Source organism: Rheinheimera baltica, from assembly GCF_030731985.1.
Classification (GTDB): domain Bacteria; phylum Pseudomonadota; class Gammaproteobacteria; order Enterobacterales; family Alteromonadaceae; genus Alishewanella; species Alishewanella baltica.
Genome location: NZ_JAPJDY010000001.1, coordinates 451,487 through 509,157 on the forward strand (window position 1 = coordinate 451,487; position 57,671 = coordinate 509,157).

Genomic DNA, 57,671 nt, shown 5'->3' on the forward strand with positions numbered 1-57,671 from the left:
GTGATGGTGAATTACGATCGCAGTTAGAAGCGTTTCATCAGCAACATAGCGGAATTAAAGCTGTTTTTCATGGCATGGAGACGAATAGAGAAAATATCTATCCTAATATTGATGTGCTTGTTGTGACCTCTAGTACCGAGGGCCTGTCAATGGTTATTCTTGAGGCTATGGCTTACGGCAAACCCGTTATTGCGACTAGAGTTGGTGGTAATCCAATGCTTGTTAAAACAGGTGAAACGGGCTTTCTCTATGAGTTCAATGACATAGAAGCTTTAAGTTCTCTTATTTCAGGTTTGCTGCAGAGAAACGAACAGAGACAAAAACTGGGCACTCAGGCTCGAGAGTGGGTAAATCAGCAGTATTCTCTTGCTAAAACGGCTGGGCATTACAAGGAACTTTATAGTGTCAAATAGGCTTTGGCAGAGTATGTTCTGGTTACGTATTCTGACATTGTTGTTTGCTTTACTGTTGGCAACGGTTTCATATTGGCCTCAGTGGCAATGGTTGCAGTGGTTAAGTTTATTAGTTCTGTATTCTCCTTCATGGTTGTATTTAGTTTTAATTTTGCCTTGGTTGTTAGGCTGGGCGTCTTTAACACGCTGGCAATCCCTAATGCTAGCTCCAATATTTTTTGTAAGTGTGAAAATGCTTGATGTTAGCCTGTATGTGTCTCGAGACACGCAGGATGCAAACTTTGTTCTGCTTTCAGCTAACTTAGGCAATATCACAGATACAAAACAACTGGCGAGTTTATTAATTCAGCACAATGTATCTGTGGCGTTGTTTCAGGAAGCTAAGCCTGCCATGCTGGTCGCAATTGACGACCTTGGTTGGCAAAGTCACTGTGAGGCAGGCCTATGTATCACCAGTCGTTTACCATTTACCCTTGAACAAACTATTTCCCGTGCACTATTTCAAGGGTACGGTAACTTTGTTGCGTTTTACCGCGTTCGCTTGGCAGAAAGGGATCTGATGCTGGCAAACGTGCATTTTGAGACGCCGAGGCCTGCATTAGAATCGTTAATAACACTTAACCCCGATAGTAAGACGATGCTGCAAAAACAAAGTGACAGAGCGCTACAAGCAACGATTGTAAGTGAGTGGGCAAAAGCCAGTACAACGCCACTTATTATCGCAGGTGATTTTAATATGCCAACACTATCACCCATTTATCAGCAGTACCTATCTGATTTTGGCAATGCATTGTCAGAAAAACCATCACAGATGTTTAGCTATACTAAGTACACTCGCTGGCACGGTATACGGATTGATCATCAGCTCTATCGTGGTCTGGCTATGCCATTAAGTGCTCAGGTGTTAGCTCTACCCGGTGCGGACCACCGGCCTGTGTTAGTAAAATGGAGGATTTAAGATGCATGGGATTTCGTTACTTTGTTTGATGTTGCTGATGTTTTCGCTACCAGGCACCCAAGCCCAGCCGCAACTTTGGCAGCCAGTACATGTGAAAGGGCAAGTCAACGTTGACTGGTATGTACAGCCGATGTTGCGTTATGCCAATTATATTACTAATCCAGACTTAATGGCAGCTGACAAGGTGACACCAGACAAAGCCAGCCAATATTTGTATGACAGGCCTCGAGTGCTAATGCAGTTGTACATGTTTACCGGTGACGTTAAATGGAAAAATGAAGCGATAGCCGCCAGTAAACATTATATAAGCCATATTGGTGAAGATGGTTTTTTCTCATTGGTAGCAAAAAAAGATATTAAATATCTGATGCCAAAGGGGCTGCACTATTATTTTCAGCTAACCCAGGATAATGAGGCGAGAAAAGCTATTGCCCGTATTTATCGGGCATCGCTGAATTGGGAACCTCAATATATAGGCAGTGGGGTATTTAGCACGGGTTTCTGGACGGAGCGCAACCAGGCTGCGGCCCTGGATGCTGCGGTAACGTATTTTGAATTAACGAATGATGAGTCTGCTCGTGTGCGTATTGAAGATATACTCAGCACGACAACTGCGATGGTTGAAACGCCGGAAAATAATTGGCCGCAGCGTTACTGTCCCCAACATAGCTTTAAATCGCATGAAGGCGGCGCTGAGGACGATGCAGTATGCTCTACTTGGATGCTGGCGCTATTGGCCGATCCGATATGGCGATATCAACAAATAACCAAATCTGACAAAGCGCGAACATTGTTGCAGCATTTTGGCCAGTTTATTTTGCAGTTTGGTACCTATACCGGCACCGACAAGTTTGCAGGACAGGTTTTTCCCAAATACTTGGTAGTGTTTGACAATCCCCAGTTGGAAGAGCTTAATCCCTGGAACGACATGCAGCATAGTTGTGATGTTGCGGCTTTACTGGGTAAAGCGTTATATCTTAGTGATACCGTGACGACAGAAGCAGCTGCGACATTTCACGCATTATTAGCACCCTGTAAAAATAAACAAGCTAGGCTAAAAGACAACCAGCCATATTGGAAAGTTAAGCCACCAAGAAAATTTGGCTGGGAGTACTCTACGACTAGTGAGTTACCTTGGCTTGAGCACGTTATTTCGTCGGGGCAGCAAGCACACTGATTTTGCCGTTTGTTGTCATGTGTAAATTCGCAATGGACACCGCAGAAAGGACAAACTTGTGCTAACGTTAATTCACCTTGTTCATCAACCCTATTTATTAACCTCTGCTGTCGCAGTATCGCAGGTGAAAGATGAAACATCTTAAAATCATACAAAAGATTCCTGTGGTTAAGCACCTTGTGAATAAAGCCATTTCCAGGCTTGCAAGTAATGATGCTAATGCCATTTCAAAGCATTTCTCACAATTCTTACGGGTAGAGCTTGCCGCCAGTGAGGATTTAAGGGCTGAGGTGTTTAACGTCCGTCATCAGGTATATTGTGAAGAACTTCACTTTGAAGATGAACGTAAAAATCAGCTTGAACAGGATGAGTTCGATAGTCACTCTTTTCATAGTCTTATTCGGCATGTGACAACCGGAAAAGTCGCCGGTACGGTTAGAATAATTACTTCAGGGCATGGTGACGAAAAATTGCCGATTGAAGCCAATTGTATGCATGCGATAACAGATCCTGCTATTTTTCCTGCTGCATTCCCGCGTCATGAAATTTGTGAAATTTCGCGTTTGGCTGTTCCTGAAACCTTTAGACGCAGAAAATTTGATCAGTTTAAAGGTGCCGCGACAGGTGTTATTAACGAAGTGTTTTTTTCTGAGCATGAATTGCGCTGCTTTCCTTACATTGCAATATGTTTGTACTTGTCTGCTGCGCTGATGGCGTTACACAACAATAAGCGTCATGTTTTTGTGATGATGGAGCCCAGATTAGCGCGCAGTCTAACCTTTGTCGGCATTGTGTTTAAACAGCTGGGAGATCCAATCGAATATCACGGCAAGAGGGCTGCGTACTATATCAATCCTGAAATGTTCAGAAAAAATTTGTCAGTAGGGTATGTTAAGTTACTTGAGTCTATAGAGCGTGAACTTTATCCAAATGATAAGCCACGACCACTAAAACGAAAATTCCCCGGGTTTGGTTGGGGTTTGCGTTTCAGTTAACTTGATCTGTAAGGTTTTGCTTTTAAGGGATTAGATAGTGAATACCAATTTCAACGGGGCATTAAAAGCCTGGCAACAGCTATTGTCTACAGAGCAAATTACACTTAATGAATCTGATTTATTAGCCGCCGCAACAGCGACCTTTGCTACCAATGCCAGTGTACTAGCAGTGTTGTATCCGGAGCGTAGCCAGCTCAAAGCCTGTTTACAGATTGCCCGGGAATTTAAGCAGCCCGTATATACTGTTAGCTCTGGTAAAAATTGGGGATACGGATCTCAGGTCCCTGTGGAATCTAACAGCGTAATCATCAATTTGAATCGTCTTAAAACCATTGCGAGTTATGACAAAAAGCACGGCGTGGTGAGCGTAGAGGCTGGGGTTACTCAAGCGGAACTTGCTGAGTTTTTAAAGCGGCAAGGGGATCTTCATTGGATGGATTGCACCGGCTCCAGCGCCAGCTGCAGTGTCGTAGGTAATACGCTAGAACGTGGTTTTGGCCATACGGTTTATGGCGAGCATGTAAAGCATGTATGCGGTATTGAAGTGATGCTGGCAAATGGCCAGATAATCCGTACTGGCCTGCACCGATTTAATGATGCCAAAGCCGCCGGAGTATACCAAGCCGGCCTTGGTCCTGCTTTAGATGGACTGTTTTTTCAGTCAAATTTGGGGGTTGTACTGAGTATTACCCTGTGGCTAATGCCTAAACCTGAGTGTTTCTTGGCGTTTTATGTCACATCGCCGAATGACGAGCTTGAAAAGTTGGTTGAAGCCCTCACGTCTTTAAAGCGTGAAGGTTATCTAACCAGTTTGCCCCATATCGCTAATACTTGCCGGGTACTACCCGGCTTGCAACAGTATCCTGCCGACGCGACGGATATAAAGGAATATCCTTTATCAAAGGCCCGATTGAGCGGCCTGAGAAAACACTGGCAGCTCGGTCAGTGGCACGTTTCTGGAGCCTTATACGGTAAACGTGCACAGGTTAAACTTGCAAAAGCAGCGCTGAAAGCTCAGTTTCGTAAATTTAACAATATACAGCTTAATTTTGTTAGTGATGGCCTGTTAAATGCTATCGAAAAATATCAATGGCTATTGTCAGTTTTGCTACGTCGGGATATGGCTCGGGTGCTTGCGGTCTTAAAACCCGTTCATTTAATGATGAAAGGTCAGCCCAGTGACACTTTTTTGTCCAGTGCATACTGGCGCATGCCAACGCTACCTAAATCGGGGTACGCGCTTGATACTGATGGTGTTGGTTTAATGTGGTGTGCTGTTGTGGCACCCGCAGATGGCGAGCATGCGCGATGTATTGAACAAATTGTACAACAGGTATTAATGCCTTTTGGTTTCGATGCTGGAATAACCTTTACGTTGCTAAGTGAACGTTGTCTCGACGCGGTTATCAGTATTAGTTTTAATCGTAACTCTGACGATGGTATCGCATGGGACTCGCGGGCAGAGACGTGCAGAAAACAACTTTATCAAACCTTGCTGCAAGCGGGCTATTACCCTTATCGAATTGATATTAGCATGATGTCGTTTATGGCAAAGCACAGTGCACAAGAATATGAACAACTGCTACAGCACTTAAAGCAGGTGTTTGATGCTGATAACGTGCTATCTCCTGGCCGTTATATTGCTAGCAAATAACTGTCGTAAAACTTTACACCTCCTAATTACCTAAAAAAGGTCTTTCGTTTAAGTTATTGATAAATATCAATTATAAATGTTGGCATAAATAGTGCTTAATTATCGTGAAGTGATGTAGCAGTAATGCCGCACGCGTTAACGAAGTGGGTTGTATAAACATGGAGACGTCATGAAATCAAAATTAGGTTTTTTGGTAGCGGCACTTGGAAGTGCAGTTTTACTGGTAAACAGCGCATCGGCATCAACATTTAGTCTGTCATTCGAGACTTCAAGTGGTTGGTTAGCAGACGGTTTAAATTATGGTGGTTACGCAGCGCAAACACGTTCACGCAATGGCGTTGAAACAGAGTATGACTGTGTAGCGGGTGCAACAGATGCTCTTAATGGCTGTGGTTTATCGTTTTACAATCCTGCTGATGGTATTGCCATGGGATATACCTCGGTAGACTGGGGTAACCCGGTAACAGCTGGACAGTTTAGTGGGTTGGATGTTGACTCCTATGACGGTGTATTAGATGCCGACGCTGGTTGGGTTGATACCGGTATGATTACTCACCGTAATCGTAAAGTAAGAAGCGGTAGCAAAACCCTGTCAGAGATAAATTTGTATACGGTGTTTGATATTGTTAGCCCGTTTATTGCGCAAAGAGGTGCAGCGTTCGGTATCTCTTTCACAGAAACATTTAACAATCAATATGGTATTTGTGATCCGAGTATCCAATTTACCGATACCCCTTGTGATGATTATTTCAATATTTCTGGTGTACCACTACCAATCGAATTTACGTATGATGGTAAAAAGTATGTCATTGAGTTTCGGTTATGGGGTGCTCCAGGGTCAGGTTTCTTAATTGAAGACAACTTGCTTCGTACTGCAGAAGGTTCGGACAATGATTTACTTGTGCAAGCACGTTTGGTAACAGTACCAGAACCGGCAACTATTGCTGTACTTGGTTTAGGTTTAATGATGTTAAGCCTGCGAAGAACCAGATCCTAATCGATACTTTAAAAAAGCCAGCATTTTGCTGGCTTTTTTATATGTTAAGGTACCAAGTTATCTCAGTATGAGGTAGCGTGGGTACTTTGGGGAGCATCAATGCGGTTGTCTGATTTACAGGTTAACATCAGCGAAAACAAACTTGTGATGAGTTGGTATGCTGATGATAGACATTTGCAGCTGTCATACACGGGCAGTGATGCGCTTCCTGGCGCTGCGGATGCAGCACTGGCCAGTTGCATGTTACCCGCTATGTTGCTTGGTGAAACGCTGGAAGTAGACGATACTTTTTCAATTAGTTCGACGTTAAGGCAAAACCTGAACGAGTTTCAACGCATTTTTGTCTCTTGGTTTGATGATGTACAGCTTATAGATATTGTTATTGCTGATAACCAGTTTCGTCAGATACCGCTAACGAGTTCTGATGCCGCGGTATTTTTCTCCGGTGGTGTAGACGCCAGCTATTCATTTTTTCAGCTTGAACCTGAAATTGACCATCTTATTTTCTGTCTGGGTTTGGATATCCAACTGCATGAATTGGCACGTTGTCAAAAGGCGCTTGAGGGGGCAAATAAGTTTGCCCAGCACTACGGTAAAAACTTAATTGTAATAGAATCCAATTTTAGAACGGCTTTTAATAATCTATCTGCGCGGCGTTGTCAGATAGTTTTGCTAATAACTTATAGCCTGGCATTGGGATTAGAAACCCTTTATGTACCTGCCAGTCATGATGCTAAGGAACTTGAACCATTTCGCTCCCACCCGCTAACAGACCCATTGTTATCTAATGGCGCAACTAAGGTAGTGCACCATGGCATGATAAGTCGGGTTGAAAAAACTATTTCTATTGCCCAATCAGATCAAGCGCTGGCATTTTTGCGAGTATGTAATGCGTCAGACCAATTTAATTGTGGTGAGTGCGAGAAGTGTTTGCGGACCATGGCGACTTTGGCGGTAATAGGCAAACATTCAGCGTCGTTACCGCCGCTGGATAATGTTGCCAAGTTGCGTTCGGTTAAAATTTGGACGCCTGGTAAGTATCATATGTGGCATGACATTAAGCATTATGCCCAGTTACACCGGTCTGAACCTATAGCCAATGCTGTTAGCAAGCTGTGTCGGGCTTATGAATGGAAGCAATTGTTCAAACAAGTTAAGCATCAATGTCGGCTTTTACTCGACGATATACTGCCAAGAATCACCAAATAGCCGTCTGCTTTTTTTACATCCCACCCTTAGTCATGTCACATTGAGTTTACTAAATGGCTAAAAAACATCAATAATTTACTATTGGCGCGCTATATGCAAGTACTGTAATTGTACCAGTCAGCAGAGCGCAGTCGATGACTGGCATAGACCCAATAACAAATGGAGGCGTTATGAAAAGTAAAAAAACTTTGCTCGCAACCGTTGGAGGTTTAGCATTACTCAGCGGCAGCGCGCAAGCGGCCCTAATCGGGGCGTTTGATTTTGATACAGCCAGCGGATGGTTGGCAGATGGCACAGCAGTAACCTATGATTCTGGTGCAAATGCTAATCTTAATTGTGCTGCGGGAGCTTTACCTGGTGCTAATGGTTGTGGTTTAACTTTTTCTGGATTACAGGAAATTACCGACGGCCATACCACAGTAAATTGGTTTAGTAATGGCGGTCAAGGTCCTAGCGGGTTAGATATACAATCTAATTCTGGCACCTTAGTAACGAATGGTGGTTGGTTTGATACCGGGGTTATTACTCATAGAAACTTCTCTTTGCCAAGCCCAGCGACTACGCTACGCAATTTGAATTTAGGTTCTGAATTTAGTATCACTTCACCATTTGCATTTGGTCCAGCAGTGGGGGCATTTAATATCGGCTTTACGGAGACACCAAACCAAGGTGGTTGTCCCGCGCCGAATCCACTCGGTTCTGCCTGCGATGATTTCTTTTCTATTTCTGGCATACCGCTGCCAATTGTTGTAGAAATTGATGGAATAGTGTACACCTTTACTTTCCGTTTACAGGGGGGAGAAGGATTTATTGTTGATGACAATACCTTGTACACTCGAGAGGGCGGACAAAATACCTTATTTGTACAGGCTATGGTTACAGCACGTGAAGTTCAAGTGCCTGAGCCTGCTACACTTGGTATTTTAGGTTTAGGTTTGTTGCTGTTAAATCGTCGTAAATTTATCAAATAGAACAACGTAAAAAATAAAAAAACTGGCATGCGAAACATGCCAGTTTTTTATTGTGTTAATTACAGTTTATACATTGCTTTAAACGCGGCTACCTTATCGGTGAACTCTTGGTTTTGTTCTACTTGTTGTAATATAGCTTTGGCTTTTTCATTATTGCCTGAACGAACTAAAGCCTCTGCATAATGCAATTGTACTTGAGCATCTTCAGGCCTGGCTTTTAGTGCTGCTTCCAATATGGTTTTTGCTTTCTCAATGTTGTTATTATTGAGAAGTACTTTGCCATAGGTATCCAATACATCGGCATTATCTGGGCGTAATTGGTAAGCTTTTTCGGCATGAACCAAAGCATCTGTGACATTATCTTTCTCTAACATCAACCATGCTAGATTATTTAGTGCCAGAACGTTGTCAGGTTGGTCATTTAATATTGTCTGATAGGCTTTGACTGCGCGCTCTGCATCGGTGCTTAGCGAAAGCTGAGCCAGCATTGTTTGTGCTGCAGTATTATTACCGTGCGTTGCGATATGTCGCTCTAGCAAGGCGATGCCTTCAGCCGTTTTATTAACCCTGCTGTAGAGTTCTCCCAGAAAAATGACTGTATTTACCTGCGGCTGTTTCGCATAGCTTTGTGTTAATAATTGTTCGGCTTCACCATACTGTTTTAAGCGTGCCAAAGCCTTGCCTCTCACCAAGAGTACTTCAGGCCTTTGTTGAACAGCTACAGGTAAGCTTTTGGCATAATCGAGCAATGGCTGGTTCATTGATGCTTCATCAAGCATTTGTAATTTAATGTTGATAAACCGGATATGCTCAGGCTGTGCGGCTAGTAACTTATCTACGATTTTAATTGCAGCAGGAATATCTTTGTTGACATACAGTGTTTGCATATAGGCTTGCGCTGCTATATGTGAATTTGGTTGTATGTTGTACCATTCTTCTGCTGATTGCAGGGCTTGTGCGAAGCTTTTTTCCCGCAGTTGAGTATCAATCAGATACGCCCAATGCTTGGGGGATCTGTCTCGGGAGTCGCCATCAATGTTATTCAGCAAACCTAAGGTCGTTTTATAATCGCCGCTGCTATGTTCTATGCTAGCGAGCAACAATGTAAGGTTGGCATCGTCGGGATTGGCCTGATGTGCTTTACGGGCTCGTTGTAAAACGTCCGTTGTGTCACCTTTGCCGCGACTCAATGCTAAATATTGTTCTAGTGCCTGCACGTTTTCCGGTTCATCATCCAATAATGCTTGGAATAGTTTTTCTGACTCAATCAGATTACCTTGTGCAGCTAGTAAAGAAGCGTTTAGCAATCTTCCCAGGCTGTTTTTCGGTTCAGTTTGTAACACAATTCCAATATTTTCGGCCGCAACGTCGAGTTGTTCACTTACCAGTGCGACATAAGCTTTCATATTATGACCAGCCGTTTTACGTTGTTCATTCGCAATCCATTCGTCAGCCAATGCCATGGCTTTACTATATTGTTGCTGACTGATGTAGGCACTTAACAACATGATCCTTGCTTGATCGGTGGCAGGGTCTAACTGTAGCGCTTGTTCTAATGAGCGAATTGCCGTGCTGCGCTGGCCTGTCATTTGTAGCTGAACGGCGCCTAACGTTGCTAGTTCGTTGGCTGATAAAGGTTTATTAGTTTTGTATTGCTCGAGTAAGTTTTGCGCTGCTTCGACACTACCTTGTTTTGTCAGTTCAAATGCGGTGGCAGACAATAGTTGAATGTCAGTATTTTGCAGCTCTTTTTCTGATAAGAATTGACGTGCAACATCGGTATTACCGGTCTTGAGCATTAACACAGCGTAAAGGCGCTGCGCAGGCGGATAGATATGCAAAGCGTCTTTAGCGACATCCAAATGGTTTAGGGCGATATTATCTAATTTCAGGTTAACGGCTACTAGCGCTGCTAAAATTCTGGCCTGAGGTGAACTAAAACCGTTAGCGATGGCGGTATCAATATAAATACGGGCTTGTTCAAATTGTTTGTTTTCATAAGCTAATACCGCTGCAAAATAATTTGCCAAAGGTTGCTGAGGTACTTTTTTTAACAGTGGTTTTAGTAGCTCATCAGCCTGATCCAGTTGCGCGGTTTTGACCAGAGATTGCGCCAGTAACAACTGCGGCAATAATTGGTATGGGTGTACCTTGGTATATTCACGAAGTAATGTAACTGCGCTGACCATGTCGTTTTCGGTTAGGGCTATCTTACTTCGTAAATATATTGCCTGATAATACAAGCTAGATGTGGATTCAATGTTTGTAAGTAGCTGCTTAGCTTCATTAAATTCATTTTTTGCTAGCGTTAAAAATGCTGAAGCAAAGTTAGAAATGTCGGCCTGATCTGACGTTGATAATTCAGTGAATAGCGTTGTAGCGTTTTCGTTGCTACCAAGCTCTGCTTCGGCCAGCGCTTTATAAAACAGCAGATAATCGCGCAAAGGCTGTGGATAGTTATCGATATTATCGACTATTTGTAAAATGTCGCTGTGGTTTCCATTCAGATATAAGGTACTGGTATATCGCTGAATGAAAGATTGATGGTCAGTGCTGTATTCAAACGCGCGTTGATATTCTTTTACTGCATCATCCAATAAACCCGCTTTACTGTATACATCGGCTAATGCCAGCCGGTATTCAGCGCGTTCAGGGTCTTTTTGCAGTGCTGATTTAAGCTCGATGACTGCACTGTTTAACTGATCGTCAGCTAAAAATACCTGTGCAGCCTGAAAATGCTCCTCACTGCTTTTTTGGCCGCAACCGGCTAGTGATAAACCGACAATAACCGCTGTGCTAAGAATGGTGAACCTTTTCATGTCCGCTCCTTGTGTTATTTTAATTGTCCGAATCTACAGTTAATGCCACGTTGCTGTGGCGTGCTACATAAATTACTGCCCAGAATGATTTTTTGTCGCCAACATAGTTAATATAGTGGCTTCATCAGTGCACAGCGTAGTCTGACACAGCACAAACTGCCACTGCATGGCGGAGTACGCATTTAGCTTGAACGCCTGGTGAATTCTATACCGTTTATAAACAGCCAGAGAACCGGTGCTATTCCCATTGGCCTCATACCAATATTGCAAGATGGCGTGTTCTCCGGCCAAATTGGTCAATCTCACAAGGCGGCTAGTAGCGGTAAGGTCGCTGTTGACCTTATTCCAGCCTTTCGGAATAACTTCGTTGAGGTAATAATCTGGACGATTGGCCTCATGCTGGCCATTAAATTCAAAGCGAATATTAATTATTTCATGGTCATTAACCGTAAGGTGTTGCAGGGTTTTATTGCTATAAGCTGCAATATACGCAGATGGCTGCATGGATGAAGCTTCTGGTGTAATAGTAATAGGCGTGTAACTAAACAGAGGATGTTGATTTGTTAGCGCTCTAAGACTTAATCCAGAGCAGGCGACTACCATGAAAATGACCACAATACTGCTGCGAGCACTTAATTGCTGTGGCTTGTAGGCATTGTTATCATCTGTTGGCTGGGGTTCCAGTTTACCGACCAGATAAAAAAGCGCCATGATAAATGGAATATATAAGAACCAACCAAACATATTATGATCTTTAACAATGCTGCTTTGCATATCGCTATAGTACCCAATAAGGATAATCATCACTATCCGTATGCCATTGACCAAAATTGCACCAAATATCGCACATAAGGTCACCAGCAGCATGTTTTTAACTTTACGCAACTGAAGGTGGCATAGCAGCGTACTTAGTGCCAGTGAAACAATGAAATAGCGCAGCCCGCTACAACCCTCAGCTATTTCAAACACGCCCTGTGGAATTTGAACAAAATTACCTTCGACATAAACGGGAATATGCGTTAGCTGCATGAAAAAAGTGGTTATTACAACAGCGATGTACTGCAGTGGTCCGATAAGGCTGCCCCATACCGGTGAAATAAACCACAATAAGGCCAGTGGCACTATTAAGCCTTTACTTGGTTTAACCAAACTACAGAAAAGTAAAATGACATACATCGGAAATAACAGTCTGGTCAGGCTTATCAATTGCGAGGTTATGCTAACCGCTAACACAAGTGCTAAACCTAAGGTAGTAGCAAGAAAGAGGAGGTTGAATCGAAGTTGGACGTTATTGCGTTGTTGCCATAGTAAGGTGATGATAATAAACGGCATCAGGTAGGCGTGAGAGTAAGTTCCATCATCAAAACTGTAAGTGCGCCAATCAACCACGATTTGAGGATAGAGTAGTAAACTACAAGCTAAAAGAATGATTTGCAGCAAAAACAGGGTGTTGGCATGTTTAATTGTCATCCATGACGCTCCGTGAATACTAACGGCCAGAGAGTATTAAGCTTACTCAGGCATCCTTCGCTGAGTTTGAACTGTAAGTCATTAATAATCAACTGTTGGTTGTCTCCTTATCTTTCGTTTATACTCAATTTTGTTGGCTCAGTGATTCACTGTTATAAATGTTTTGTTAGTTGAAATTGCGAATGGATGCGTAATATATGAAATTGTACCCACACCTATTACAAGGTGTTGTCTTGCCATTGCTGGCAGTGATTAAAGGTAAACCTTTAATTCGCTATGTAAATGAGTATTCCAAGCATATCGCTCTGTCGCCGGATGAACTTAGCGCACTGCAATGGCAGTCGTTAACACGCCTTTTAAAACATTGTTTTGACAATAGCCCTTACTACCATCAGCGCTGGCAAAAAGCCGGTGTTGACGATATACGTACTGTAGATAGTATGGCGCAGTTTCAGCAATTGCCGATACTGACTAAAGCGGATATTCAGCAGCATTATGACCAGCTAAAAGCAAAAAACTTCGATAACAATATTGTTAAATCTACTGGTGGCTCTACGGGGACACCATTAAGGTTTGAATTGGACGCTAACAGCAATACCCGGCGTGAAGCAATTATGTGGCGGGGTTATGACTGGCTTGGTGCAGGTTTAGGGGTTCGCACGTTGTACTTGTGGGGCGCCGGTATTGGTCAGGTGTCCTTCGCCAGGCAAATAAAAGAGCGTCTTTATCATGGTCTTTATAACCGCAAAATGCTGAATTCATTTTCTATGGCACCCGACAATATGCATCAGTATATAGCGCAAATTAATGCGTATCGACCCGATGCAATGGTGGCCTATGTCAATCCATTATATGAGTTATCAAAACATATTTTGCAGCAAAATATTGTAGTTCACCGACCGAACAGTATTTTAACCGGTGCTGAGCCGCTATATGAATACCAGCGCGACACGATTGAAAAAGCTTTTTCCTGTCCGGTTTATAATACCTACGGCTGTCGTGAAGTCATGCTTATTGCTGCTGAATGCAAAACACATAAAAAGCTGCATATAAACTCTGATCATTTACTGGTAGAAACTGTCAATCAAGATGGCCAGGTTAACAATGGTGAAAGTGGCGACGTACTGCTGACAGATTTATTTAACTATGGCATGCCACTTATACGTTATCAAAATGGTGATCGGGCTACCTTGCATAATGCTGCTTGTGGCTGTGGTAATCCGTTGCCTCTGATGTCTAGCATAGACGGACGTAAGTTGGACGTTATAAAAACGCGCTCAGGCAAACTTATCCCTGGCGAGCTGTTTCCACATCTGTTTAAAGAATTTGCCAGTATTGATAAGTTTCAAGTGAGACAATCAGATATTGACGAGCTTATTATCTGTATTGTGACAAAAAACGGTTTAGCCGATGGCGATAAGTTGGCCATTTGCAATGAAATAAACCGTTATGCAGCGCATGAGCTTACGTTAACCTTTAAGTTTGTTGATGATATCCCGCTAACGGCGAGTGGTAAGTACCGGGTAACTATATGCGAGGTTTAAATTGAAGTCGCGCACTCGATTAGTGGTTATATCTAATTTGTATCCGTTACCTTGGGAGCCTGAAAGAGCCACATTTAACCGTCAGCAGTTTGCTCAACTTGAAGATGCCTTCGAGATGTCGGTGTTGGTACCAGTGAGTTTTATTGTATGGTTTAAAAACATCCGGCAAATTAAGCAAAGTGCTACTTTGCGCTATGTACCTTATTTTTTTACACCTAAATTTGGCCGTCGCTTTTATTCTTATTTTATGTATTTATCATTGTTGCTGCACTCGGGCCTTTGGATACGCCGCCATAAGCCAGAGATTATTCTCGCTAGCTGGGCATTTCCTGATGCGGTAGCAAGTAGCTGGTTAGCCAAACTGTATCGATGCAGGTTCTTTTTTAAAGTTCATGGCTCTGATATTCATCTGCATGGTGAAGAAGAGGCACGGGCTAGGCAAATTGTAGCAGCAGCAAAGCAGGCGAAGGGTGTTATTTCGGTTTCAGCCGAGCTCAAGCAGCAAATGGTGCAATTAGGTATTGCAAGAGACAAAATTCATGTAGTGTATAACGGCGTTGACCATAATTTATTCAGCCAGAAATGTGAACGTCCGATACCAGAGAACTATTTGCTGTTTGTTGGTAACTTAAAAAAAGATAAAGGTGTGATGGAGCTGTTGCAGGCGTTTGGCGAAGTTAGCCTGCGTTATCCAAAACTGAAACTGCTGGTGGCAGGTCGGGGCGATATGCGCCAAAGCATGGAGCAGTATCTTTGTGGGCAGGTATTTAGAGATAAAGTTGAACTGCTTGGGAGTGTTGCGCATAGTGTGTTACCTCAGTTAATGCAGCATGCAGAGCTTTTGGTGCTGCCAAGCTATCATGAAGGTGTCCCGAACGTTTTACTGGAGGCGATGGCTGCTGGTACTCCCGTTGTTGCTTCAGCTGTAGGTGGCATACCTGAAGTTGTAAAGCCTGAACTCAGTGGCTTATTAGTCCCTAGTGCCGACGCAGCGGCTTTAACACAAACACTAATACTTGCGCTGCAAAAAGACTGGTGTCGGTCTGACATTGTTCAGCATGCCTCGCAGTTTACCTGGCAAGAAAACAAACACCGATTACAGTGTTTATTAAATGAAAGTAATTTCAATGCCTGAGTTGGTAGGGGCATATCATTAATAAATTAGTATGCCCAAATAGCTATAAGTTAAAGAAGGAGAAAACGATATATGTTGGCAGGTAGTGATAAAAACTTAACTTATCAAAGTTTTTTTGATCCATTTCTAATACTTATGTTCGATCAACAGACAACATCAGAGTGATAGCATGAACATTTTGTTCCATCACCGAACACGCGGAAAAGGTGCAGAAGGTGTGCATATTATGGGTGTGACTAATGGCTTGCGTCAGCTAGGCCATAAGGTGCACTTGTTATCGCTTCCTGGAGCAGACCCAGAAAGTACGCCACAAAATAACACTTCTACAGCAACTAACCCCGGGGCTAAAAAGGGCAATCCGGTATTACGATGGCTGCTTGATTTAACGCGTTATGTACCAGAGGCGGTGTTCGAGTTATTTGAACTGGCTTACAATTTTCCTGCATTATTACGCTTGCGCAAGGCTGTGCATACTCACCAGATTGATGTTATCTATGAGCGTTATTCCCTGTTTATGTTCACTTCGGTATGGTGGGCCAGACGTAACAGCAAGCCTATTATTTTGGAAATAAACGACTCATGTCTGGTACATCGGGTTAGGTCGCTGTTTTTTCGGACGCTGGCACGGAAAGTTGAAGGTTGGATTTTTAAAAATGCGACCGGTTTGGTGTTTATTTCTGGCCATTTTCAACAAGTTGCCATGACAGGGCATCCCCAGATTGCGCCGTCAGTGGTGTCTCCTAATGCCGCTGATTTATCACAATTTATCATTGATGATGCTGCATCGCTGCAATTACGACAGCGTTTAGACATAGCGGATAAAGTGGTTTTGGGGTACGTAGGGGCCTTCGTTCATTGGCATGGTATAGATTGGTTTGTAGATTTAATGGTTGATAAAATCAAAGCCTATCCAAAGTTAGTCTTGCTATTGGTTGGTGATGGCGTGAGTTTTGAACCAATAAAACAACGTATTGAAAGCGCCGGAGTTTCATCACAAATTTTGCTAACAGGTCGGGTTGAGCATAGTGAAATTGCCACTTACATTGGCGCAATGGATTATGGCATTTTACCTGATTCAAATGATTATGGTTCGCCGATGAAGCTGTTTGAGTTTATGGCTATGGCAAAGGGCATGGTTATTCCAGACTTTTCGCCAGTGGTAGAGGTGGTTGCTGATAACGAGACGGGATGGTTGTTTCCGGCGAATGATCGCCAAGCCTGTATAGACAGAACATTAGAGCTTGTCGAAGATACAACGCAGCAGCGTCAGGTTGGTAAAAATGCCCGTATTTATATCGAGCAACATCGGCAGTGGAAACATAATGCTGAGCAACTGCTGGGTCTACTGCCAAAATGAAAAATTTAAAGGCGGATTTGATAAGAAAACAGCAAATTTTTCATAACGATGGCGCACCTGTTAGCATGCTAAGAGTGGTAATGGCAGATGGCACCTTAGCAAACGTTTTATATCGACTGATGCGCTGGTGTGCTGTCACCAGATTATCGCCGTTAGCCTACCTGTGTTACCAGCTCAACAAATTTTTCAATGGTTGTGTTATTGGCGTAGGCGCAGATTTTGGGCCCGGTTTCGTTTTAATGCACCCCATTGGCGTCGTGATTAACTCTAAAGTGCGTGGTGGCGCTAATATCACAATTGAAAGTGGCGTAGTAATAGGTGATGAAAAAGGCCGTTCTCCGGTACTTGAAAACGATATTTTTATCGGCGCTGGCGCTAAAGTCATTGGTGCGGTAAATATTGGTGAACACGTGAAAATAGGCGCTAATGCGGTAGTAACTAAATCGGCTCCAGCGGCAGTTACTATGTTGGGTATTCCGGCTAAACCCTATGTGCGTTGAATTAACATAAGGAAATTGCATTACCATGGAATGGGTTTTTTGGGTCAGTATCATTGCGATACTCTATAGCTATGCTTTGTATCCACTACTGTTAATGTGCTGTAGTGCAGTACTGCAATTGTGGTGTGACAATCGTTTTGTCTGGAGTGCACAGCCAAGGCGTGTTGTGGCGGTTCATGATGATAATTTACTACCCGATATCACGGTTGTTATTGCTGCATATAATGAGCAAAGCTGCATAGCTGCAAGGGTTGAGAACATTCTTGCCCAAAACTACCCTGCAGATAAATTAAGATTAATTGTAGGTTCTGACGGAAGTCAGGACGACACGGCTAAGATTCTTGCGGCAATAACCGATCCTCGATTAACGGCATGTTTGTTTACTCAAAATCGTGGCAAGGTAAGTGTACTTAACGATTTGATGGCCCAAGTGAGCAGCAATATAACCGTGCTAACCGATGCCAACACCGTTTTTGAGCCAGATACTATCCGAAACTTAGCACGGCATTTTAGCGATGACAATGTAGGGGTAGTTTGTGGCGAGTTACAACTTGTCGATGCCCAAAGTGGTAACAACCGCGACGGCGTTTACTGGCGATACGAAAGAGTGTTGAAATTTCACGAAGCTCGATTCGATGCACTGTTGGGGGCAAATGGTGCGAATTATGCCATTCGTACTGAGCTGTACCAGCCATTAGCTACCAATACCATTATTGATGACTTCCACATTGCGATGAATATCGCGCGCCGAGGGTTTAAGGTTAAATATGACCCGGAAGCTGTCGCTATCGAAGATAGCGCGCCAACGATTGGCGCTGAAATGGGCCGTCGCATACGCATTGGCTTAGGTAATTATCAAGCATGCTTTCAAATGGGGTGGCTAATGAACCCGTTTAATGGATGGCGGTTCTTTAGCTTTATCAGTCACAAATTATTGCGTTGGTTTGTACCACATTTAATGATACTGACATTAGTGAGTAACCTGTTTCTATTGCAGGATAGCCGTTATATCGCACTATTTGTCTTACAGATAGTTTTTTATTGTTTAGCAATTTACGGTTATGCCCAGCATATTAAAGGACGACGATTATCCACGATAATGTCCCTTATGGTGTTTTTTACGTCGATGAATTATGCACTTTTAGTTGGCTTTGTACGTTATTTCACCACAAATATTCAGGGTAGTTGGCAGAGGACAGAAAGGTAATGTTGATGTTATTTGTATTGGGTGTAATGCTTTTTGGTGCGGTTTTTTGGGCCATTGTTCGCCAGAAAAATATGGAAAACTGGCTGGGCAATTATATCCGTCATATTTTAAAACGGCAGGTTCCCGTTAACGGTCCTAAGCATGTGCTATTTTGTTTTGTCGATCATTACGAACCGCAGTGGGGGCGTCAGATTTCTATTGAACAGGAAAGGGCCCGTGTAGACCGTTGGTTCAATGACTACCCGGCTGTTGCAGGCCAGTTTAAAGATGCAGATGGCTGCTACCCTAAACATTGCTTTTATTATCCTGAAGAAGAATATCGATTTGAGCATCTTGCCAAAATATCTGACTTATGCTACCGCGGTTTTGGCGAAATTGAAGTGCATCTGCATCATGACAATGATACCAGTGACAATTTACGGAAGACACTGACTAATTTTACCGAGTTACTGCATCGTGACCATGGTGCTTTTGTCAGAGATGAGGCTACCGGAGCATTAAGTTATAGCTTTATACATGGCAATTGGTCACTAAATAATTGTCGGCCAGACGGACGTTGGTGCGGCGTTAATGATGAACTTATTGTATTAAAAGAAACCGGTTGCTATGCCGACTTCACGTTTCCTTCAGCGCCAAGCAATACTCAACCTGCGATGGTTAATGCCATTTATTATGCCAAAGATAAACCAGGTCAGCCAAACTCACATAACACCGGGCGTTTGGTCGAGGTCAACGGCAAGCCATGGGGTGATTTAATGTTAATCACCGGGCCGATAGGGTTGAACTGGAAGGTCAGAAAAAAGGGTATCTTTCCACAAATAGAAAACGCCGACGTGCGCAAAAGTATGCCGCCAACGCCTGAACGTGTTGATCTATGGGTTAACTCTAATATTCATGTTGCCGGCAGACCAGAATGGGTGTTTGTTAAAGTACACACTCACGGTACTCAGGAAGAAGATATGGACACGCTGTTGGGGGCGCCATTTGCCAATATGTGTGCGCATTTACAAGCCAAGTACAATGACGGCGACAATTATGTTCTGCATTATGTAAGCGCGAGAGAGATGTATAACATTGCGAAAGCGGCAGAGGCTGGCGAGAGTGGAAATCCTAACAATTTTAGGGATTATCTAATCGCAAAGCCGAAGAATATGCCGCTACTCAAAAAGGAATTGGGTACAAAGGGAATGTAATATGAATTTTAAAGGCTGCAGCAGATCTGCGATTGAAGTCTTATCGGGGCACATGGCGTTGAAATGGCAACGTCGCCCTGGTGGGGTCTATTGTTTTAACTATCATCGCATTGGTTCTGCTGCCGACTCCGAGTTCGATCCCAACGTTTACAGTTGCACGCCTGAACGTTTTGAACAACATCTTCGCATGTATCAGACGAATTTTGATGTGATTAGCATTGATGAATTAATTTCATTGCACAACAGTCAGCAGCGTGTGTCTGAGCGTCTGGCGCTCTTGACCTTTGATGATGGTTACATAGATAACTATCAACTCGCATACCCGATGTTGAAATCAGCTGGATTAACAGCCGTTTTTTTTGTCTCGACAGATTATATTGATAAACCTCAGATCCCTTGGTGGGATGAAGTGGGTTGGATAGTACGTCATTCTGGTAACGCTAGTGTTAAGCTAGCGCATTGGCCTTCAGCGATCAATATTGTCGACGGCGCAATTGGGATGCGGGTTCGGCGTTTGCTAAAAGCGGTTAAGCAAGACAACAGCCTGCCGATGGAGGAGAAACTGAAGCAAGTTAAGGTTGCCTTGCATTTAGACCATATTGGCATGCCTGAGCCGACAGAGTTGTTAGTTAACTGGCAACAACTAAAAGAGATGGCAGATAATGGCATGCATATCGGCTCTCATACCTTATCTCACAACATACTTGCGCACCTTACACCCGAGCAACAGTTGGTTGAGCTAACACAATCTAAGCAGCGTCTGGAAACCATGTTGCACAGAGAGATATTGTCAGTTGCGTATCCTGTAGGTGGATCAGATACTTTCACTCGCAACACGCTGAATGTAGCACAGCAAGCCGGCTATAAATTGGCATTCACATTTATCCCCGGGATAAATGCAAAACTAGGATTTGATAACCGTTATTCCCTTTGTCGTTTTTCTATTGATGAGAATACGTCTGTCTGGCAATTGAAGCAAATGGTCAACAAGTCTTTTTCGTTTATGAGCAACTGATATGACCCCTTCCGTTGTCGTACTCAGTGCTGGCCCAAACGGACTAGGGGTGACACGAAGTTTATACCTCAAAGGAATAAAACCTTGGGTTATCAGCACCTCGTCGTTGGATGTTATTAATTATTCCCGTTTACCTGAAAGAAAAACAGTGCTTGACGCCAACTCAGAAGCTAGTCTGCTGGCGGTATTGAGTGATGTAGCTTTTGGCACTATTGTCATTCCAACTTCCGATTGGTTTGTGAGTTTTTTATCTGAGCACACCTCACAATTAAAACCCAGGTTGCTGTATCTGGAAGCTCCTGCGCAAATTACAGAGATGCTGATTGATAAAGCATGGGAAACGCAGTTTATCGCAAGTTATTGTGCCTTACCTAAAACGGTACAGGTGTTACAGGATGCGTCGTCATTGTTAGCCTGTTTAACTTTGCCCATAATTATTAAACCACGGTCGCATAAGCATATGGTATTGGGAAGTAAAAACCGGATCTTGACATCTGTGACTCAAGTGAAAACGTTTTTTAGCCAATACAAGTTGCAATTACAGCACTTAATTGCTCAGGAAATTGTGCCGGGTGATGACAGTTGTCAATGGGTATGTAACTGTTTTTTTGATCAGAATAATGAATTGGTGCAGGCGTTTACTTTTAACCGGTTAAGATTGTCCCCATCGCACTTTGGTGTTACCAGTTATGCACGAAGTCAGCAAAATGAAGAGGTTGTTCAGCTATGCCGGACAATAGGGAAAGCGCTGGGTTATGTGGGTCCAGCAATGTTAGAGTTTAAAAGAGACCCAAGAGACGGAGAGTATTACTATATTGAACTTAACCCAAGGCTTGGGATGTGCAATTACTTTGATACCTATTGTGGTATCAATAATGCTTTTGCGAGTTATCAGCTGTTGCAGGGCGAAACTTTGCCTGTAAACCCTAAGATGCAAAGTAATGTGATATTTGTCAGTTTGTATGAAGATTTTTTTTCCAGGCGTAAGGATGGTGAGAGCGTAATGGAAATATTACGAGATTATTGCCGTAACGCTCGGCAGAAGCATGTATTTATCTACTTTGTCTGGTGGGATCCTTTACCTGCGATGTACATGTTGCTGCAGCAAGTGAAACAAATGGGTAAGGCCTTGCTGAGCAGGTTAAAACAATGATTAATGATAGCAAAGTATTTCTTGGTAACGAGTATCTGCCTAACGCGCCGGTAAAATGCACAATTGGTACTTATCGGGTGTCAGCCTTTGCTCCCTCTCAATTTGCCGAAGATAGTACAGCTGCAGTGCTGATTTTTGGCTATATCCATAATCCAGAAGTATTGATAAGCCCTGCTTACTGGTTAACGTTGTTACAACAACCCGCACCGATGTTAGTGGCAGCACTAGACCAGCTAAACGGTGCCTATAATCTATTAGTGTTAAATAAGGTTAATAATAGCATCTCCGTAGTTACTGACCGGCTTGGTGGCCAGCGTATGTATTACTGGTCGACGCAAGAGGGGATTTGGTTAAGTCCAAGCCTTACAGGACTTGCCAATATTGCGAACTTCGGTCACGGTACCCCCACTAATTTTTCTGTGCCGGCTGTTATGGAACTGTTAAATTATCGCTGGTTAAGCGGAACAACAACGCCATTTGCAGATATTAATAAGTTGCCGCACGCTGCGGTGTGTCAGTTATCGCCAGGCTCCTCAATTCATACTTTAGTCCGTTATGGTATTTTGCCAGAGGCGCGAGCTGGAGTAACTGATGAATCGTTGCAAGTTCATGCTGACAGAGTTCATCAATTATTATTGGCAAATATCAGAGCATCTGTTCGTCCTGGCGATCGCGTCGCGGTTCTTTTGAGTGGTGGTGTTGATTCTTCCATTTTGCTAGGAATATGCTGTGATCTTAATCTCAATGTAGTTGCTATTACTCCACAACATGAAGGACATCACAATCCTGAATTGGAAACGGCAAAAACGTTTGCTGCTGAGCTGGGCGTAGAGCACAGAATTATAGCGGTAGAGGAAGCTGACGTTGCCCGTCATTATGCTGACGTTGTTGAGTTGCTTGGTGTGCCACCGCGTTGTCATAGTGCGGTATCGCTGTTAATTCTTCTAAGGCAGCTTAAAGGTAGCTTCGATAAAATTTTGTACGGTGAAGGCGCTGATACATTATTTGGTTCCAAAGCCGTAAAGCATTTTGCTTTACGGTTTAAAAAAAACCAACGGCTTAAGAAGGTGTTTCGTTATATACCTTATTGGCCCTGGCTGTTTAAAGTTTTGCCTTTACCTTATAAATTGAGGCACTTATTGCAGTTTGATGCGCTAAATGAGGCTATAGCAGTAAATCAGATTGTGTTGCAGAAACCGCTAAAGGCAAGTTTAAATGACCGCTTGGTTTTAGACAAGGAACTGATAAAAGCGGGGCTTAACGTCAGCAACGTTACAGTAGATACTTATGAGCGTGCTCTGCTTCAGTTAAAACAAATTATCTTTTCCAGCAGTGTGATAAATCATTTCTATGAATTGGAGTCTTTAGCTGCAGATAATAGTATTCAACTTATAAGCCCTTTTGTTTGCCAGCCTGTCATTGCCTATGCGGCTAGTCTGAGCGATACCAGCTATTTCGGTATTGAATCTGTTAAGCCAGTACTACGTAAAATTGGTGAGCGTTATTTTACACCATCACTAATGTACCTACCCAAGTATGGTTTTCCGGTGCCGCACAGTAATTGGTTAAAGGGCCCTCTGGCGACATGGGGTAGGGAAGCTACGGTGTTTTTTAGCTGCCCGATAGAGTATCTTGCTGACGAAGAGTTTGCCTGGTGCATAATTGGTTTATATTTGCTAGCTAAACGCAATCACATTTTACCATTGCGGCTGTTTGAAATCGATGGGGGAGTAGATGCTCCCCCTGGATAAATGGTATAAAATCAGTAATTTAGAACAGCTTTACTCTGTGGTGTCAGCTTGGTCAGCGCTAAATCAGCAATGTGACAGCAGCTTATTTTGTGACCCAAGATGGATCTGTAATTGGATATCAATTTACTGGCAGGATGACTGGAAACTGGAGGTGTGGGCTTATCAGCAGCAGGGGCAACTTGTCGCGCTGCTGCCTACATACAGCCAGCCAGGCACAAGAGCTGGGCGTGTATTGTACCCGTTGGGACAAGGTGAGTCAGAAGAAGCTGAAGTTGCTTCAGAATTTATTGATTTACTGCTGGCTCCTGAATTTCCGCTAATGGTACTGCATGGTTTGGCAGCACAGCTAAATGCTGAGCATTTTTACCACATAAGTTGGCGAGCTATTCTCGCCGATGCCAACATTTTGCAGCTAGCTCGTTTGCTTCGTTTTACACAGGTTAAACCTGCAGGGTTAAGGTATCAGGTTGTAGGTGGACCGTTAACACTACAGTCATCTCAAACTCGGCGAAAGTGGAAACTGTTTGAAAAATTACAGACTAATGGCCGTGCGACATTTAATTGGATTGATGCACAGCAAGTTGAAACATTTTGGCCTACATTAACCAATTTGCATCAAAAGCGCTGGCAGGCGAAAGGAAAAGCAGGCGCATTTATCGCGCCGGCATTTACCCGCTTTCATTTGGGGTTTGCCAGAAAGCAGCCAGACTGCATAAGATTGGCAATACTTCGGATAGACAATGAAATAGCAGCAATACATTACTTTTTGCTAGACAGAGATAACGTACATTTTTATCAGGCTGGCTGGCACGATAATTTTGCCCGCTGGTCCCCTTCGGCTATGTTGCACTGCTGGGTAATTGAACAAAGTATCGGAGCGAAATATGATTTTATGCTTGGTGATAAATTCAGCTACAAAGCCGACTATGGTACTGAGCAGGTTCAGTGTTATCAGCTTAACGGCTATAGCAATGTGATTCGTTATACTTTAGCGCTGCTAAAACAATTGAAACAAAGGATGTTGCAGTAAATGATGGGAACAAACACTAATAGACGAATTATTCAGCAAGTACAGTTGGACGCACTGGTCCCGTTTTTATTTCTGTGTACCTATATGGTACTGGTATTAGTTCGTCCACAGGAATGGATGGCAGAGTTAAAAGATCTACCTATAATCCGTTTGTCGCTTCTACTTGCTTTTTTTAGTTACATTGCATTGCAAAAAAACAAGTATCTCGCACCCCAAACAATATGCTGTATGGCGTTGACGGTAATTATTTTACTGTCAGGAATTCGTAATGGCTGGGCGATGGGGGGGGTGCAAAGTGCATCTGATTTTATTATTTCGTCAGTCTTGCCGATTGTTATATTTAGCGGGTTAGCGACAACAGTAAAGCGTAGTAAGGTATTGATGTTAATAGCGATATTGGCCTCTTTAGTTATGGTGAATAATGGCATTTCTCAAAAAAACAGTCCAGTTGGTATTGGCTGGAGTGGAAGTGCATTATCCTGGCTTGATCGAATAACCTATGTCGGTGTGTTTAACGATCCAAACGATTTGGGTATGTTTTTTGTTATGACATTGCCTTTTGCGTTGTACTTTCTATTTCAGGGTAACTTCATTACCAAGTGCATTTTTTCTGCGGTTGCTGCTTATATTTTGTATGGTGTTTATCTAACAAATTCTCGAGGTGCTTTGGTATCGTTGGTTGCGATGGCCGGAGTCTTTAGCTATTTGAATTGGGGTAAAGCAAAAACGATAATAACTTCGGCTTTGCTTTCACCAGGGCTTATATTTGTCTTTATGAAGTTCCGCTCGATTGATGTAGACGAAGAGTCGGCAGCTGGGCGGGTGGATTCATGGTATGAAGGTGTGCAGCTGTTTTTATGGCGACCGGTACTTGGCATCGGGCAGGGAAACTATTTGGAGTACAACTACATTACGGCCCACAATTCATATGTTCTAACACTGGCGGAGCTAGGGTTCTTTGGATATGTATTATGGATGATTTTTTTGCTGCTAACACTGTATATGGTTTACCCTCAACGCAAAATTAATACTCTTATGTTACCGGTTAAACCAGAAAAGTTTGGCACTGACCGTGAAGAAGAATTATTTAACCACAATTTTACACGGGTACGCGCGCAAAAGCGGTTAAGTGACTGTTTATTTTATTCTATGTTAGGTTTTGCCAGTACCATATTTTTTCTAAGTCGTACATATGCCGTGGTTGGTTATATTTTTGCAGGTATCGCAATTGCACAGTACTACCAAATTGCGAAATTTAATGCAGTTGCTCTACCGCGGTTAAATTACATTATCTGGCGTATTGTTGGAATTGCTGTACTAAGCATCCCAATGTTATTTATCCTAATAAAACTACTGTTGTAATTAACGTGTTGAAATTGCTTGTTTAAGTTCTTTCAATATTTTTCGTTCCACGACAAACAATGCCAGGAGGTAGCTTACTCCGCCCACTGATATCAACAGTAACAAGTTTAGGATGCTCGGTGTACCCAACAACTGTTTGGTCGCTATGACACTGATAACCATCAAAGCCGCACTTAACACTATCTTGCTGATGCTATATAGAAATGTACCTAACTGGAAATTAAACAGCCGACTATATCTTATAAGTACAATAATATAGATGAGAGGAAAACCAAGCAGCCACGCCATTGCCAAGCCAGTAGCGCCTAAATCTGCTGTTATAAACAGTGCTAAAGCAATTATCGCTATCATTATGAGAGTATTGGTAATCAAATAAGATACCTTACCTAGCGCTTTAGCGGCTGGCTGAAATAATTCGTCACTAAAGCGTAAAGGCATCAGAACTAAGATTAACATGGTTGGAAGAATCGCTGCTTCCCATTTTTGGCCTAGAATAATAGGTAAAATATAATCACTTACTGCAGCTAAACCCCAGAAAATAGGTAAGGTAAATAGTAAACCTAAGCGTTGGGCTTTAACAATAAAATATGAAATCTTAGCAGGCTCATCTTGTAATTGTGAAAATGCGGGAAACGAAATTTCTTTTATTAGAGGAAGTATTTTTCTCTGAGGCATTACTGCAATGTTAAGCGCTACTGTAAATATGCCAATTTCTGTAGTGCTGAGTAGTAAACCACCAATTGTAATATCTAAGTGGATAAAAATGTACCAAAGCAAGGTGAAAACTGAAATTGAACCGCCAAATCGAATGAGTGGTAGAGAATGTTTAACGTTGAAGCTTGGTAAACACGGTGCTGGGTGGTGATATAGTAGCAATGTTACCCTCACTGCAGCAGCAACAATTCCTCCATACACTAATGCCCAAAAACCGTATCCGTAAATTGCAAAAAGCAAAGTGCTAATAGCGGCTATAATATTTGACATGGCGTCTATTAATGCTAATTTTTTAAACGCCATTGCACGTCTTAATAGCGCTGAAGGTATTGTTTCAAAAGCCATTAGCAAGAAACACCAAGCGCTGACCTTGAGTACCTCTGCTACATATGGAGTTTTGTATAAAGTAGCAATTGGTTCAGCAAGTAAGTACTGAAAGCAAAAAAGTAAAAAGTATATACAAAGTGTTATACCAAAATAGGATGAAATAGCAGCTTTGTCCAACGTTCGCGCTTGTACAAGAGGGCTTATCGCGATTGTTGAGGCCATCGTGACCAATAAACTCGACAAAATGTCTGCTATTGCTACTATCCCATAGTCTTCTGGCGTTAAAATGCTAATGACCCAAAAGGTAAGTATCCAACGCAGTATTTGGGTTGTCGCTCTACCTAATGCAACCCACTTCAGCGAGTGCAACACGCTACTTTTTAGCGCTTTATCATTTGTCATGCTAAGTGAGACGCCTATCGTAAAAGTAAAGTCACATCATTGGCAACCGCAATTGCCTTTACCGAATCTAAAGTTGCAAGGTGCTAAGCTTGCAAGCTATTTGCATCGGTCTTCGTTCATCTGCCTCTACCAAATAACACGACTTCGACAGTCCTGATAAGAATAACGAGATCCAATATTAAACTGCGATGCTTAATGTAATATAAATCAAACTTAAGCTTTTCTTGTGCATCTTCAGCTGTTGCACCATAAGGATATTTAAGTTGCGCCCAACCGGTTAATCCTGGTTTTACATTGTGACGATTATTGTAGTAGGGAATATTCTTAGCAAGTTCCACAACAAACTCAGGACGCTCAGGACGAGGGCCAACAAATCCCATTTCACCTTTTAATACATTGAATAACTGCGGCAATTCGTCAATTCGATAACGGCGAATATAATGACCAACTTTGGTTACCCGAGTGTCATTTTTCGAAGCCCATTGCGCGCCGTCTTTTTCCGCATCGGTTTTCATACTACGAAATTTCAAAATATAAAATGGGCTGCCATCTATTCCAACACGCAGTTGTTTATAAAATACGGGCGCTGATGTTTTTCTACCATCTTCTAGATAAATCAGTAAAGCCGTAATCAGCATGATAGGCCAGGTAAAAAGCAGTAACATAACGGCGAGTACAACATTTAAAACATAACCAAGACTGGTTCTGAATCTGCGGTTAGACGTTAAGCCATTTGAATGAATTATCCAGCTAGGATAAATCAGATTTACGGCAATTTGTCCTGTTTCATTTTCTATAAAATCAAGTATCTCTATTATATCAACGCCACGCGTCTTGCATTTGAACAAGTCTTCTACCGGGAGTTTGTTACGTCGCTCGTCACAGGCAATAACCAGTTGATCAATTTTGTTTTCCATAACGAATTTAAACAAGTTATTACTGTAATCCAGACTTATTTGCCGGTTTTGCTGTATCGAAGCTTCTTCGTCACCCTCTATTGGAACGTAGCCGAGGATTTCGAAATCGCGACGGTCAACGTTACGGCGCATACGACGCTCTATTATGGAAGCGCGCTTACCTGCACCCAAGATTAAAATACGGCGGCGACTGATTCGATTAATGTCATGCATCTGACAGAACGCTCTAAACAACGACACACTAATTGCTGCGATAACTGAGGCGCACAGCAGGTATAGTGCGCTTATGTAAACGCTGGGGAATACTTGAAACACGATAAACTGAAGTATTATCGTACTAAACACCTGAGTAATAATAACACGCTTAACTACACCCTTGTGGCCTTCACGTAGCTTGTGATCGTATAACCCAACCGACAAGGCACAGAGCATTACCGTAGCGGCAAAAACAGAAATGTTAATTAAACTCGCTTCAGCGGAGACAACAACGTGGCTGGTATTGTGAATTAATATAGCAATCCAACTTGACAGGCAAAGCAGTGTCAATTCACCAAACAAAAAGAGTTTGTCAGCGACAGATTTCCTTCCATACCGACTTGCATTCATTTGACAACATCCTTGTGCATCCATTGCGATAAGACTATCGAGACATAGTCTCTGTACTAACTAGGCTAGTTTAGCTCAGTTCGGTTGAAGTTTACAGAACGAAACGAAAAATTAATTTGCATTTTCTGCAGCAAAAGCGCAGATTTATGCGCTATATTAGTAATGCATTTGCAAAAGGATGAGCATTATTATGGCATTAGCAATATTGGCAAAGCGTAGCTTAGCGCTATTTTTTTGTTTTTTAATGGTAGGTTGCGGCAGTACGTACTTGCCAAACGCTACCGTACACAACTCTCTGACAACATCTGTCGATAATTACCAATATTTGATAGGTCCAAACGACAGTGTTACAATTTTCGTTTGGCGCAACCCTGAGCTTTCTGGCAGCTTTATTGTTCGCCCTGATGGCAAGATATCAACTTCATTAGTAGAAGATGTGCCAGTTAGTGGTAAAACGCCAACTCAGCTAGCACGGGAAATGGAAGGAATATTAAGCAAGTATATTCGCGACCCTGTAGTTACGGTGTCAGTGACTAACTTCGTCGGGCCTTACAGTGAACAAATTAGAGTTATAGGCGCCGCAACAAACCCTCAGGCAATAAGTTATCGCGAATATATGACGTTACTGGATTTGATGATCGCTGTTGGCGGGTTAACCGAATTTGCTGCAGGTAATAGTGCCAAGTTAGTTCGTGTAACAGATGGCTCTCAAGTCACGTATGATTTACGGTTAGATGATCTTATCCGCGATGGAAATATTGCCGCTAACGTAGATATACTGCCAGGTGACGTAGTTATTATTCCTGAAGCTTGGTTTTAAGCGCGATTATTTTTTGTAGTACCGTCATGGAGTGACAGATGAAACAACTCACAGAGGCTATTGAGCAAATTACAACCTACAGCCGGGGGGTATGGTTACATAGACGTTATGTAATTATTACTGCCTGGTTGGCATGTTTGTTAGGTTGGTATGTTGTACATCAGCTTCCACCTGTTTATGAATCTGAATCAAAACTCTACGTCGAAACACAAACAATGTTGGAGCCGTTGCTTAAAGGTATTGCGATTCGTAACAATCCGGATCAGGAAATTAAGTTACTCGCTAAAACCCTGCTCAGTCGCCCTAATTTGGTGAAAATAGCGCGAGAAACAGATCTGGATTTACAAGCGGTAAACGATAAACAATATGAATCGCTTATTGATACGCTTATGGAAGACATAAAAATACAATCTTCCGGTCGTGAAAACATCTATGTGATTCGTTATCACAATAAATCCCCCCAGTTGGCACTTAAAGTCGTGCAAGCAACATTAAATACTTTTGTAGAAAATCATCTGGGTTCTTCCAGAGCTGACTCTAAGGGTGCTGAAAAGTTTTTAAGTGAACAAATCGCTGAATACGAGACCAGATTGGTTGAGGCTGAGCGGAAGCTATCTGAATTTAAGAAAAACAAAATGTTTATGATGCCCAGTTCAGAAAGCAATTATTATTCTCGCTTAAGTGCTGAGAAGCAAAACCTGGAATCTGCTACGTTAGAATTGCAGCAACTAGAAACACGTTTAGTTCTAGCTAAGGCTCAGCTTGCTCCTGGCTCCTCTGACGGTGGTTCGACGGTATCACCAGACTTTGTTACACCATTTGATGAACGAATTGCTTCACTTAATACCAGTCTTGATGGTTTGTTAATTAAGTATACCGAGAACCATCCTGATGTTGTTGAAACCCAGCGGTTGCTTAGTTTTTTAAAACAGCAGCGCCAAGAAATGTTGACTCAGGTTGCATCCAGTGACCAGAGTGCCGGTGTGGCAAATGAGTATGTACAACAACTCAAGATGAATGTGTCAGAACTGGAAGCGCAAGTGGCGTCAGTCAGAGTAAAAGTGGCCGCGTATTCACGAAAAGTTGTTGAGTTTGAAAGCAGATTAAGCCAGATACCAGAAATTGAGGCAGAATACACTGGTTTAAACCGGGATTATGAGATTAACCGCTCACAATATGAAGCGCTTTTGACACGTCGTGAAGCGGCCGAATTGGCACGAAAAGCCGACGTTTCTGAACAAGATGCCCAATTTAGAGTGATTGATCCACCGCGTGTTCCCATTACACCGTCAGGGCCAAAGCGGTTATTACTCTATACTGCTGTATTGATAGGTGCATTTGGACTTGGTGTCATGATCGCATTCATTCGTAGTCAAATATCGCCTACGCTGATATCCGTGTCTCAACTTAGAACGATTTCTGAAATTCCGGTATTTGGCTTTGTATCGCATACTAATAAGCCGCAGTTGTTGCGCCGTATTCGTTTGCATTTCATCTATTTTGTATTGTTAACAGGGCTGTTACTAACGTTGTATGCCACCATAATGGTTAATGAACTGCTTTTTGGTGGTACCGCTGAAGCAATATCGAGGGTTTTAAAGTGAGTATTATAGAAAAAGCACTTGATAAACAGTTGTCAGCGAAATCTACAACTGTGAAGCAAGAAGCAAAATTTTCAACCATTGAGTCGATGGAACAAATCGATAAGCCTGCGGAGAGCAAGGTTACACAACCTGCTTCGTTAAATGTTGCAAGTAAGTTTAAAAATGATATTTCTCGCAGTATTGAGTTGGACCTTGAAGATTTAGAGCAGCGCCATTTCGTGTCCTTATCGTCCAAGCGTCGCGCTATCAATGAAGAATTTAGCGTAATAAAGCGCAAGCTTATTAATAATGCATTTGGTCAGTTAAGTTCGTCTCTTAAGCATCCAAACCTTATTTTGGTGAGCAGTTCACGGCCGGGTGAAGGAAAAACGTTTACGTCTGTTAATTTGGCGCTGAGTATTGCATTGGAACAAGACAAAACCGTTCTGTTGGTCGATGCGGATGTGTTGCGGCCACAAGTGGCCAAGACGCTGGGTTTTGAAAGTGGTATTGGCCTTACAGACTATTTATCTTCTGATGACATAGACGTGCAAGATATTATCTTATCAACGAATGTTGAGCGATTGAAGATTATCCCAGCCGGCAGAGCGCACCATTTATCAACCGAGCTACTGGCAAGTAAGAAAATGGCTGAGCTGGTAGATGAGTTTGCTACACGTTACAAAGATCGTATTGTGTTGTTTGATGCTCCTCCATTACTCGGCGTAAATGAAACGGCAGTTGTAGCAATGATGTGTGGTCAAGCGCTTATTGTGCTTGAAGAAAATAAGTCAAAATTGGCTGAAATTGAACAATCTATCGCGCTGATACCACCTGAAATTGCTGTAGGTTTTGTCATTAACAAAGCGCATCGGACTCAGGTTGGAGAATACGGATACGGATATTACTATGGTGGTGCCTAAACTGCCCAGAGTAGTATGGTTACTAGTGCCCCTATGCTTGATAAGCAGTAACATGTTGCTTGCTGGCGATTTGCAAATTAAGCCTGGTATTGTCGTTGATATGTATGGCTACCAGATTAAGCAAGCCCAAAGTAGTGAGTGGGATGAGGGCGCCGCCCTCGCAGCAACGCCAAATATTGCATTTCTTTTTGATAGTAAATATTTAGTTTCAGTACTGGATTGGAAGCAAAAAAATGTTTTTTATGATGACGCGCAACGGTCAGACAAAACATTAGATTATATTGATTTTAACAGCCGATTATCTGCCTGGGATGATAGGGTAGCGCTATCGTTGAATGCCGGAGAAGGTTACCGTCTTAGAAATACGCAGCGCGGTGTTTTTGCGGATGAGATAACCGGGTTTTCGCAACTGAGTAAAACTCGTTATATGGGAACTTCGTTAGCGTTAAGCACTGCCAGACACCGTGCGACCCAAGGCGTTGTGAATTTTACTGCCAGAAAGATTAATTCTGAACTTCCTGTAATTAATGATGACGATCCTCAGTTTAACGAAGCCACATTTGATAATGCGCTTTATGAGTTGAATTTCGCTTTAGGCACTGCACAGCGTACTGTCGGTGTTTTTTGGCAAATAAGTGGCCGTTATGCAGAAAATGTTCGTGAAAATGCTATCGATCTTACGTCTGAAAACATTGAAGCGGTGTTGGCTTTACCTTTATTAGAACAATGGGCGTGGGTCAGTAAAGCCCGTTATGAGTCAAATGAGCTGTACGCAAATGCTGACAATGAATTCGGCTCAGTGGGTACCGGTTTAGAATACAGAATCGGCAAAGCGTCTTATATAAATTTGACATACAACGTGTTTCGGCGGGATCAGCTTCTGCTTGAGGACGGAGATTATTGGGCGTTAGATATGTTGTTGGCGCCCACGCGGCGTTCGTCAATTAAAGTGAGTTTAGATCAGCGCTATTATGGCCGTTCAGTTGAAGTCTCAGGTCGTTATCGCTTACGACATGTCTCTGCTCAGTTAACATACAATGAGCGCCTTAGAGTTATGAATGGTTTAGAAACTGAGGTTAATAATCTTGGTGTGCTTGTTTGTCCCGGTGGGTCGAGCGCTGCTGCTGATTGTTTTTTACCTCCATCGGCTAATTATGAATTATTACCTGGCGAGTATCTGCAAAACGTCTACGCCAATGAAATAGAATTCAACGAAAGTGTTGTTTTACGAAAAAGTGGGCTCTTCAATCTAGTTTATGACAAAAACAGACTCGTTTACGGTTTAAGTCTCAGTCGGAGTGAAGACGAGTATGTCGAAACAAACCGCTTTAATATTACAGATAACGTAACCGTGTTTGGTAAGTGGCGATTATCACCTACGATGCAGTTATCAACGGAATATAGCTGGTATGAATTGCAGTTTTCTACTGAACAGCGAACAGATAGAAGCATCAGAATTAAAGCGGGTATTAGCTTTGAAATTAATTCCCGCTCAGATATTTCACTGAATGCACAACGCGTTTCACGTGATTCCAATCTGCAAGAGTTTGATCTTGAAGAAAATCGGGTATGGGTTACTTACGCCTATAACTTTTGATTCGACTAAGTAAATGTCGAAGTGGCAAGGTTTATCTAGATAAAACGCAATACTTATTGCGTTTTATCTTCACGTTGTTGTAAGGCTTTATGTTGTTTCTTCAGCAACTCATCCATTTCCTGTAATAACCTAAGTTTCTCCTCAATAACAGAATTTAATGTTGAAGATAAAGTCGTCTGGCTTGAAATGGCTTGTTGAGGTTGCTGGATTGACGGTAACGATTGCTCGGGTGCGACATTAGCAATCTCTTGGTTTATTTCCTCAATAACAAGTTGGATATCTTCGCAGGTAAGTTGCTGCTTGTCTTCCAGATAGCCGTAAAGTAAAACCCTGTCCATTAACGTATTTATTTTACGCGGCACACCTTTACTTTGTCTATGTAACAGCGCAAAGCAGTCATCTTGTAGCATGGTAGTTTCACCACCAGCCTGATTAATTCGATATTGAATGTAGGCTTTAGTATCATCCAACTGGAAAGCTGACAAATTGGATGAAGCAATAATGCGTTGTCTGAATTGCTCCATATTGGGAGCTTGTACTATGGCGTTAAGTTCGTTCTGGCCAAGTAAAAAACTTTGTAGTAAAGGCTTACCGTTAAACTGAAAGTTAGACAACATTCTCAGCTCTTCTATTGAGGCAAGTGGCAAGTTTTGTGCTTCATCGACTAACAACAGGGCACGCCGATGTTGCGAGTGTAAACGCTTAAGATAATTATAAATAGCATCCAGGTAACTGGCTTTACTATGCTCAGTAACGACCAGATTAAAGCAGGATGCAATCATGCGAATTAAATCATCGGGCTCTAACTTAGAGGTGACAATTTGTTTAGCGATAATTTCATCCTGGCTCAACTGACTAAGTAATTGGTTAGCTATGGTCGTTTTACCGGTCCCGACATCACCGGTAATCACAATAAATCCTTCACCTTGCGAAAGACCATATTGTAAATAGGCTAGGGCACGTTTGTGTAATTTACTCGCATAGAACCAATTAGGGCTAGGTGTGAGCTGAAATGGTCGGTCCTTGAATCCATAGTACTTTTCGTACATCGCTGATCATCCTTTCATTATATGCAGCCACTAAGGCTTGAGCTTACACGTCGTTGTTAGTGTATACAAAAAGTGGCACGAACACGATGCAATCTGTCAGTTCCGGTAGTCGTTTTTTGTTGTTACATTTCTCTGTTGGGGCATTGTCGTTGTTTTTGTCAATTAAGCTATTAGAAAAACAGTATTTTCAATGGCTATTGTTGAATTAAACAGCGTTGCGTTTAAAAAATATCCGAACGCACAATCGAGCTGAAAAAACTGTTGACACATTTTCGGTGGCACCCTAGAATGCGCCCCGAGTTCAGCGCTAACGTAAGTTAGTTCGCGGCTCAAAAAGTGTGGGGCTATAGCTCAGCTGGGAGAGCGCTTGCATGGCATGCAAGAGGTCAGCGGTTCGATCCCGCTTAGCTCCACCAAGATTTTTTAGTGCGTCCCCTTCGTCTAGAGGCCTAGGACACCGCCCTTTCACGGCGGTAACAGGGGTTCGAATCCCCTAGGGGACGCCACTTCTTTTATTACCCAATTCTGTAAATACATCTAATAACAAATTTCGGTATTTGTACTTATTTCATTCGGTTTGAAACTTTTCCAATAAATTGTACATAAAATCGCTTATAAGCGGTTGAGCATCAATGTTGGGGTGTATTCCATCTCGTAGCATCAGATCTTGATTTGTCGCAATGTTATCCATGAAGAAAGGCCATAACGTTATCTGATGTTTTTCTGCCAGTTGCGGATAAATATTACTGAACTGTTGTCCATAACGTGGTCCATAGTTTGGTGGTATGCGTATTTGCATTAGTACAGGCGTAGCTTTATGCTGTTGAACTAATGTAATTATTTCACTCAAATTTGATTTAACTGAGTTTATGGCAAAACCACGTAATCCATCGTTACCGCCAAGTTCAATCATTACTGCGTCTGGCTGGTGTTGTTCAAGCAGTGCGGGCAAACGCGCTAAGCCTCCTGCTGTTGTTTCACCACTAATGCTGGCATTGACTAACTGCCATTGTGTGCGTTGTTGAAGTAAATGAGGCCAGCCTTGCTGCTGCTTCATGCCGTAGGCGGCACTTAAGCTATCGCCGAGGATCAGTATTTTTTGTGCTGAAGCAGTCAAACTTATTAAACTGAATAATATAAAGAAGAAAATACGCATCATGAATACACCTGAAGTTCATATTAAAGCGGTTAACGTGGCTAAGAGTGTCAAAGTTACCGATGGTTCCCTAACTATCCTGCACGATATCAGCCTTACAATCAATCGTGGTGAGTCTGTTGCTATTGTTGGCGCTTCGGGCTCAGGCAAGTCAACGTTACTGAGCTTGTTGGCTGGACTTGATACGCCAACTCAAGGGGAAGTGTTTCTGGGGCAGCAGCCTTTGCATAGGTTGTCTGAGGATGAGCGTGCCGGGATCCGCGCTGCAAATGTCGGTTTTGTGTTCCAATCTTTTTTATTATTGCCCAGCTTAACTGCACTGGAAAACATTACGTTGCCGGCCGAATTAGCTGGCGTTAAAGACGCCCGCAGTCGAGGGCTCGATTTGTTGCTGCAAGTGGGACTGTCTGAGCGAGCTGATTTTTTTCCAGCACAATTATCTGGTGGCGAGCAACAACGTGTTGCTATTGCACGGGCATTTATTACCCAGCCAGCGGTCTTATTTGCTGATGAACCATCAGCAAACCTCGATGCCGCAACCGGGCAAAAAATTGAAGACTTGTTGTTTAAATTGAATGCCGAGCAAGGTACGACTCTGGTTTTAGTTACTCACAATAATGAATTAGCAGACCGCTGCCAACGCCAGTATCAGATGCAAGCCGGACGTTTTCTAGATATCAATACTCAAGGAATAGCTGATGTGGGCTAGTATTGCATGGCGTTTATTTTGGCGTGAGCTACGCCGTGGTGAATTATGGGTCATCGCCTTTGCTTTGTTTTTGGCAGTTGGCTCGGTAGTAAGTTTAAGCGGTATTACCCAGGGAGTGCAAAGCGCATTGATGCAGCGCAGTGCACAGTTTACTGCAGCTGATAAAGTGCTGCGTTCCAGTCAGCCTTTTAATATGGAGCTTATCGCACAAGCTGAGCAGTTTAATGTGCAAAGCGCAAGACAGATGCAATTTGACTCTATGCTTTTTGCCAGCGACATGATGCAGTTGGCGACGATTAAGGCGGTTGACGATGCATACCCCTTGCGTGGCACATTAGAGTTAAAACAGTCGGATAACATTAGCGTTGGCGAGCAGGCGCAACTTAGTCCAGGTTATTTGTACCTGGAAGCGCGGCTATTTGATTTGCTAAAGCTAACCGTTGGTGATTCTCTGGAGCTGGGTATGTCTAACTTCATTGTTGGCGGTGTTATTGTAAATGAACCCGATGCGCCTCTTAGTGTGTTCGGTGGTGCTCCCAGAGTCCTGATGCATATAGATGATGTCGCTGCCACACAAATTGTTCAGCCGGGTAGCCGAATTGCGTATCGCTATTTATTTGCTGGAGAGAATGCTGATTTAGCCCAGTTTGAAGCGCAGGTCGAACCGCAATTGTCAGTACATCAACGCTGGCAAAAAATGGATCGAGAGTCGGCTATTGGCAGCGCGTTGGAACGCGCAGAGCGCTTCTTGTTGCTTGCTGGCTTACTCGGTATTGTTCTGGCTGCATGCGCTGCCGCCGTAGCAGCAAGTCGTTACGCGCAACGTCATACTAAAGCAGTTGCCGTCATTAAGGCATTGGGGGCGACAACAGCACAAATCCGTCTGATTTATGGTAGTCACTTATTGTTGGTAGTGCTGTTCAGCTTGCTATGCGGGGTTATTGCAGGCCAATTGGCTGTTAGCGGGGCACAGTTAGGTATTCAGCAGTATTTAACTGATTATAGAGCTGAATTTAGTTGGCGACCGTTGTGGCTAGGCTGTTTAACCGGTCTGGTTTGTGCAACGTTATTCGCCGCCAGACCAATGTGGCGGTTGGCAAATACTGCTGCAATTGAAGTGCTTAAACAACCCGAAACGCAATTCGTGCTGGATAAGTTGCAATTAATCACCGGCGCTCTGGCGATATGGGGGTTGATGTGGTTGTTTAGTGGTGAGCTGGTATTAAGTATTGGGCTGTTTTTATTGTGTGCTGTTTTTGCGGCGTTACTAATGGTTACTGCGGCAACGTTGGTAAAGCTGACTAAGCCTGCATCTGCCGGACAAAGCAGTGCTGGTAAACTGGCGTTGGCAAATTTGCGCCGAAGGCTGTGGGCCAATAGTTTCCAACTTATTACCTTTAGCCTAGCGATATTTTTAGCTTTGTTGTTATATTTTCTTCGTGCAGAGCTCATTGGCCAGTGGCAGAGACAGATCCCGCAAGGCGCACCCAATCATTTCCTTGTTAACATTACTGAGCAGCAACGTAGCATCCTAAATGATTTTGCTCAAACCCATCAGATAACATTGGATAAGTATTATCCTGTGGTGCGTGGTCGTCTGTTGTCGATTAATGATGAAAAGTTACAGCAGGAAAGTTCAAAAGAAGACCGAAGTGAACAACGCGTTGGTATTGGCCGGGAATTAAACTTAACGTGGTTGGCGGCACTCCCTGAAAATAATCAAGTAACGTCAGGTAGTTGGTTTAGTGCCGATGCGCAAGCACAGGTATCAATTGAGTCTGAGTTAGCACAGCGACTAGATATATCGCTTGGTGATAACCTGGCTTTTTCTATTGGCGGTCAGCAACTGAGCGCGTCAGTAAGTAGCATACGTAAAGTAGATTGGAATAGCCTGCAGCCTAACTTCTATATGATATTAAGCCCTGATTTACTTGCAGAGTTTCCTGCAACCTATATTACGGCTTTTTACCTTGAAGCGGGTAGAGAGCAATTGCTGAATCAATTAGCAAGGTTAATGCCTACCGTTACCGTTATCAGTGTGGACAACATTATTAAGCAGGTAAATGGCATTATCGATCAGGTTACTATCGCGTTAAGTTTTATCTTGGTGATTATTTGCTTCGCAGCGGGTCTGGTGTTGGTCGCGCAGGTACAGGCAACCTTAGAGCAACGTGAACAAGAGCTGGCTATTCTGCGAACATTAGGTGCACGCTACGCATTTTTACGAAATGCGCTTGTATTAGAGTTTGCTATGTTAGGCGCAATGGCGGGTGTTTTTGCTACGGTGTTAGCAGAAGCTATGCTACTTATTGTACAACAGCGTGTGTTTAACTTGCCCTTTACATTGCATTATACCTTGTGGTGGCTCGGGCCTTTGCTAGGTGTCATATTGGTAACAACATTGGGGTGGTGGCAACTAAAACGCTTACTGCGGATCCCCGGAGCTCAGTTAATGCGTCGCGTGCTGCAAGGTTAATTTACTGCGCAAGAGCTGCTTATTTAAGCAGCTCTTGCAATGCCGGTGTTAAGGTTGGGAATGTAAACTCAAAACCAGCTTTGCTCAGGTTTGCTGGTATTACCCGTTGGCCCGTTAACAATAAATCGGCCATTTCTCCCATGGCGAATTTTAATATAATGGCTGGCATGGGTAACAATGTTGGGCGGTGTAATACCTCTGCTAGCGACTGACTAAATGCGCTGTTAGTTACCGGAGTAGGGGCGGTGGCATTAAATGTGCCTTGTAAAGTTGGATGGAGTAATAAAAAATCGATTAATCGCAACATATCCCGCATATGGATCCACGACATATATTGCTCACCACTACCGATACGACCGCCTAAACCCAATTTAAATGCCGGTAACATTTTGCTCAGTGCACCTCCTGCTTTAGCCAGCACTATACCTGTGCGAAGAATACATACACGAGTTGATGGGCTTTCGGCTTCCAAAGCAAGCGTTTCCCAACGCTGGCAGAGTTGATGCGCAAAATCATTATGATAGTGGCTGTAGTCTTCGGAAATACATTGGGACTGTTGTGCACCATATACCCCAATGGCTGAGCCGCTGATAAGCAGTTTGGGAGGCTTGGAGGCAGCTTTAATTGCTAACACAATTTGTTCAGTACAATGCCAGCGACTATTGCATAACACCAATTTTTGCGCAGCAGTCCAACGTTTACCCACGATAGGTTCGCCCGCTAGATTTACCACCACATCAACAGTGTTGAAATCGACATCAGTCAGCGTCGAAATAACTTTAACATTAGTCCCCAAACGGCGTTGAGCCTTTTCAGCTGATCGGGATAACACCGTAAGTTTGTGCTGCTGTTGCCATTGCGCTACCAGAGCGCTGCCAATAAGGCCTGTACCACCGGTAAGTAATATGTGCATAGTGCTCAGTGCGGTTTACCACTAACGTGGGTTAAGTATAGAAGTTATTTATTAACTGACAGTGTTAACGATACGGAATCAGCAAATCGTAAGGCATGGGGTTTATCAATTTCTACTTCAGCATAGCGTACCGATGCATGTTCAGAGGCAATAGCGAGTACATCAGCGGTTAACTTTTCTAATAAAGAAAAACGTTGCTGTTCTACTAAAGCGATGATTTTTTTTGTGATAGTGCGGTAGTTCAATGCGTTTTCCATGTTGTCACTATTAGCAGCGTCTGCAGCGCTATAATGTATTTTGGCGTTAATGACAACATCCTGTTTATTGTTAATTTCGTCGTCTTTAATACCAATATAGGTGCGTAAACGCAGGTTTTTAATTTGTATAATTGCTGGGTTATTCAGTTCCATGTATCTCATTCCACTTAGGTTTACTGCTAGGGGTTAATGCTACGTAGACTTTACGCTGGGTTCCGATGTTTCGATCAGCGCACTTTATTGGATTTAGCTAAAGCGGAGACTAAATCGTGCCCCACCTAATTCACTGTCATCAAGTGCAATATTGCCGGAATAAGACGATACCAGTTCAGCCACTATTGCTAAACCTACGCCATGGCCCTCGTGATAAGTATCTAGCCGGGTACCCCGAACAAAGAGTTGTTGTCGCTTATCTACAGGTACACCAGGTCCATCATCTTCAATACACAATACTAAGTCTGGCAGCTGGTTAATAGTAACAGAGACTTGATGACGACAGGCTTTACAGGCGTTATCCAATAAATTGCCCAGTATTTCCATTAAGTCTGTCTCATCACCGCGAAATACACTGTTCTCGGGGCAGTTAAGCTCAATCTGAATATTCTTATCCCGATAAATTTTTGTTAAAGCTGAAACCAGTTTGTCAAGCAACGGCTTAATCGCAATCTGTTTTTTCCAAACGTCTTGCCCTGAACTGGCCGCTCGTTTTAATTGATGTTCTATCATTGAGGTTATACGGTCGAGTTGTTCTTTTAACTCAGGTTGCTGACTCAGTACTGAGGTTTGCAATACCGCTACCGGCGTTTTTAACGCGTGAGCAAGATCACTTAAATGATGCCTATATCGTTGTTTTTGCCTATTTTGGTTCGCAAGAAGTAAATTAAGATCTTCTTTTATCATGGACAATTCAGCCGGATATTTGCCAATAAGTTTTTCCTGCCCCCCGGTTTCCACCTTGCGGATCTCATGGTCAAGCTGAGATAGGGGTTTTGTTGTCCAATAGTAAGCCAATACCATCAACAGCAGTAACACAAACCCAATACCGAAAAACCACTGAATTAATGTTGTTCTGAATGTCAATTGAGGGGCGATAAGGCGTTTATTGGTTTGTACAACATGGACTGTCAGCGGTCTGGTGTAGTCTTCTGCATCAAACAGCAGTGAGATGGATAGCACCCAGAATGTATCGCCGTGTTGCTGTACTGATTGAAATAAATGCTCTCCCGGCGGCAGCGCTTCAATAGGAGGGGAAAACTCTTGATTGAGCGAAGAGTCCGATTGCCACACAGTGCTTTGCTCATGAGTAATGTAGGCACTTAGTCCTGAGTCTGGTCGATAAAAGTCTGGTGCTAATGCGTTGTTTTGCAGTTCAACTTTGTCCTCTGATACGCCAAGCTCAGATAATATTGCGTATAAGTGTACTTCAAGTTTCTGCTCAGTACTGGTCAGTAGTTGTGTGTAAAATGCTCGGTCTATGGCAATAAAAGAACTAGGCAGCAAGAAAAGTAGCAAAAATACACTTACCAGAAGCTGCCGCAGTTTTAGCGAAAGTGACATATCAAGCTACGTTCATGGTAAAGCGGTAGCCTCTTCCGCGAAGTGTCTCAATAGGCTTATGTTCACCCTCAGGATCTAACTTTTTACGTAAGCGTAATACAAACACTTCGATCACATTACTGTCTAAATCAAAATCTTGATCATAGATATGCTCTGTTAACTCTGTTTTAGAGATCACTTTGTTTGGATTAAGCATAAAGTACTCCAGTACTTTATACTCGTATGCCGTAAGGCTGACCTCATTTTCAGCTAGCCAAACTTGTTGCGTACGGCTATTTAACGCTATCGGACCTGCCGATAATGTCGGTTCCGGCTGTCCGGCAGCCCTTCTGATCAGAGCGTTGCAACGAGCCAATAACTCTTCAGTATGGAATGGCTTGGTAAGATAATCATCTGCTCCAGCATCAAGCCCTTCAACTTTTTCTTGCCAGCTACCGCGTGCTGTTAACACGATAATAGGCGTTTTTAACGATTTTTGTCGGACTTTACGAATGAGTTCCAAACCATCCATCTTAGGCAAACCAATATCAATAATGGCTAAATCATAAGGATACTCGGATAATTTAAACCAACCTTCTTCACCGTCTGCGGCCACGTCAACACTAAATTGTTGCTGCTGTAACTGTTCTTTAATCTGCTGCGCTAGCAGGCTTTCATCTTCCACTACAAGTAGACGCATTAATTCCCATCCTTTTTAACCCGGCCTGATTGACCGTCCACCAATACGGTAACTACGCGACCATCGGCCTGTAACACTCTAATTCTGTAACTTTTCTGCTCTGCCCGCACCTTAACAACTTTACCCGGAAAGTACTGTTGAGCTAGCGCAACCGCTTGCTCTCGGTTCACCTGGGCCTTCTCGGCTGCTACAGATATTTGAGGTACTGTAGTCAGTATTAATGTCAGTGTGAGCAGAATAAATAGGGTTCGAAACATTGTTCTCTCCATCTGAAGTAGTGTTACTTTACCGAACTATTCAATCAGCAGCAATTATCTTAGCTGTTGTATATCAGCACCTTGTAGCGACCTTCTCATTGTCTGCATGTTCTTTACATTGGAGAAGAATAGGCGGCTTTTACTTAATTAGCGCTGAACACAAAAATAAAGGCAATAAATAAAGTTGCAAATATATTGCAAATGTAAAAATATTGACTAATTTAAATTAGTTGGCAGTGAATTCTCTCCAATACTTGTTGTTTAGTTTGCCTGTGTGGTAACAAGCCAACCCGCAAAAGGCAAGTGTGGTTTTAGTGGTCATCAGGGAAAGAGAGCAATAAAAAGGAAAATATCATGAAGAGATTACAGTTCGCATTAGTGATGACGGCGTTAGTTTTCACTGTGAATGTATGCGCAGCACAAACAGAAGCCCCGGCGCAAATAACCAAATCAAGCGCTTCGTCTCATAATGTACAGAAAGTTCAGGTCAATAAAGCGACGTTAGAGCAACTGGAAGCTATTCCTGGTCTTGGAAAAAAGAAAGCGCAAGCCGTTATCGATTACATTGCCAGTAATGGCAGTATAAAGAATCAGGCGCAACTTACTGAAGTAAAAGGCATTGGTGACAAGCTCGCCGCAAAAATAAGTCCGTATTTAAGCTTTAATTAGGCTAATTTTTGTATAAAGCCCTGGCAATTAATCGCCGAGGGCTTTCATTTGCTCATTGGCCCATTGTACCGCTGTATGGTATGCGTCTGGTACTTTTTCGTTGGGTAATTGCAAGGCAACAATGGCCTGATTGGCTTCTTTCCAATGTGCCGATTCATAGTGTTTAATCAGCGAAATATAGTCAGCTAATAAACCTTGGTTCTCTACCAGCGCGTCTTTAATCTCTTTGGCTAACGGCAATTTACTCATTACACTTTCAATGGGTTCATCCAAAATAGCATCCATTAAAGACATTAGTCCGGTAAGAAACGCCTTGGCAGTGTCAACTTTTCCGTGGAGTTGGGCCAGACCTTCGGCAAACCGTGCCCGTGTCATTGAAAGCCGCATAAGTTCTGCAGGTTTATCGCTACTGATTTGCGCCGTAAACAGTAATGACAAAAACTTTTTCAGTTCAGCTTGCCCCAAAACCACCAAGGCTTGTTTAATGGTTTCGATTTCTGCGCGGCGCTTAAATATTGCTGAGTTGCTGTAGCGAAGCAGTTTGTAAGATAAATGCACATCACGCTGAAATACGTCTGTGATTTTGTTAAGATCCATTTCTGCTTTAGAGGTTTCGTAAAGTAATTCTGCTAATGTCATTTGAGCCGGGGATAAGGCTTTACTTTGCATCATCTCTGGCTTGGAAAAGAAATAGCCTTGAAAGTAGCTAAACCCCATATCCATTGCCAACTGGAATTCTTCGTTTGTTTCTACTTTTTCTGCTAGTAACTTTATATGAGGAAAGTTTTCGATTGCTTGTTTAATTTCACTGATGGTGTCTGTTGACGTAGAGCGAAAGTCGATTTTTATGATATCAATGTGCGGGTAAAAATGACGCCAAACGGGCTGATGAATATAATCATCCAGAGCGATTACGTAACCTTGTTCCTTCAGATCCTGACATTCAGCTAATAGCCTTTTTCCTGGCTGCACTGTTTCCAGTATTTCCACAACTATCTGATCTTTAGGTAACATGCTCGGGTATTTTTTAATTAATGTATCTAAAGTGAAATTAATAAAACCAGGTTTATCACCAAGAAAATCGTCCAGGCCGTAACTTAATTGGCTACCTTCAACAATACGTGATGTTGCTTCATCACCATCAATGTCTGGAAAAGCATTTTCCAGCCCATCACGAAACAGCAGCTCATAGGCATACAGTTCTTTGTTGCGGTCAAGTATTGGTTGTCGTGCGGCATAAAAATACATAGATGTTCTATCTCGACATGAACACTAAAGTGATAATTTAGCAAAAAAATGAAAGCGGGGCATATAATTTTTGTCAGCCCCGCTAAATCTTTGCTGATATGGTTAAATTATGTACGTTGTAGTTCTGTTTTCATTTGTTCAAACAGGCTGGTCACATTTTCTGACGGTGCTTTTGTCAGTTTACTTACCGCAACGATACAGAAGCTACTTACAAGCACACCAGGTAGAATTTCATATACCAAACTACTAAGCGTTGCGTTGTTTTCTAATATTGGTGCATAAATCCAGAACAGTACCGTTGCTGCGCCACTAATAATACCAGCTAACGCGCCGCTAAACGTCATACGTTTCCAATATAAGCTAAACACAACAAGTGGGCCAAATGCCGCACCAAAACCGGCCCACGCATTGCTCACCAGTGTTAAAATAGAACTGTCTCTGTCATAGGCCAGATAAATGGCAATCAAAGCTACAATTAATACGGATACTCGGCCAACTAACACCAATTGTTGCTGTGAGGCATCACGTTTAACAAAGGTTTTGTAAAAATCTTCAGTCAGTGAACTGGACGTTACCAATAGCTGAGACGAAATAGTGCTCATAATTGCGGCCAAAATGGCCGCTAACAAAAAGCCCGAAATAAGCGGGTGAAATAGAAACTGGGAAAAAATAATAAAAATGGTTTCAGGATCATCTAATGTCATCTTGGTGTTTGCTACATAGGCAATGCCCACCAGGCCAGTCATTACCGCACCTAGCAATGTAACCAGCATCCAGCTCATACCGATTCGGCGTGCGGCTTTAATATCTTTAACAGAACGAATTGCCATAAACCTCACAATGATGTGTGGTTGGCCAAAATAACCAAAGCCCCAGGACAGTAACGAAATAATGCCTAATACAGACAATGCTTTGCCAGTACTTGCGTCGACAAAGGGATCGAGAAATGTAGGATTAATGTCCTGAACCTGAGTCATCACTGCGCTAAAACCACCTAAATGATCCAGTGCTACCACCGGTACCAGTATAAGTGAAACAAACATAATGCAACCTTGGACAAAGTCGGTAATACTTACCGCCATAAAACCGCCAAACAAGGTATAAGCGACAACGACACCTGCCGTAACATAAAGCCCTAATTCATAGCTTAGGCCAAAAGAGCTCTCAAATAGTTTGCCGCCTGCAACAACGCCTGAGGACGTATATAGGGTAAAAAACAGCACAATAACAACAGATGATACGATTCGTAGAATGCGAGTGTTGTCTGCAAAACGGTTTTCAAAGTAATCAGGAATAGTAATAGAGTCGTTGGCGACTTCGGTATACACACGTAATCTTGGCGCAACAATCAAATAATTTATCAAAGCCCCCGCTAACAAGCCTACGGCAATCCAGCCGCTACTTACACCAGATAAATACATTGCACCCGGTACACCCATCAACATCCAACCACTCATATCTGACGCACCGGCGGAAAGCGCGGTTACGGCAGGCCCCATTTTTCGGCCGCCTAGCATATAGCCTGATACATCGCTAGTTGAGGTTTTATAACCATACAAACCAATAGCCAGCATCACAATAAAGTACAATGCTAATGAGATAATTGTGCCTGTTTCCAAAACAGATTCTCCTTTTGACAGCTGCTAAGCTTTGGTTAACACGGGCTAACCAAAACTCAGTTAAAAAAATACCCGATACGGGATCAGGCTTTCAGTGAAGCTTCATGCTAACAAGATGTCTGCCTGCTTACCAGCGTTAAGCGGTCGGCAGGCAAAGTATATGGGCATCAAAAGTATCAACTCTCGGCGGTATACTCACTGCGGGTATAACGTTGACAGAGTGTTCGTTTCACTCGGTGAACCGGCGTTTGCAATGTAGTCCTGCCAGGCTTGCCATAGGGCTTCACCTTGCCATTCAGATTTGTCACCACTGTAAAGTACTTTGTTTAACTGGGCAAAATGGGGCGTCAGTGTTGCAGAGTTAATAACTTTACTTAATTCTGAAAGAGACTGGCATCGGGTATCAAGTTGTTGATGACCAAAGCGAAGTAGTGCTGTTTTAGCCAACTGCGGATTGCCTTGCTGACAAGCACGTTTAAGATCTGAGCTATTAAATGCAACACGGTTCTGTAGTTGTGATTTGGTCACTTTGGGAGGTTGAAGCTGGCGCTGTATGTACAGCACAAACAGACTCACTAACCAAAGTGAAAAGAGTACGCTGCTAAGGTAGTTCCACTGCCATGGTGATACAGAAGCAGTTGGCGTTATCAAAGAGGGATTTAAAGATGGACTTGAATTTTCGCCTGGTGCTAATGCTGGTTGTGATGGAACAACAGCACTAGCGGGACTAGCTGGCGTGCCAATCACTTTTAGCTTACGTGCTGGCAGGGTAGCGAAATTGAGCTCATCGGTCTGACTGTTCCACCATGGCAATTTAATCTCTGGCAGTTCTAGTTCACCCGCTTTGTTGGCAATAACAGCAGTAGTAAATACCTTCTGAGCTACAATACGGCCATTGCGCTCTGCGCTTTTTGCCTGCGGTTGTTCTTGATACAGCTTAATACCGTCTGGAAAGCCTTGCTGAAGTTCTGGTAACTGGTTTTCGGCTACATCGACGGCAGAGATCGTGATAATGCGGGTTACCGGTTCACCTTGTTTTAGTTCATCAAGATCTGGCACCCATTCTTCCGTCAACGTTACCAAACCAGCAATTAACCAGTCGCCAGGGAAGTTATCGGGCAATGGACTTATTGTTACATCAATCGGTTGAGCCTGCTGGCTAACTCTTTTAGCGCGCGCATAGTAGTTATATCGGGCATTGTCTCTGTCAATCAAGTCGCCAACAAAGGTGGGGGGCTCTATAGTAAAATTACCACTGTGCTGAGGTTTAATTGCATAACGCCGGGTGAAAGTACGATAGCGAATACCATTTACTAACTCGCTACCGTCAACATCCTGGCCAAGCTCTGCAATGGAAGCGCCGTCTAACTTTGGTGCTGATAGCGAGCCTCGTTGCAAATCGCCATTGTAATAAATTCTTACTTGATAGTAGCTAAGCTGTTGAATATAAAGCTTGTCATTAGAAATGCTTGCTTCTAAAAATAATTCAGGTGTCGTGTTCGATGGTGTGCTGGCTGCGGCATCGAGCACGGTTAAATTGATAGGCTCGGAGCTTGCACCCCGAAGGGTAAAGGCCGGTATTGTGATGTCGCCACTGGTTTTGGGTTGTAATACCACGCGCCAGATTGTACTTTGGCTTTTTTGACCATTTATATCCATTTTGTTACTGCTAACTGATGGCAGCATTACCGTAAAATCTCGCTCCAGTGCTCTAAAACTAAGGGCATCAGCGGCAACAGCATCGTCAGCAATAATCTGGAGTGTCAGAGCTTCGTTCTGTAAAACAGGGTTTTTATCTACACTGGCGCTAAGTGTCGTCAGCGCTTGTAAGGGCAAACTCAACAACAGGATTATTGTCAGTAGTGCACGTTTTACCATTGCTCATCAACTCCTTTGGGCAAACGCTGTTGTTGCCGCTTCAAATACTCCTGATACATTTTACTGCGCAGTAACAGGGCAGGGTCATCTTGTACTTTGCGCAGTAAACTATCCAATTGTTGTTGTTCTTCAACAGATGCATTGGGCCACGCTTCATGGACGGCTTTTAAATGTTCATCCGGCGCGGTTTCATCTATGTTTTTATCCGATTCATTTGCTGCTTGTTCTTCAGCAGTTTGCTGTTCTGTATTCTGCTTAGATTCAGCTGTTTCAGCGGATGTTTGATCTTGTTCAGATGGTTGCTGCTCTGATGAATTATTGGCCTCATTTTCGCTACCGGCATCTTTTTCACTTTGAGACTCGCTGTCGGATTGTTGTTCGTCGCCTTCAGATTGCTGGTTTTCACCCTGTTGTTTGTTTTGTTGCTGCTGTTCTTGCTGCTGTTGCAGTAATTGCTGCATCAGTTCGGCATTTTGCTTTGCCGGAGCAAACGTATTGTCGAGTTGTTGCGCCTGTTGGTAAGCGTCTAAAGCTTCTTTGTAACGTTGTTGCTGCGCCAGACTATTACCCAAATTGTGCAGTGCATCTACTGACGGATTAAGCTCTAATGCGCGCTTAAAATCGCGCTCTGCTGAAACATAATCTCCTTTGCGATACGCGGCGTTACCTTGCCATAAGGGGTCTGTAAATTTTTCTGCGGCAGCGCTAAAGTCGCCTTCACGGTAATCTTGTTGCGCTTGTTGATCTTTTGTTTGCCAAAGATCTCGCCACTCTACTGCATTGGCAGGGTGCGGCAGCAACATCAATACACTAATGGTCAATAAACTGCTGTATTTTTGGTTAAGCAGTACTAAGGGTAGCAACAACCAGACTAAATAAATGGCGTTATCATGCCATTGGTCGCCCTGAATTTGACGTTGCTTGTCTGCCTCATCAAGTGCGATTAGAGGCGGTAGTTGCAGCAATTGTTCTGCGCTATCGTCGTTAGTAGTTGCCTGCACATAGATACCACCACTACTTTTGGCCAGCACGGCCAGCTGTGCTTGTGGCAGTTTAGGGATCACAACTGCACCAGTAGCACTTTTTAGCAGCGTGCTGTTTTTCAATTTTACCGGGGCGCCTTCCACAGTACCAAATCCGACAATTGACAGTCTGTGTGGCCAGTTATTAATGACGTCTTGAATGTCCCTGTAACTGTTATCGTCAAAACCATCGGTCATAACAATCACGTCACCCTTTGGATAACCCGCTTGCTTTAGCAATTGATCAGCTTGTTGCAACGCCGCCAGCATATTTGAACCCTGAACCGGCATAATCTCAGGTGCTAAATCTGAAATAAGTAAGCGAATGTTATTTGGATCTGCCGTAAGCGGAGTAATAATAAAGGTGTCACCGGCAAAGGTGAGTAGTGCAATTTCACCTTCGCTGGCCTGGGCGACGAAATCTAATGCAGCAAACTGCATTTGCGTTAATCTGTCCGGTGCCATGTCTGTGGCGCGCATTGACATCGACATATCTAACACCAATACAGTGGCTTTTTTTAATGCAAACGCAGGTTGCGGCAATTTTTGCCAGCTGGGACCCGCAAGTGCAAGCGCTGTTACCAACCAGCAGATCAGAACTAACGGTAACGCGAGCGGCTGTTTTCTCAGCAGTCGCTGTCCACCCAGCAAAGCATTGTGTAAATGAGGTGCAATTAAATGATGCCATGGGCTTTGTTCGCGACGGTAAAAATACAGCATAAAAGCAAATGCCAAGGCCGGTATTACTGCGCATAGCCACAGGGGGCGTAGAAAATGAAAATCACTCAGCATGTTTAAAGGCTCCGCGCCAATCAATGCTGCGTAACGCGAGCAAGAACGACAACAATAATGCCAAAGCCAACGGCCAATGTAGCAAGCTTGTTTGTGGTCGGTACGTTACGCTATCGCGCTCTATAGGTTCTAATTGGTCAATTAACTTATAAATTGCATTAAGTTCGTTAAGGTCGCGCGCCCTAAAATAGCGACCGCCAGTTTCTTCAGCCAGATGTGTTAACAAACGCTCATCCAAATCCTGCGAATTGGTCATTTGTTCTGCACCAACGCCGACAGTATGAATTTTAACCCCTGCAGCTTTGGCCAACTGGAGTGCTTCCAGTGGTTGAATGTTGCCAGCCGTGTTGGCACCGTCACTTAATAGGATGAGTACTTTGTTCGAGCTATCGTAGGTGTTTAGCCTTTTAACGGCCAAACCAACGGCTTCGCCGATTGCAGTGCGACTTCCAACCAAACGTAGCACGCTTTCATCGAGCATTTTCTGAACCGTAACTAAATCAAACGTTAGGGGTGTTTGTTGATAAGCGGCATCGGCAAATAAAATCAAACCGATGCGATCACCCTGACGGCGCTTGATAAAATCGCTAATCACAATTTTTACGGCATCTAGTCGTTCCAGGCGCTGACCTTGATAGCGCATATCGGCTATTTCCATTGAACCGGATAAATCCAGCGCCAGCATTAGGTCCCGGCCTTGTTGCGGTAACGTTATAGGTTCACCCAACCAGCGAGGCTGCGTGGCGGACAAAACCAGCATTAACCAGACGGAGAGTGCCAGAATTGAGCGTAGAGTAAAGCCGCGATACTCAGTTTGTGGCGAGGTTGTTGCTAGTTTAGCCAGTGCGGGTAAGGTTAAAGTGGCTTCCGACGTTGCGCGCCGTTTTAGCCGCAGCAATAGCGGTAAAAACACCAGAAATGCCAACCAGGGATAACCAAATTCAAGCATTACTGGTCTCCTTTTGTGGTGTTACTAGTGGGGCGTTAGCGTTGTAGTGTGTTAGCCAAACTTTGGCAAACTGATAAAACTGCTCAGTGCCAGCCCTGTCGGTGCCAGCTTGATACAATAAACGCGTTAAGTCGGGTAGTGGCATGTCTTGCTGTGCCGCCAACCATTGCTGCCATTGTTTGCTGTTCAAGCTAAGTGCCGGATGCGCAGGTTGATAATGCACTAATACGCGTTTAATTAGCTGATTGAACATTGATGCGGCATTTTTTTCAACGCTGGCTTGTTCTAAAAGCTGCAATGCTTGTCGTTTAGCGGCGTAAAAACGCCAGCGTTGGTAAAATCGAAGCGCGACGTAAAATAAGCCTGTTATTAGTACCAGACTTAGCAACCACCATATTGGCGTAAACGCAAAGCCTAACGCTAGCGGTGGCTCGCTAATATCGGCTAATTGTGACAAAGGAGAATGTGTTTCAGCCATGCCAGGTTCTCTCTAGTTGGCTTAAAACCGGTTCAGCAGCATTCACGGCTAACCACTTACATCCAAGTTGGCTAAGGTGCTGCTTTAACTGTTGTTGCATTTGCAGTTGCTGCTGCGCATAGCGCTGCTTTAACGCTGTATTGCCAAGCTCAATAAAGCCTTTACGCTGGCCATCACTGATGGCGGCAATGCCATGGCTATTTGCTGGCAGCATTAATTCAAGCGGGTCCGTTAGGGTGCAACAGTTAACCTCGTTATGCTGACGCATGGCCCGAATATGCCTTAAACCGTCTTCGTTAAAATCGCTAAAATCAGACAATATATGTACCAGACTGCCAGGTCTTACCAAGCGTCTTAATTGGCTAAGTGCTTCGTTAAGGTTGAGGCCTTTATCTCCAGACTGTGCTTCATGCACTTGCGTCAAGGCATGAAAATAACGCAACACACCATGGCTTCTGCTTTGTGGTTTTAGCTCGATATGTTGATGTTGGCTAAATACCAAACCACCCAACTTGTCACCACGATGCTTAACATGCCAGGCTATGACCGCTGCTAAATGCGCCGCCTGTACTGATTTAAATAATAAACCAGAGCCAAAACGCATATTGGAACCAAGATCGGTAAGAATAAATACCGGCCGTTCTTTTTCTTCACGAAACAATTTGGTGTGCACCTTGCCCGTGCGGGCGGTGACACGCCAGTCGATGGTGCGCACATCATCACCGTTTTGGTAATGGCGCACCTCATCAAACTCCATGCCACGGCCTTTTGTCTTTGCCAGGTAGGTGCCGGCTAGCTTGTTGTGGATAGCAACGCCGGGGGTTAAATCCAATACCTTAGTATAACGTTGGTACCACAGCAGTTCAGCCAGCCCGAGCGCTGAGCCATTGGTGCCATTTTGTTCCAGCCACTGCTGGGGGGTTAACGTCTGGCTCATATCAGGCAGAAGGTACCAAACGTAGAATTTCTGTTAGCACATCATCGGTGCTAATGCCCTCTGCTTCAGCAGCATAAGTTAAGATTAAGCGGTGACGCAGAGCATTGTGAAACACAGCATGAATATCATCGGGCGTAACAAAATCTCTGCCTGCTAACCAGGCTTTAGCACGGGCACAGCGTTCTACCGCAATAGTGGCACGGGGGCTTGCACCGTAACCAATCCAGCTGGCCAGTTTGTCGCTATACGCCTTGGCATTTCGGGTGGCCATTACAAGCTGCACGATATAGTGTTCGAGCGTGTCTGCCAGGTGCAGCTGCAATATCGCTTTTCGGGCGGCGAAGATATCAGCTTGACTAATAGGTGATACACTCGTCGTGGTGCCGGCAAGTGCTTCACCACGTGTTAGCTTCAATATAGCCAGCTCTGTTTCTGCGTCAGGATAATCCACTTTCAGGTGCAGCAAAAACCGGTCGAGTTGCGCTTCTGGTAGCGGGTAAGTACCCTCTTGCTCTAAGGGGTTTTGTGTTGCCATTACCAAAAATAATTCTGGCAGGGCATAGGTGTTTCGCCCTACAGTAACTTGTTTTTCTGCCATCGCTTCAAGCAAGGCTGACTGCACTTTGGCTGGAGCTCGGTTAATTTCATCAGCCAAAATAATATGGTGAAATAACGGGCCGCTTTGAAACTCAAACTTGCCGGTTTCCGGACGATAAATGTCGGTACCAGTTAAGTCGGCGGGTAACAAATCCGGGGTAAATTGAATGCGGTGAAATTGCCCCTCTACGCCATGTGCCAGCGCATTAACCGCACGGGTTTTGGCCAAGCCCGGAGGCCCTTCTACCAGTAAGTGACCGTTTGCCAACAGCGCGAGAAGTATGCCTTCTGTAAGTTCGGATTGACCTAATACCTGGCTATCTAGATAGGCTTTTAAACCAGAAAATGCATTCACCATAATGTTATCAGTCTTAATTAGTTGGTTTCATTGATTGTTTTATAACCACAAGCCTGTAAAACAAGCTAGGCTATGACGTTATATCTTAAATAAGGTTCCGTTTGCATTAAAACAAGTGTTTTAATTTTTAACGACTGTCGTTACAATCGACTGATACCATACAGGTCAGACCTGTGATGCTGATAACAAGAGGAACACTATGAGCTCGCCAATCAATCTTACAACTCGTCAGGGAGATCGTATCGCGATTGTCTCTGGTCTGCGTACGCCATTTGCTAAACAAGCGACAGAATTTCATGGTGTTTCTGCGCTGGACTTAGGCAAATTGGTGGTCAATGAGTTACTGATCCGCAGTGAGCTTGACGTCAAGCTTGTTGAACAATTGGTGTATGGGCAGGTTGTGCAAATGCCTGAAGCACCTAACATCGCGCGTGAAATTGTGCTGGGCACGGGTATGAATGTTCATACTGATGCGTACAGTGTTACCCGGGCCTGTGCGACCAGTTTTCAATCGGTGGTGAGTGTAGCAGAGTCAATGATGGCGGGTATTACGCAAATTGGCGTTGCTGGTGGGGCAGATTCAAGCTCGGTGTTACCCATTGGTGTAAGCAAAAGGTTGGCCCGGGCGCTGGTTGACTTAAACAAAGCGCGTACTTTTGGTCAAAAGCTGGCCATTTTTCGTCGTCTGGGTTTGAAAGACCTGCTGCCGGTGCCTCCGGCAGTTGCTGAATACAGCACAGGGTTGTCGATGGGAGATACGGCAGAGCAGATGGCAAAAAGTCACGGTATAAGCCGGGCGGATCAAGATGCACTGGCGCATCGCTCACACACGTTGGCGGCACAGGCCTGGCAAAGTGGTGTAATGCAAGCGGAAGTGATGACAGCGCATGTTGAACCTTATGGTCGCTTTTTAGCCATCGACAACAATATTCGGCAAGAGTCAAAACTTGAGTCTTATGCCAAGTTAAAACCGGTGTTTGACCGGGCCCACGGCAGTGTTACTGCAGCAAACGCTACGCCATTAACCGATGGTGCATCAGCAGTGCTAATGATGACAGAAAGCCGGGCAAAAGCATTAGGCTACACACCGCTGGGTTATATCCGCAGCTACGCTTTTGCTGCTATCGATGTTTACGATGATATGTTAATGGGCCCATCGTATGCGACGCCTATTGCGCTTGACCGCGCTGGAATGTCACTTAACGATTTAACCTTAATAGAGATGCATGAGGCTTTTGCAGCGCAAACTCTGGCAAACGTAAAAATGTTTGCCAGTAAAAAGTTTGCTGAACAGAAACTGGGCCGAAGCAATGCGATTGGTGATATTGATATGACCAAATTTAACGTGCAGGGCGGGTCATTAGCCTATGGACACCCGTTTGCAGCAACTGGTACACGTTTGATTGTACAAACATTAAATGAATTAAAACGTCGTGGTGGCGGAGTTGGATTAACCACGGCGTGTGCTGCAGGTGGTTTAGGTGCAGCTATGATTGTGGAGACAGAATAATGACAACGAACAGTTTTAGTTTGCAAATTCGCGATGATCAAATTGGTGTTATTACCATGGATATCGCTGGCGAATCGATGAATGTATTAAAAGCCGCCTTTGCTGATGAAATAAGTAGTCTACTCAGTGAGATTAACGCCAATACACAACTTAAGGGGTTGGTATTTATTAGCGGGAAAGCGGATTCTTTTATTGCCGGCGCTGATATTTCCATGTTGGATGCTTGCCATACGGCAGCCGAAGCTGAAGCCATTGGCCGAATGGGCCAGCAGATGTTTGATCAGCTAGAACAGCTAAAAATCCCGCTGGTAGCAGCCATTCATGGGCCTTGTTTAGGCGGCGGTTTAGAGCTGGCGATGGCATGTCATGCGAGGGTTGCAACCTCTGACAGCAAAACCGTAATGGGATTACCTGAGGTGCAGCTGGGTTTGTTACCCGGTAGCGGTGGCACGCAGCGTTTGCCGCGCTTAGTGGGTTTACAAAAAGCCTTAGACATGATTTTAACTGGCAAGCAACTGCGTGCAAGTCAGGCCAAAAAAGCAGGTTTGGTAGATGAAGTGGTGCCACAGAGTATTTTGCTTGATGCGGCAGTGCAACGTGCCTTAAAAGGCAAAATTGTGCGCGAGCAACCCGCATTAAATTTAGTGGGTAAAGTACTGGAACGCACCCCGTTTGGTCGAAATGTGCTTTTTAACCAAGCTCGTAAACAAACATTAAAGAAAACACAGGGCAATTATCCCGCGCCTATTAAAATTCTGGATGTAATAAAAACCGGTGTTGATAGCGGTATGCAAGCGGGTTTGGCAGCAGAAGCCAAAGCCTTTGGTGAGCTTTGCATGACTAAAGAATCAGCGGCGTTACGAAGCCTGTTTTTTGCCACAACTCAGATGAAAAAAGAAACGGGTGCCGGTGATACTAAACCGCAAAAGGTGACTAAAGCTGCAGTATTAGGCGGCGGCTTAATGGGCGGTGGTATTGCTAATGTTACGGCGACCAAAGCCGGTGTGCCGGTGCGGATAAAAGATATTAGCGAAGAAGGTATTAGTAACGCACTGAAATACAGCTATTCGCTGTTGCAGAAAAAGTTTAAACGCCGTTTCATCAGCAAAGCTGAGATGCAAAAACAGCTACTACGCATCACCGGCACCACAGATTACAGTGGTTTTCATGATGCAGATATTGTGGTTGAGGCAGTGTTTGAGGATTTAGCTTTAAAACAGAAAATGGTATCTGACATTGAGCAACATTGTCATGACAGCACAATTTTTGCCAGTAATACCAGTTCATTACCAATTAACCAAATTGCGGCCAAAGCAACTCGTCCTGAGAATGTTATTGGGCTGCATTACTTTTCACCGGTAGACAAAATGCCATTGGTGGAAGTTATTGCGCACGACACCACATCTGCGCAAACTATCGCTACTACGGTTGCTTTTGCGCGTAAGCAGGGTAAAACGCCCATTGTAGTTAAAGATGGCGCAGGCTTTTATGTAAACCGCATTTTAGCGCTTTATATGAACGAAGCAGCTAACATTTTGCTTGAAGGCGAGCCGGTTGAAAAGATAGACAAAGCGCTGGTTAAATTTGGCTTCCCTGTTGGCCCGATAACCCTGCTTGACGAGGTAGGCATTGATGTAGGTGCCAAAATATCACCTATTCTGGCGCACGAGCTGGGAGAGCGTTTTGTGGCGCCGGCGGCTTTTGACAAATTACTGGCAGATGGCCGAAAAGGTAAAAAAACTGAAAAAGGTTTTTATCTGTATGGCAAAAATGCGGCAAAAGGCAAAAAGCAGGTCGACGAATCTGTTTATGGTGTTTTAGCACTAACGCCAGCTCCGAAGCTTAATACTGACGAAATTAGCAGTCGCTGCATCGTGCAAATGTTAAATGAAGCTGTGCGTACCTTAGAAGAGGGGATTATTGCTTCACCTCGCGATGGTGATATCGGGGCTATTTTCGGCATTGGTTTCCCACCGTTTCTGGGCGGGCCTTTCCGATATATTGATCAGTTGGGTGCTGACAATCTGGTGGCGCAATTACGCAATTTAGAAAGTCGTTTTGGTTCTCGTTTTAGCCCGGCGGCATTGTTGGTGACCATGGCAGAACAGAAGCAACGCTTTTATAACTAACAGTAATCACGGTTGAAAAACAACCAAAAGTTAACAATATTTGCTTAACAAGGGCGCTATAATAGCGCCCTTGTTGTATTGAAGGAGCTAATAAGTGCTAGTGTTACCTGTCTTGTGGCTGATCACCGCCGCAGGGATCTATATTGCAGCGTTACGTAGTGGTATGAAAGCCATGAAATGGGCGCTGGCAGCGCTTATCACGGGTCCATTGTTATTACCGCTGTTTAACAGCCATAAACAGCTACAATTGCGCAAAATACGTGCCGGAAATACGGTACTATTCCGCCCCTGATTTACCGCTACTTTGCAGCGCTGTGCGCAATTGTGTGACGATATCACTAATTTGATTGCGCTGAGCGGCTTTAGGTAAAGAAATGGCGAAAAGCTCCCGTGTCATCACGGGTGCATCGTTAATCAGCGTTAAACTTTTATCTGCCAGCAAGCTGTGTACCATAGTATCAGGTAGATAAGCAGAACCACCACTGTGCTGCATTAGTTCAAGCGCGATACGGGCACTGCCAGTTCGCAAATAGGGCGGTGGTAGTTCAGGGAAAAACCGGGCATGTTGAATGTCAAATGCAGTGCCCCAGTCAACCAGAATATATTGGCGTTGCATTGCCGATTTTGCGCTGG

49 protein-coding genes and 2 tRNA genes (2 of these 51 running past the window's edge) are annotated in these 57,671 nt (G+C 43.6%); 31 read left to right on the forward strand and 20 right to left on the reverse strand.

The window, feature by feature from the left end; genetic code table 11:
• The 8 genes from ORJ00_RS02135 to ORJ00_RS02170 form a co-directional block, all read left to right on the forward strand.
• Positions 1–413, forward strand: partial view of a glycosyltransferase family 4 protein gene (locus ORJ00_RS02135; RefSeq protein ID WP_027672262.1) — the 3' end only. Its footprint begins 673 nt before the window's first position; the window shows 413 of its 1,086 coding nt (coding positions 674–1,086); its start codon lies off the left edge, out of view; it ends in the stop codon at positions 411–413.
• Positions 403–1,371, forward strand: coding sequence for an endonuclease/exonuclease/phosphatase family protein (locus ORJ00_RS02140; protein ID WP_306138852.1), 969 nt, complete (start codon positions 403–405; stop codon positions 1,369–1,371). Before ORJ00_RS02135 ends, ORJ00_RS02140 begins: the two co-directional genes overlap by 11 nt.
• 1 nt (position 1,372) lies before the next feature.
• Entirely contained in the window at positions 1,373–2,548 is a 1,176-nt protein-coding gene (locus ORJ00_RS02145; protein WP_306138853.1) for a hypothetical protein, read from the forward strand.
• Between the two features lie 131 nt (positions 2,549–2,679).
• Positions 2,680–3,543 carry a PEP-CTERM/exosortase system-associated acyltransferase gene (locus ORJ00_RS02150; protein ID WP_305973412.1) on the forward strand — a complete coding sequence of 288 codons (864 nt, stop codon included), beginning with the start codon at positions 2,680–2,682 and terminating at the stop codon, positions 3,541–3,543.
• 37 nt (positions 3,544–3,580) lie between these two features.
• Positions 3,581–5,197, forward strand: coding sequence for an FAD-binding oxidoreductase (locus ORJ00_RS02155; protein ID WP_306138854.1), 1,617 nt, complete (start codon positions 3,581–3,583; stop codon positions 5,195–5,197).
• Between the two features lie 169 nt (positions 5,198–5,366).
• A complete protein-coding gene (locus tag ORJ00_RS02160) occupies positions 5,367–6,194 on the forward strand; it encodes a THxN family PEP-CTERM protein (RefSeq protein WP_027670804.1) in 828 nt (275 codons plus the stop codon).
• 99 nt (positions 6,195–6,293) lie between these two features.
• The gene (locus ORJ00_RS02165) at positions 6,294–7,403 is read left to right on the forward strand and encodes a hypothetical protein (RefSeq protein ID WP_305973406.1); all 1,110 of its coding nucleotides are present in this window, start codon (positions 6,294–6,296) and stop codon (positions 7,401–7,403) included.
• Between the two features lie 170 nt (positions 7,404–7,573).
• Positions 7,574–8,374, forward strand: coding sequence for a THxN family PEP-CTERM protein (locus ORJ00_RS02170; protein WP_305973404.1), 801 nt, complete (start codon positions 7,574–7,576; stop codon positions 8,372–8,374).
• Positions 8,375–8,433: 59 nt separating this feature from the next.
• Here the strand turns inward: ORJ00_RS02170 and prsT are convergent, their stop codons facing one another.
• Positions 8,434–11,193, reverse strand: coding sequence for an XrtA/PEP-CTERM system TPR-repeat protein PrsT (gene prsT / locus ORJ00_RS02175; protein ID WP_306138855.1), 2,760 nt, complete (start codon positions 11,191–11,193; stop codon positions 8,434–8,436).
• Between the two features lie 72 nt (positions 11,194–11,265).
• Positions 11,266–12,663: an exosortase gene (xrt, locus tag ORJ00_RS02180; RefSeq protein WP_306138856.1), complete on the reverse strand. Its 1,398-nt coding sequence runs from the start codon at positions 12,661–12,663 to the stop codon at positions 11,266–11,268.
• Between the two features lie 197 nt (positions 12,664–12,860).
• Between xrt and ORJ00_RS02185 the strand changes: the two genes are divergently transcribed.
• The 11 genes from ORJ00_RS02185 (at position 12,861) to ORJ00_RS02235 (ending at position 25,910) form a co-directional block, all read left to right on the forward strand.
• Positions 12,861–14,207: a phenylacetate--CoA ligase family protein gene (locus ORJ00_RS02185; protein WP_027670809.1), complete on the forward strand. Its 1,347-nt coding sequence runs from the start codon at positions 12,861–12,863 to the stop codon at positions 14,205–14,207.
• Between the two features lies 1 nt (position 14,208).
• Positions 14,209–15,342, forward strand: a complete 1,134-nt coding sequence (locus ORJ00_RS02190) for a glycosyltransferase (RefSeq protein ID WP_027670810.1) — start codon at positions 14,209–14,211, stop codon at positions 15,340–15,342.
• A gap of 169 nt (positions 15,343–15,511) precedes the next feature.
• A complete protein-coding gene (locus tag ORJ00_RS02195) occupies positions 15,512–16,699 on the forward strand; it encodes a glycosyltransferase (RefSeq protein ID WP_306138858.1) in 1,188 nt (395 codons plus the stop codon).
• Positions 16,696–17,199, forward strand: a complete 504-nt coding sequence (locus ORJ00_RS02200; RefSeq protein WP_027670812.1) for a serine O-acetyltransferase — start codon at positions 16,696–16,698, stop codon at positions 17,197–17,199. Before ORJ00_RS02195 ends, ORJ00_RS02200 begins: the two co-directional genes overlap by 4 nt.
• A 25-nt stretch (positions 17,200–17,224) precedes the next feature.
• A complete protein-coding gene (locus ORJ00_RS02205) occupies positions 17,225–18,406 on the forward strand; it encodes a glycosyltransferase family 2 protein (protein WP_027670813.1) in 1,182 nt (393 codons plus the stop codon).
• Complete coding sequence (locus ORJ00_RS02210; protein WP_306138859.1) at positions 18,406–19,599, forward strand: hypothetical protein; 1,194 nt, start codon at positions 18,406–18,408, stop codon at positions 19,597–19,599. Before ORJ00_RS02205 ends, ORJ00_RS02210 begins: the two co-directional genes overlap by 1 nt.
• A gap of 1 nt (position 19,600) precedes the next feature.
• On the forward strand, positions 19,601–20,614 hold the full coding sequence (locus ORJ00_RS02215) for a polysaccharide deacetylase family protein (RefSeq protein WP_306138861.1): 1,014 nt from the start codon (positions 19,601–19,603) through the stop codon (positions 20,612–20,614).
• A 1-nt stretch (position 20,615) separates the two neighbouring features.
• Entirely contained in the window at positions 20,616–21,767 is a 1,152-nt protein-coding gene (locus tag ORJ00_RS02220; protein ID WP_306138862.1) for a carboxylate--amine ligase, read from the forward strand.
• A complete protein-coding gene (locus ORJ00_RS02225) occupies positions 21,764–23,518 on the forward strand; it encodes an asparagine synthase-related protein (protein ID WP_306138863.1) in 1,755 nt (584 codons plus the stop codon). Before ORJ00_RS02220 ends, ORJ00_RS02225 begins: the two co-directional genes overlap by 4 nt.
• Positions 23,502–24,548: a GNAT family N-acetyltransferase gene (locus tag ORJ00_RS02230; RefSeq protein WP_306138864.1), complete on the forward strand. Its 1,047-nt coding sequence runs from the start codon at positions 23,502–23,504 to the stop codon at positions 24,546–24,548. Before ORJ00_RS02225 ends, ORJ00_RS02230 begins: the two co-directional genes overlap by 17 nt.
• On the forward strand, positions 24,549–25,910 hold the full coding sequence (locus ORJ00_RS02235) for an O-antigen ligase family protein (protein ID WP_306138866.1): 1,362 nt from the start codon (positions 24,549–24,551) through the stop codon (positions 25,908–25,910). It abuts the gene before it with no gap.
• On the opposite strand, the gene ORJ00_RS02240 is transcribed toward ORJ00_RS02235, so the two are convergent.
• Positions 25,911–27,353, reverse strand: a complete 1,443-nt coding sequence (locus tag ORJ00_RS02240; protein ID WP_306138868.1) for an oligosaccharide flippase family protein — start codon at positions 27,351–27,353, stop codon at positions 25,911–25,913. It lies immediately after the preceding gene.
• Between the two features lie 116 nt (positions 27,354–27,469).
• Positions 27,470–28,900, reverse strand: coding sequence for a TIGR03013 family XrtA/PEP-CTERM system glycosyltransferase (locus tag ORJ00_RS02245; RefSeq protein WP_306138869.1), 1,431 nt, complete (start codon positions 28,898–28,900; stop codon positions 27,470–27,472).
• Positions 28,901–29,066: 166 nt separating this feature from the next.
• Here ORJ00_RS02245 and ORJ00_RS02250 point away from each other — a divergent pair, with 166 nt between their 5' ends.
• Genes ORJ00_RS02250 through ORJ00_RS02265 form a run of 4 tightly spaced genes read left to right on the forward strand, consistent with a single transcriptional unit; the run spans position 29,067 to position 33,799 of the window.
• Positions 29,067–29,696, forward strand: coding sequence for an XrtA/PEP-CTERM system exopolysaccharide export protein (locus tag ORJ00_RS02250; RefSeq protein WP_027670821.1), 630 nt, complete (start codon positions 29,067–29,069; stop codon positions 29,694–29,696).
• 38 nt (positions 29,697–29,734) lie between these two features.
• Positions 29,735–31,300: an XrtA system polysaccharide chain length determinant gene (locus tag ORJ00_RS02255; protein ID WP_027670822.1), complete on the forward strand. Its 1,566-nt coding sequence runs from the start codon at positions 29,735–29,737 to the stop codon at positions 31,298–31,300.
• The gene (locus tag ORJ00_RS02260) at positions 31,297–32,202 is read left to right on the forward strand and encodes an XrtA-associated tyrosine autokinase (protein ID WP_306138871.1); all 906 of its coding nucleotides are present in this window, start codon (positions 31,297–31,299) and stop codon (positions 32,200–32,202) included. Before ORJ00_RS02255 ends, ORJ00_RS02260 begins: the two co-directional genes overlap by 4 nt.
• Complete coding sequence (locus tag ORJ00_RS02265) at positions 32,189–33,799, forward strand: outer membrane beta-barrel protein (RefSeq protein ID WP_306138873.1); 1,611 nt, start codon at positions 32,189–32,191, stop codon at positions 33,797–33,799. The genes ORJ00_RS02260 and ORJ00_RS02265 overlap by 14 nt, the downstream gene beginning before the upstream one ends.
• 53 nt (positions 33,800–33,852) lie before the next feature.
• On the opposite strand, the gene ORJ00_RS02270 is transcribed toward ORJ00_RS02265, so the two are convergent.
• The gene (locus ORJ00_RS02270; protein ID WP_027670825.1) at positions 33,853–34,848 is read right to left on the reverse strand and encodes an ExeA family protein; all 996 of its coding nucleotides are present in this window, start codon (positions 34,846–34,848) and stop codon (positions 33,853–33,855) included.
• Between the two features lie 340 nt (positions 34,849–35,188).
• On the opposite strand from ORJ00_RS02270, the gene ORJ00_RS02275 reads away from it, so the two are divergent.
• Together ORJ00_RS02275 and ORJ00_RS02280 are read left to right on the forward strand one after the other, a co-directional pair.
• Positions 35,189–35,264 (forward strand) — tRNA-Ala (locus ORJ00_RS02275).
• 14 nt (positions 35,265–35,278) lie between these two features.
• Positions 35,279–35,354 (forward strand) — tRNA-Glu (locus ORJ00_RS02280).
• A gap of 62 nt (positions 35,355–35,416) precedes the next feature.
• Here the strand turns inward: ORJ00_RS02280 and ORJ00_RS02285 are convergent.
• Positions 35,417–36,007, reverse strand: a complete 591-nt coding sequence (locus ORJ00_RS02285) for an arylesterase (protein ID WP_305973378.1) — start codon at positions 36,005–36,007, stop codon at positions 35,417–35,419.
• Here ORJ00_RS02285 and ORJ00_RS02290 point away from each other — a divergent pair.
• Both ORJ00_RS02290 and ORJ00_RS02295 read left to right on the forward strand, forming a co-directional pair.
• Positions 36,006–36,713 carry an ABC transporter ATP-binding protein gene (locus tag ORJ00_RS02290; RefSeq protein ID WP_305973376.1) on the forward strand — a complete coding sequence of 236 codons (708 nt, stop codon included), beginning with the start codon at positions 36,006–36,008 and terminating at the stop codon, positions 36,711–36,713. The two genes, ORJ00_RS02285 and ORJ00_RS02290, sit on opposite strands and share 2 nt — an antisense overlap.
• On the forward strand, positions 36,703–39,189 hold the full coding sequence (locus ORJ00_RS02295) for an ABC transporter permease (RefSeq protein WP_305973374.1): 2,487 nt from the start codon (positions 36,703–36,705) through the stop codon (positions 39,187–39,189). Before ORJ00_RS02290 ends, ORJ00_RS02295 begins: the two co-directional genes overlap by 11 nt.
• Positions 39,190–39,208: 19 nt before the next feature.
• Here ORJ00_RS02295 and ORJ00_RS02300 read toward each other — a convergent pair whose 3' ends face one another.
• From ORJ00_RS02300 to ORJ00_RS02320, 5 genes are all read right to left on the reverse strand, one after another.
• Positions 39,209–40,102, reverse strand: a complete 894-nt coding sequence (locus ORJ00_RS02300; RefSeq protein WP_027670829.1) for a TIGR01777 family oxidoreductase — start codon at positions 40,100–40,102, stop codon at positions 39,209–39,211.
• Positions 40,103–40,146: 44 nt separating this feature from the next.
• Positions 40,147–40,512 (reverse strand): dihydroneopterin triphosphate 2'-epimerase, encoded by a 366-nt coding sequence (folX, locus tag ORJ00_RS02305; RefSeq protein WP_305973372.1) that lies wholly within the window; start codon positions 40,510–40,512, stop codon positions 40,147–40,149.
• A gap of 93 nt (positions 40,513–40,605) precedes the next feature.
• Positions 40,606–41,916 carry an ATP-binding protein gene (locus tag ORJ00_RS02310; protein ID WP_305973370.1) on the reverse strand — a complete coding sequence of 437 codons (1,311 nt, stop codon included), beginning with the start codon at positions 41,914–41,916 and terminating at the stop codon, positions 40,606–40,608.
• Position 41,917: 1 nt separating this feature from the next.
• Positions 41,918–42,595, reverse strand: coding sequence for a response regulator transcription factor (locus ORJ00_RS02315; protein WP_306138874.1), 678 nt, complete (start codon positions 42,593–42,595; stop codon positions 41,918–41,920).
• Positions 42,595–42,852 carry a PepSY domain-containing protein gene (locus ORJ00_RS02320; protein WP_027670833.1) on the reverse strand — a complete coding sequence of 86 codons (258 nt, stop codon included), beginning with the start codon at positions 42,850–42,852 and terminating at the stop codon, positions 42,595–42,597. Before ORJ00_RS02320 ends, ORJ00_RS02315 begins: the two co-directional genes overlap by 1 nt.
• 354 nt (positions 42,853–43,206) lie before the next feature.
• On the opposite strand from ORJ00_RS02320, the gene ORJ00_RS02325 reads away from it, so the two are divergent.
• On the forward strand, positions 43,207–43,521 hold the full coding sequence (locus ORJ00_RS02325) for a ComEA family DNA-binding protein (protein WP_027670834.1): 315 nt from the start codon (positions 43,207–43,209) through the stop codon (positions 43,519–43,521).
• Between the two features lie 27 nt (positions 43,522–43,548).
• Here ORJ00_RS02325 and ORJ00_RS02330 read toward each other — a convergent pair whose 3' ends face one another.
• From ORJ00_RS02330 to ORJ00_RS02365, 8 genes are all read right to left on the reverse strand, one after another.
• The gene (locus ORJ00_RS02330) at positions 43,549–44,769 is read right to left on the reverse strand and encodes an EAL and HDOD domain-containing protein (protein WP_305973368.1); all 1,221 of its coding nucleotides are present in this window, start codon (positions 44,767–44,769) and stop codon (positions 43,549–43,551) included.
• A 107-nt stretch (positions 44,770–44,876) separates the two neighbouring features.
• Positions 44,877–46,388 carry a sodium/proline symporter PutP gene (putP, locus tag ORJ00_RS02335; protein WP_306138875.1) on the reverse strand — a complete coding sequence of 504 codons (1,512 nt, stop codon included), beginning with the start codon at positions 46,386–46,388 and terminating at the stop codon, positions 44,877–44,879.
• Between the two features lie 195 nt (positions 46,389–46,583).
• Positions 46,584–48,266, reverse strand: a complete 1,683-nt coding sequence (locus tag ORJ00_RS02340; RefSeq protein ID WP_306138876.1) for a BatD family protein — start codon at positions 48,264–48,266, stop codon at positions 46,584–46,586.
• Positions 48,260–50,080, reverse strand: coding sequence for a VWA domain-containing protein (locus ORJ00_RS02345; RefSeq protein WP_306138877.1), 1,821 nt, complete (start codon positions 50,078–50,080; stop codon positions 48,260–48,262). The genes ORJ00_RS02340 and ORJ00_RS02345 overlap by 7 nt, the downstream gene beginning before the upstream one ends.
• Positions 50,070–51,029 (reverse strand): vWA domain-containing protein, encoded by a 960-nt coding sequence (locus ORJ00_RS02350; protein ID WP_305973360.1) that lies wholly within the window; start codon positions 51,027–51,029, stop codon positions 50,070–50,072. Before ORJ00_RS02350 ends, ORJ00_RS02345 begins: the two co-directional genes overlap by 11 nt.
• A complete protein-coding gene (locus ORJ00_RS02355) occupies positions 51,022–51,507 on the reverse strand; it encodes a DUF4381 domain-containing protein (RefSeq protein WP_306125367.1) in 486 nt (161 codons plus the stop codon). The genes ORJ00_RS02350 and ORJ00_RS02355 overlap by 8 nt, the downstream gene beginning before the upstream one ends.
• A complete protein-coding gene (locus tag ORJ00_RS02360; RefSeq protein WP_027670840.1) occupies positions 51,500–52,444 on the reverse strand; it encodes a DUF58 domain-containing protein in 945 nt (314 codons plus the stop codon). Before ORJ00_RS02360 ends, ORJ00_RS02355 begins: the two co-directional genes overlap by 8 nt.
• 1 nt (position 52,445) lies before the next feature.
• Positions 52,446–53,399: an AAA family ATPase gene (locus ORJ00_RS02365; protein ID WP_027670841.1), complete on the reverse strand. Its 954-nt coding sequence runs from the start codon at positions 53,397–53,399 to the stop codon at positions 52,446–52,448.
• A gap of 199 nt (positions 53,400–53,598) precedes the next feature.
• On the opposite strand from ORJ00_RS02365, the gene fadI reads away from it, so the two are divergent.
• The 3 genes from fadI (at position 53,599) to ORJ00_RS02380 (ending at position 57,330) form a co-directional block, all read left to right on the forward strand.
• Complete coding sequence (gene fadI / locus ORJ00_RS02370; protein WP_305973356.1) at positions 53,599–54,909, forward strand: acetyl-CoA C-acyltransferase FadI; 1,311 nt, start codon at positions 53,599–53,601, stop codon at positions 54,907–54,909.
• Positions 54,909–57,038: a fatty acid oxidation complex subunit alpha FadJ gene (gene fadJ, locus ORJ00_RS02375; protein WP_306137077.1), complete on the forward strand. Its 2,130-nt coding sequence runs from the start codon at positions 54,909–54,911 to the stop codon at positions 57,036–57,038. The genes fadI and fadJ overlap by 1 nt, the downstream gene beginning before the upstream one ends.
• Positions 57,039–57,132: 94 nt before the next feature.
• A complete protein-coding gene (locus tag ORJ00_RS02380) occupies positions 57,133–57,330 on the forward strand; it encodes a hypothetical protein (protein WP_027670844.1) in 198 nt (65 codons plus the stop codon).
• Here ORJ00_RS02380 and hdfR read toward each other — a convergent pair.
• Positions 57,316–57,671: the 3' portion of an HTH-type transcriptional regulator HdfR gene (gene hdfR, locus ORJ00_RS02385; protein ID WP_306138878.1), read on the reverse strand. Its footprint extends 517 nt past the window's final position; only the last 356 of its 873 coding nucleotides appear in the window; the start codon falls outside the window, past its right edge; the stop codon is at positions 57,316–57,318. The two genes, ORJ00_RS02380 and hdfR, sit on opposite strands and share 15 nt — an antisense overlap.

Excerpts from the sequence above, each read along its gene's own strand:
- ORJ00_RS02145 (WP_306138853.1), top strand. The coding sequence starts at position 1,373 with ATGCATGGGATTTCGTTACTTTGTTTGATGTTGCTGATGTTTTCGCTA.
- ORJ00_RS02150 (WP_305973412.1), top strand. The coding sequence starts at position 2,680 with ATGAAACATCTTAAAATCATACAAAAGATTCCTGTGGTTAAGCACCTT.
- ORJ00_RS02160 (WP_027670804.1), top strand. The coding sequence starts at position 5,367 with ATGAAATCAAAATTAGGTTTTTTGGTAGCGGCACTTGGAAGTGCAGTT.
- ORJ00_RS02165 (WP_305973406.1), top strand. The coding sequence starts at position 6,294 with ATGCGGTTGTCTGATTTACAGGTTAACATCAGCGAAAACAAACTTGTG.
- ORJ00_RS02170 (WP_305973404.1), top strand. The coding sequence starts at position 7,574 with ATGAAAAGTAAAAAAACTTTGCTCGCAACCGTTGGAGGTTTAGCATTA.
- prsT (WP_306138855.1), bottom strand. The coding sequence starts at position 11,193 with ATGAAAAGGTTCACCATTCTTAGCACAGCGGTTATTGTCGGTTTATCA.
- xrt (WP_306138856.1), bottom strand. The coding sequence starts at position 12,663 with ATGACAATTAAACATGCCAACACCCTGTTTTTGCTGCAAATCATTCTT.
- ORJ00_RS02185 (WP_027670809.1), top strand. The coding sequence starts at position 12,861 with ATGAAATTGTACCCACACCTATTACAAGGTGTTGTCTTGCCATTGCTG.
- ORJ00_RS02195 (WP_306138858.1), top strand. The coding sequence starts at position 15,512 with ATGAACATTTTGTTCCATCACCGAACACGCGGAAAAGGTGCAGAAGGT.
- ORJ00_RS02200 (WP_027670812.1), top strand. The coding sequence starts at position 16,696 with ATGAAAAATTTAAAGGCGGATTTGATAAGAAAACAGCAAATTTTTCAT.
- ORJ00_RS02205 (WP_027670813.1), top strand. The coding sequence starts at position 17,225 with ATGGAATGGGTTTTTTGGGTCAGTATCATTGCGATACTCTATAGCTAT.
- ORJ00_RS02210 (WP_306138859.1), top strand. The coding sequence starts at position 18,406 with ATGTTGATGTTATTTGTATTGGGTGTAATGCTTTTTGGTGCGGTTTTT.
- ORJ00_RS02215 (WP_306138861.1), top strand. The coding sequence starts at position 19,601 with ATGAATTTTAAAGGCTGCAGCAGATCTGCGATTGAAGTCTTATCGGGG.
- ORJ00_RS02220 (WP_306138862.1), top strand. The coding sequence starts at position 20,616 with ATGACCCCTTCCGTTGTCGTACTCAGTGCTGGCCCAAACGGACTAGGG.
- ORJ00_RS02225 (WP_306138863.1), top strand. The coding sequence starts at position 21,764 with ATGATTAATGATAGCAAAGTATTTCTTGGTAACGAGTATCTGCCTAAC.
- ORJ00_RS02230 (WP_306138864.1), top strand. The coding sequence starts at position 23,502 with ATGCTCCCCCTGGATAAATGGTATAAAATCAGTAATTTAGAACAGCTT.
- ORJ00_RS02235 (WP_306138866.1), top strand. The coding sequence starts at position 24,549 with ATGATGGGAACAAACACTAATAGACGAATTATTCAGCAAGTACAGTTG.
- ORJ00_RS02240 (WP_306138868.1), bottom strand. The coding sequence starts at position 27,353 with ATGACAAATGATAAAGCGCTAAAAAGTAGCGTGTTGCACTCGCTGAAG.
- ORJ00_RS02245 (WP_306138869.1), bottom strand. The coding sequence starts at position 28,900 with ATGGATGCACAAGGATGTTGTCAAATGAATGCAAGTCGGTATGGAAGG.
- ORJ00_RS02250 (WP_027670821.1), top strand. The coding sequence starts at position 29,067 with ATGGCATTAGCAATATTGGCAAAGCGTAGCTTAGCGCTATTTTTTTGT.
- ORJ00_RS02255 (WP_027670822.1), top strand. The coding sequence starts at position 29,735 with ATGAAACAACTCACAGAGGCTATTGAGCAAATTACAACCTACAGCCGG.
- ORJ00_RS02265 (WP_306138873.1), top strand. The coding sequence starts at position 32,189 with ATGGTGGTGCCTAAACTGCCCAGAGTAGTATGGTTACTAGTGCCCCTA.
- ORJ00_RS02270 (WP_027670825.1), bottom strand. The coding sequence starts at position 34,848 with ATGTACGAAAAGTACTATGGATTCAAGGACCGACCATTTCAGCTCACA.
- ORJ00_RS02290 (WP_305973376.1), top strand. The coding sequence starts at position 36,006 with ATGAATACACCTGAAGTTCATATTAAAGCGGTTAACGTGGCTAAGAGT.
- ORJ00_RS02285 (WP_305973378.1), bottom strand. The coding sequence starts at position 36,007 with ATGATGCGTATTTTCTTCTTTATATTATTCAGTTTAATAAGTTTGACT.
- ORJ00_RS02295 (WP_305973374.1), top strand. The coding sequence starts at position 36,703 with ATGTGGGCTAGTATTGCATGGCGTTTATTTTGGCGTGAGCTACGCCGT.
- ORJ00_RS02300 (WP_027670829.1), bottom strand. The coding sequence starts at position 40,102 with ATGCACATATTACTTACCGGTGGTACAGGCCTTATTGGCAGCGCTCTG.
- folX (WP_305973372.1), bottom strand. The coding sequence starts at position 40,512 with ATGGAACTGAATAACCCAGCAATTATACAAATTAAAAACCTGCGTTTA.
- ORJ00_RS02310 (WP_305973370.1), bottom strand. The coding sequence starts at position 41,916 with ATGTCACTTTCGCTAAAACTGCGGCAGCTTCTGGTAAGTGTATTTTTG.
- ORJ00_RS02315 (WP_306138874.1), bottom strand. The coding sequence starts at position 42,595 with ATGCGTCTACTTGTAGTGGAAGATGAAAGCCTGCTAGCGCAGCAGATT.
- ORJ00_RS02320 (WP_027670833.1), bottom strand. The coding sequence starts at position 42,852 with ATGTTTCGAACCCTATTTATTCTGCTCACACTGACATTAATACTGACT.
- ORJ00_RS02325 (WP_027670834.1), top strand. The coding sequence starts at position 43,207 with ATGAAGAGATTACAGTTCGCATTAGTGATGACGGCGTTAGTTTTCACT.
- ORJ00_RS02330 (WP_305973368.1), bottom strand. The coding sequence starts at position 44,769 with ATGTATTTTTATGCCGCACGACAACCAATACTTGACCGCAACAAAGAA.
- ORJ00_RS02340 (WP_306138876.1), bottom strand. The coding sequence starts at position 48,266 with ATGGTAAAACGTGCACTACTGACAATAATCCTGTTGTTGAGTTTGCCC.
- ORJ00_RS02345 (WP_306138877.1), bottom strand. The coding sequence starts at position 50,080 with ATGCTGAGTGATTTTCATTTTCTACGCCCCCTGTGGCTATGCGCAGTA.
- ORJ00_RS02350 (WP_305973360.1), bottom strand. The coding sequence starts at position 51,029 with ATGCTTGAATTTGGTTATCCCTGGTTGGCATTTCTGGTGTTTTTACCG.
- ORJ00_RS02355 (WP_306125367.1), bottom strand. The coding sequence starts at position 51,507 with ATGGCTGAAACACATTCTCCTTTGTCACAATTAGCCGATATTAGCGAG.
- ORJ00_RS02360 (WP_027670840.1), bottom strand. The coding sequence starts at position 52,444 with ATGAGCCAGACGTTAACCCCCCAGCAGTGGCTGGAACAAAATGGCACC.
- ORJ00_RS02365 (WP_027670841.1), bottom strand. The coding sequence starts at position 53,399 with ATGGTGAATGCATTTTCTGGTTTAAAAGCCTATCTAGATAGCCAGGTA.
- fadI (WP_305973356.1), top strand. The coding sequence starts at position 53,599 with ATGAGCTCGCCAATCAATCTTACAACTCGTCAGGGAGATCGTATCGCG.
- fadJ (WP_306137077.1), top strand. The coding sequence starts at position 54,909 with ATGACAACGAACAGTTTTAGTTTGCAAATTCGCGATGATCAAATTGGT.